55 protein-coding genes (2 of these 55 running past the window's edge) are annotated in these 56,145 nt (G+C 65.7%); 35 read left to right on the top strand and 20 right to left on the bottom strand.

Annotated features, from left to right (window positions below; all coding sequences use genetic code 11):
• From serC to cysM, 15 genes are all read left to right on the top strand, one after another.
• Positions 1-1,009: the 3' portion of a 3-phosphoserine/phosphohydroxythreonine transaminase gene (gene serC / locus AB4Y44_RS08605; RefSeq protein ID WP_342924985.1), read on the top strand. 74 nt of this gene lie to the left of the window's left edge; 1,009 of the gene's 1,083 nt are visible here — the last part of the coding sequence; the start codon falls outside the window, past its left edge; it ends in the stop codon at positions 1,007-1,009.
• Between the two features lie 62 nt (positions 1,010-1,071).
• Entirely contained in the window at positions 1,072-2,157 is a 1,086-nt protein-coding gene (gene pheA / locus AB4Y44_RS08600; protein ID WP_069262643.1) for a prephenate dehydratase, read from the top strand.
• A gap of 129 nt (positions 2,158-2,286) precedes the next feature.
• On the top strand, positions 2,287-3,408 hold the full coding sequence (gene hisC, locus AB4Y44_RS08595) for a histidinol-phosphate transaminase (protein ID WP_368699230.1): 1,122 nt from the start codon (positions 2,287-2,289) through the stop codon (positions 3,406-3,408).
• A 42-nt stretch (positions 3,409-3,450) separates the two neighbouring features.
• On the top strand, positions 3,451-4,395 hold the full coding sequence (locus tag AB4Y44_RS08590) for a prephenate dehydrogenase (protein WP_368699229.1): 945 nt from the start codon (positions 3,451-3,453) through the stop codon (positions 4,393-4,395).
• Between the two features lie 81 nt (positions 4,396-4,476).
• A complete protein-coding gene (gene aroA / locus AB4Y44_RS08585) occupies positions 4,477-5,781 on the top strand; it encodes a 3-phosphoshikimate 1-carboxyvinyltransferase (RefSeq protein ID WP_368699228.1) in 1,305 nt (434 codons plus the stop codon).
• A 28-nt stretch (positions 5,782-5,809) separates the two neighbouring features.
• On the top strand, positions 5,810-6,493 hold the full coding sequence (gene cmk, locus AB4Y44_RS08580) for a (d)CMP kinase (RefSeq protein WP_368699227.1): 684 nt from the start codon (positions 5,810-5,812) through the stop codon (positions 6,491-6,493).
• A gap of 181 nt (positions 6,494-6,674) precedes the next feature.
• The gene (rpsA, locus tag AB4Y44_RS08575) at positions 6,675-8,405 is read left to right on the top strand and encodes a 30S ribosomal protein S1 (RefSeq protein ID WP_258365450.1); all 1,731 of its coding nucleotides are present in this window, start codon (positions 6,675-6,677) and stop codon (positions 8,403-8,405) included.
• A gap of 25 nt (positions 8,406-8,430) precedes the next feature.
• On the top strand, positions 8,431-8,754 hold the full coding sequence (locus AB4Y44_RS08570) for an integration host factor subunit beta (protein ID WP_027817382.1): 324 nt from the start codon (positions 8,431-8,433) through the stop codon (positions 8,752-8,754).
• Positions 8,755-9,049: 295 nt separating this feature from the next.
• Positions 9,050-9,343 (top strand): lipopolysaccharide assembly protein LapA domain-containing protein, encoded by a 294-nt coding sequence (locus AB4Y44_RS08565; RefSeq protein ID WP_201695552.1) that lies wholly within the window; start codon positions 9,050-9,052, stop codon positions 9,341-9,343.
• A gap of 64 nt (positions 9,344-9,407) precedes the next feature.
• Complete coding sequence (gene lapB / locus AB4Y44_RS08560) at positions 9,408-10,583, top strand: lipopolysaccharide assembly protein LapB (protein ID WP_368699226.1); 1,176 nt, start codon at positions 9,408-9,410, stop codon at positions 10,581-10,583.
• Between the two features lie 100 nt (positions 10,584-10,683).
• Positions 10,684-12,081, top strand: coding sequence for a UDP-glucose/GDP-mannose dehydrogenase family protein (locus AB4Y44_RS08555; protein ID WP_368699225.1), 1,398 nt, complete (start codon positions 10,684-10,686; stop codon positions 12,079-12,081).
• Positions 12,053-13,057, top strand: coding sequence for a D-glycero-beta-D-manno-heptose-7-phosphate kinase (gene rfaE1 / locus AB4Y44_RS08550; protein ID WP_342924979.1), 1,005 nt, complete (start codon positions 12,053-12,055; stop codon positions 13,055-13,057). The genes AB4Y44_RS08555 and rfaE1 overlap by 29 nt, the downstream gene beginning before the upstream one ends.
• A gap of 105 nt (positions 13,058-13,162) precedes the next feature.
• On the top strand, positions 13,163-14,155 hold the full coding sequence (gene rfaD, locus AB4Y44_RS08545) for an ADP-glyceromanno-heptose 6-epimerase (protein ID WP_266230892.1): 993 nt from the start codon (positions 13,163-13,165) through the stop codon (positions 14,153-14,155).
• Positions 14,156-14,228: 73 nt separating this feature from the next.
• The gene (locus AB4Y44_RS08540) at positions 14,229-14,576 is read left to right on the top strand and encodes a helix-hairpin-helix domain-containing protein (protein ID WP_342924978.1); all 348 of its coding nucleotides are present in this window, start codon (positions 14,229-14,231) and stop codon (positions 14,574-14,576) included.
• 264 nt (positions 14,577-14,840) lie between these two features.
• Positions 14,841-15,743, top strand: a complete 903-nt coding sequence (gene cysM, locus AB4Y44_RS08535; protein WP_342924977.1) for a cysteine synthase CysM — start codon at positions 14,841-14,843, stop codon at positions 15,741-15,743.
• A gap of 68 nt (positions 15,744-15,811) precedes the next feature.
• Here cysM and mltB read toward each other — a convergent pair whose 3' ends face one another.
• On the bottom strand, positions 15,812-17,116 hold the full coding sequence (gene mltB, locus AB4Y44_RS08530) for a lytic murein transglycosylase B (RefSeq protein ID WP_368699224.1): 1,305 nt from the start codon (positions 17,114-17,116) through the stop codon (positions 15,812-15,814).
• A 214-nt stretch (positions 17,117-17,330) separates the two neighbouring features.
• Here mltB and AB4Y44_RS08525 point away from each other — a divergent pair, with 214 nt between their 5' ends.
• Both AB4Y44_RS08525 and AB4Y44_RS08520 read left to right on the top strand, forming a co-directional pair.
• On the top strand, positions 17,331-18,257 hold the full coding sequence (locus tag AB4Y44_RS08525) for a histone deacetylase family protein (RefSeq protein ID WP_342924975.1): 927 nt from the start codon (positions 17,331-17,333) through the stop codon (positions 18,255-18,257).
• A gap of 64 nt (positions 18,258-18,321) precedes the next feature.
• Positions 18,322-19,116: an enoyl-CoA hydratase gene (locus AB4Y44_RS08520; protein ID WP_368699223.1), complete on the top strand. Its 795-nt coding sequence runs from the start codon at positions 18,322-18,324 to the stop codon at positions 19,114-19,116.
• 13 nt (positions 19,117-19,129) lie between these two features.
• Here the strand turns inward: AB4Y44_RS08520 and AB4Y44_RS08515 are convergent, their stop codons facing one another.
• Positions 19,130-20,020: a lysophospholipase gene (locus tag AB4Y44_RS08515; RefSeq protein WP_368699222.1), complete on the bottom strand. Its 891-nt coding sequence runs from the start codon at positions 20,018-20,020 to the stop codon at positions 19,130-19,132.
• A gap of 300 nt (positions 20,021-20,320) precedes the next feature.
• On the opposite strand from AB4Y44_RS08515, the gene AB4Y44_RS08510 reads away from it, so the two are divergent.
• The 6 genes from AB4Y44_RS08510 to AB4Y44_RS08485 all read left to right on the top strand — a co-directional run bounded on the left by AB4Y44_RS08510 (position 20,321) and on the right by AB4Y44_RS08485 (position 26,694).
• Positions 20,321-21,355: a methionine ABC transporter ATP-binding protein gene (locus AB4Y44_RS08510; RefSeq protein WP_342924972.1), complete on the top strand. Its 1,035-nt coding sequence runs from the start codon at positions 20,321-20,323 to the stop codon at positions 21,353-21,355.
• Positions 21,345-21,998 carry a methionine ABC transporter permease gene (locus tag AB4Y44_RS08505; protein ID WP_324149911.1) on the top strand — a complete coding sequence of 218 codons (654 nt, stop codon included), beginning with the start codon at positions 21,345-21,347 and terminating at the stop codon, positions 21,996-21,998. The genes AB4Y44_RS08510 and AB4Y44_RS08505 overlap by 11 nt, the downstream gene beginning before the upstream one ends.
• A 54-nt stretch (positions 21,999-22,052) precedes the next feature.
• Positions 22,053-22,850, top strand: a complete 798-nt coding sequence (locus AB4Y44_RS08500) for a MetQ/NlpA family ABC transporter substrate-binding protein (RefSeq protein WP_342924971.1) — start codon at positions 22,053-22,055, stop codon at positions 22,848-22,850.
• A 211-nt stretch (positions 22,851-23,061) separates the two neighbouring features.
• Entirely contained in the window at positions 23,062-23,811 is a 750-nt protein-coding gene (locus tag AB4Y44_RS08495) for an electron transfer flavoprotein subunit beta/FixA family protein (protein WP_069262626.1), read from the top strand.
• Positions 23,812-23,826: 15 nt separating this feature from the next.
• Positions 23,827-24,774 carry an electron transfer flavoprotein subunit alpha/FixB family protein gene (locus tag AB4Y44_RS08490; RefSeq protein ID WP_368699221.1) on the top strand — a complete coding sequence of 316 codons (948 nt, stop codon included), beginning with the start codon at positions 23,827-23,829 and terminating at the stop codon, positions 24,772-24,774.
• Positions 24,775-24,906: 132 nt separating this feature from the next.
• Entirely contained in the window at positions 24,907-26,694 is a 1,788-nt protein-coding gene (locus AB4Y44_RS08485) for an acyl-CoA dehydrogenase (protein ID WP_368699220.1), read from the top strand.
• 81 nt (positions 26,695-26,775) lie between these two features.
• Here AB4Y44_RS08485 and AB4Y44_RS08480 read toward each other — a convergent pair whose 3' ends face one another.
• Positions 26,776-28,062 carry a D-amino acid dehydrogenase gene (locus AB4Y44_RS08480; protein ID WP_368699219.1) on the bottom strand — a complete coding sequence of 429 codons (1,287 nt, stop codon included), beginning with the start codon at positions 28,060-28,062 and terminating at the stop codon, positions 26,776-26,778.
• 176 nt (positions 28,063-28,238) lie between these two features.
• Here AB4Y44_RS08480 and AB4Y44_RS08475 point away from each other — a divergent pair, with 176 nt between their 5' ends.
• Positions 28,239-28,727, top strand: a complete 489-nt coding sequence (locus tag AB4Y44_RS08475; protein ID WP_042261052.1) for an Lrp/AsnC ligand binding domain-containing protein — start codon at positions 28,239-28,241, stop codon at positions 28,725-28,727.
• 114 nt (positions 28,728-28,841) lie between these two features.
• The gene (locus AB4Y44_RS08470) at positions 28,842-29,990 is read left to right on the top strand and encodes a PA0069 family radical SAM protein (RefSeq protein WP_368699218.1); all 1,149 of its coding nucleotides are present in this window, start codon (positions 28,842-28,844) and stop codon (positions 29,988-29,990) included.
• 16 nt (positions 29,991-30,006) lie between these two features.
• Here AB4Y44_RS08470 and AB4Y44_RS08465 read toward each other — a convergent pair whose 3' ends face one another.
• Entirely contained in the window at positions 30,007-30,480 is a 474-nt protein-coding gene (locus tag AB4Y44_RS08465) for a TM2 domain-containing protein (RefSeq protein ID WP_342921800.1), read from the bottom strand.
• A 136-nt stretch (positions 30,481-30,616) separates the two neighbouring features.
• A complete protein-coding gene (locus AB4Y44_RS08460; protein WP_368699217.1) occupies positions 30,617-31,753 on the bottom strand; it encodes a sorbosone dehydrogenase family protein in 1,137 nt (378 codons plus the stop codon).
• 252 nt (positions 31,754-32,005) lie between these two features.
• Here AB4Y44_RS08460 and rpsP point away from each other — a divergent pair, with 252 nt between their 5' ends.
• The 6 genes from rpsP to AB4Y44_RS08430 all read left to right on the top strand — a co-directional run bounded on the left by rpsP (position 32,006) and on the right by AB4Y44_RS08430 (position 36,413).
• Entirely contained in the window at positions 32,006-32,269 is a 264-nt protein-coding gene (gene rpsP / locus AB4Y44_RS08455; RefSeq protein ID WP_028206744.1) for a 30S ribosomal protein S16, read from the top strand.
• A 98-nt stretch (positions 32,270-32,367) separates the two neighbouring features.
• Positions 32,368-33,129 (top strand): ribosome maturation factor RimM, encoded by a 762-nt coding sequence (rimM, locus tag AB4Y44_RS08450; RefSeq protein WP_368699216.1) that lies wholly within the window; start codon positions 32,368-32,370, stop codon positions 33,127-33,129.
• 72 nt (positions 33,130-33,201) lie between these two features.
• Complete coding sequence (gene trmD / locus AB4Y44_RS08445) at positions 33,202-33,969, top strand: tRNA (guanosine(37)-N1)-methyltransferase TrmD (protein WP_342921802.1); 768 nt, start codon at positions 33,202-33,204, stop codon at positions 33,967-33,969.
• Positions 33,970-34,119: 150 nt separating this feature from the next.
• Positions 34,120-34,515, top strand: a complete 396-nt coding sequence (gene rplS, locus AB4Y44_RS08440; RefSeq protein WP_028206741.1) for a 50S ribosomal protein L19 — start codon at positions 34,120-34,122, stop codon at positions 34,513-34,515.
• Positions 34,516-34,601: 86 nt separating this feature from the next.
• The gene (locus AB4Y44_RS08435) at positions 34,602-35,324 is read left to right on the top strand and encodes a CoA pyrophosphatase (protein ID WP_342921803.1); all 723 of its coding nucleotides are present in this window, start codon (positions 34,602-34,604) and stop codon (positions 35,322-35,324) included.
• 150 nt (positions 35,325-35,474) lie between these two features.
• Positions 35,475-36,413 carry a CobD/CbiB family protein gene (locus AB4Y44_RS08430; protein ID WP_342921804.1) on the top strand — a complete coding sequence of 313 codons (939 nt, stop codon included), beginning with the start codon at positions 35,475-35,477 and terminating at the stop codon, positions 36,411-36,413.
• A gap of 82 nt (positions 36,414-36,495) precedes the next feature.
• On the opposite strand, the gene AB4Y44_RS08425 is transcribed toward AB4Y44_RS08430, so the two are convergent.
• From AB4Y44_RS08425 to AB4Y44_RS08415, 3 genes are read right to left on the bottom strand one after another with little or no spacing between them, the layout of a single operon-like run.
• Positions 36,496-36,819, bottom strand: coding sequence for a DUF2007 domain-containing protein (locus AB4Y44_RS08425; RefSeq protein ID WP_368699215.1), 324 nt, complete (start codon positions 36,817-36,819; stop codon positions 36,496-36,498).
• Positions 36,820-36,844: 25 nt separating this feature from the next.
• Positions 36,845-37,786 (bottom strand): ribosome small subunit-dependent GTPase A, encoded by a 942-nt coding sequence (rsgA, locus tag AB4Y44_RS08420; RefSeq protein WP_368699214.1) that lies wholly within the window; start codon positions 37,784-37,786, stop codon positions 36,845-36,847.
• Positions 37,783-39,060, bottom strand: a complete 1,278-nt coding sequence (locus AB4Y44_RS08415; protein ID WP_368694180.1) for a M48 family metallopeptidase — start codon at positions 39,058-39,060, stop codon at positions 37,783-37,785. The genes rsgA and AB4Y44_RS08415 overlap by 4 nt, the downstream gene beginning before the upstream one ends.
• Positions 39,061-39,172: 112 nt before the next feature.
• On the opposite strand from AB4Y44_RS08415, the gene orn reads away from it, so the two are divergent.
• Positions 39,173-39,802, top strand: coding sequence for an oligoribonuclease (gene orn / locus AB4Y44_RS08410; RefSeq protein ID WP_368699213.1), 630 nt, complete (start codon positions 39,173-39,175; stop codon positions 39,800-39,802).
• A gap of 67 nt (positions 39,803-39,869) precedes the next feature.
• On the opposite strand, the gene mog is transcribed toward orn, so the two are convergent.
• Positions 39,870-40,493 (bottom strand): molybdopterin adenylyltransferase, encoded by a 624-nt coding sequence (gene mog, locus AB4Y44_RS08405; protein ID WP_324161639.1) that lies wholly within the window; start codon positions 40,491-40,493, stop codon positions 39,870-39,872.
• Positions 40,480-41,094 carry a ribosome biogenesis factor YjgA gene (yjgA, locus tag AB4Y44_RS08400; protein WP_368699212.1) on the bottom strand — a complete coding sequence of 205 codons (615 nt, stop codon included), beginning with the start codon at positions 41,092-41,094 and terminating at the stop codon, positions 40,480-40,482. Before yjgA ends, mog begins: the two co-directional genes overlap by 14 nt.
• A gap of 279 nt (positions 41,095-41,373) precedes the next feature.
• Between yjgA and pmbA the strand changes: the two genes are divergently transcribed.
• Positions 41,374-42,744, top strand: a complete 1,371-nt coding sequence (gene pmbA / locus AB4Y44_RS08395; protein WP_342921810.1) for a metalloprotease PmbA — start codon at positions 41,374-41,376, stop codon at positions 42,742-42,744.
• 95 nt (positions 42,745-42,839) lie between these two features.
• Here the strand turns inward: pmbA and AB4Y44_RS08390 are convergent, their stop codons facing one another.
• From AB4Y44_RS08390 to AB4Y44_RS08350, 9 genes are all read right to left on the bottom strand, one after another.
• Positions 42,840-43,337 carry a dihydrofolate reductase gene (locus tag AB4Y44_RS08390; protein ID WP_342921811.1) on the bottom strand — a complete coding sequence of 166 codons (498 nt, stop codon included), beginning with the start codon at positions 43,335-43,337 and terminating at the stop codon, positions 42,840-42,842.
• A gap of 96 nt (positions 43,338-43,433) precedes the next feature.
• Entirely contained in the window at positions 43,434-44,960 is a 1,527-nt protein-coding gene (locus AB4Y44_RS08385) for a sigma 54-interacting transcriptional regulator (RefSeq protein ID WP_368699211.1), read from the bottom strand.
• Between the two features lie 16 nt (positions 44,961-44,976).
• Positions 44,977-46,461, bottom strand: coding sequence for a hypothetical protein (locus tag AB4Y44_RS08380; protein WP_368699210.1), 1,485 nt, complete (start codon positions 46,459-46,461; stop codon positions 44,977-44,979).
• A 156-nt stretch (positions 46,462-46,617) separates the two neighbouring features.
• Positions 46,618-47,463 carry a peptidase C39 gene (locus AB4Y44_RS08375; protein ID WP_342921814.1) on the bottom strand — a complete coding sequence of 282 codons (846 nt, stop codon included), beginning with the start codon at positions 47,461-47,463 and terminating at the stop codon, positions 46,618-46,620.
• A gap of 13 nt (positions 47,464-47,476) precedes the next feature.
• Positions 47,477-48,166, bottom strand: a complete 690-nt coding sequence (locus AB4Y44_RS08370) for a C39 family peptidase (protein WP_342921955.1) — start codon at positions 48,164-48,166, stop codon at positions 47,477-47,479.
• A 148-nt stretch (positions 48,167-48,314) separates the two neighbouring features.
• The gene (locus tag AB4Y44_RS08365) at positions 48,315-49,892 is read right to left on the bottom strand and encodes a cell wall anchor protein (RefSeq protein ID WP_342921815.1); all 1,578 of its coding nucleotides are present in this window, start codon (positions 49,890-49,892) and stop codon (positions 48,315-48,317) included.
• Positions 49,893-49,919: 27 nt separating this feature from the next.
• Positions 49,920-50,546 (bottom strand): hypothetical protein, encoded by a 627-nt coding sequence (locus AB4Y44_RS08360; RefSeq protein ID WP_368699209.1) that lies wholly within the window; start codon positions 50,544-50,546, stop codon positions 49,920-49,922.
• The gene (locus AB4Y44_RS08355; protein WP_342921817.1) at positions 50,543-51,043 is read right to left on the bottom strand and encodes a hypothetical protein; all 501 of its coding nucleotides are present in this window, start codon (positions 51,041-51,043) and stop codon (positions 50,543-50,545) included. The genes AB4Y44_RS08360 and AB4Y44_RS08355 overlap by 4 nt, the downstream gene beginning before the upstream one ends.
• Before the next feature lie 122 nt (positions 51,044-51,165).
• Positions 51,166-51,711 carry a hypothetical protein gene (locus tag AB4Y44_RS08350; protein WP_368699208.1) on the bottom strand — a complete coding sequence of 182 codons (546 nt, stop codon included), beginning with the start codon at positions 51,709-51,711 and terminating at the stop codon, positions 51,166-51,168.
• A gap of 548 nt (positions 51,712-52,259) precedes the next feature.
• Here AB4Y44_RS08350 and AB4Y44_RS08345 point away from each other — a divergent pair.
• Together AB4Y44_RS08345 and AB4Y44_RS08340 are read left to right on the top strand one after the other, a co-directional pair.
• Positions 52,260-53,645 carry a sigma 54-interacting transcriptional regulator gene (locus AB4Y44_RS08345; protein ID WP_342921819.1) on the top strand — a complete coding sequence of 462 codons (1,386 nt, stop codon included), beginning with the start codon at positions 52,260-52,262 and terminating at the stop codon, positions 53,643-53,645.
• 313 nt (positions 53,646-53,958) lie between these two features.
• Entirely contained in the window at positions 53,959-54,930 is a 972-nt protein-coding gene (locus AB4Y44_RS08340) for a thymidylate synthase (RefSeq protein ID WP_368699207.1), read from the top strand.
• Positions 54,931-55,026: 96 nt separating this feature from the next.
• On the opposite strand, the gene AB4Y44_RS08335 is transcribed toward AB4Y44_RS08340, so the two are convergent.
• Positions 55,027-56,145, bottom strand: partial view of a DUF6600 domain-containing protein gene (locus tag AB4Y44_RS08335; protein WP_368699206.1) — the 3' end only. Its footprint extends 1,455 nt past the window's final position; only the last 1,119 of its 2,574 coding nucleotides appear in the window; the start codon falls outside the window, past its right edge; the stop codon is at positions 55,027-55,029.

Raw genomic sequence — 56,145 nt, 5'->3', positions numbered from 1 at the left:
GCTCGACTGGCACGGCAGCGGCATGGGCGTGATGGAAATGAGCCATCGCGGCCCGGAATTCATGCAGATCCACGCCGAGGCGCTGCTCGATCTGCGCGAGTTGATGCAGGTCCCCGCAAGTCACCAGATCCTGTTCCTGCAGGGCGGCGGCATCGGCGAAAACGCGATCGTGCCGCTCAACCTGTTTGGCTCGAAGCCGCGCGCCGACTTCGTCGTGACCGGCTCCTGGTCGCAGAAGTCACAGAAGGAAGCGCTCAAGTACGGCGAAGCGCATATCGCCGCGACGGGCCGCACCGAGGCCGGCTTCACGCATTCGCCGCCGAAGAGCGAGTGGCAGCTCTCCGACGACCCCGCCTACGTGCACCTGTGCACGAACGAGACGATCGACGGCGTCGAGACCTTCGAGATTCCCGACCTCGGCGACATTCCGCTCGTGGCCGACGCCTCGTCGCACATCCTCTCGCGCCCGATGGACATCGCCAAGTACGGCGTGCTTTACGGCGGCGCGCAGAAGAACATCGGCATGGCGGGCGTGACGGTCGTGATCGTGCGCGAGGACCTGCTCGACCGCTCGATGCCGATCTGTCCTTCGGCGTTCGAATGGAAGACCGTGGCCGCGAACAATTCGATGTTCAACACGCCGCCGACCTACGCGATCTATATCGCCGGCCTCGTGTTCAAGTGGTTGAAGCGTCAGGGCGGTCTCGAAGTCATCGAGGCGCGCAATGTGGAAAAAGCGAAGCTGCTCTACGACACGATCGACGCGAGCAGCTTCTATATCAACAAGGTGGAGCGCCGCGCGCGCTCGCGGATGAACGTGCCGTTCTTCCTCGCCGACGAAACACGTAACGCAGATTTCCTCGCCGGCGCCAAAGAGCGCGGGCTGTTGCAGCTGAAGGGCCACAAGTCCGTCGGCGGCATGCGGGCATCGATTTACAACGCGGTGCCACTCGAGGCAGTGAAGGCGCTGGTCGGGTACATGAAGGAATTCGAGGCGAAGCACGCGTAAGCGCTCCTCGCTCACGGGCGAAGCGGCGCCGCGCGCATCCTTTCAGATTGCCGGTTTCACGCATGGACGACGAACTCAACTCCCAACTCAAGCCGCTGCGCGAACGCATCGATGCGATCGACGCGCAGCTCATCGCGCTCCTGAACCAGCGCGCCTCGGTCGCGCTCGAAGTGGGCGAGGTCAAGAAGCATTTCAACGCGCCGGTGTTTCGCCCGGAGCGCGAGCAACAGGTGATCGAGCGCCTGCAGAACATGAGCGACGGCCCGCTCGGCAACGATCACATCAGCGCGATCTGGCGCGAGATCATGGCCGCGAGCCGTTCGCTCGAAAAGACGATTTCGGCCGCGTTCCTCGGCCCGGTCGGCACCTATAGCGAACAGGCGATGTACCAGTACTTCGGTCAGTCGATCGAAGGTCTGCCGTGCCCGTCGATCGACGAGGTGTTCCGCTCGGTCGAGGCGGGCGCCGCCGAGTTCGGCGTCGTGCCGGTCGAGAACTCGACCGAGGGCGCCGTTTCGCGCACGCTCGACCTGTTCCTCGAAACGCAACTCGTCATTGGCGGCGAAATCGCGTTGCCGATTCAGCACAATCTGATGACGCAAAGCGGCAACCTGCAAGGCGTGACGCGCGTGTGCGCGCATCCGCAGGCGCTTGCGCAGTGCCAGCACTGGTTGACGGCGAACGCGCCGCAGCTCGAGCGTCAGAGCGTGTCGAGCAATGCGGAGGCCGCACGTCTCGCCGCCGCCGACCCGACGGTCGCCGCGATTGCGGGCGATCGCGCCGCCACGCACTACGGTCTGCTGATCGCGAACGCGCTGATCCAGGACGACCCGCACAACCGCACGCGCTTCGTGATGATCGGCAAGCAACCGGCTGGCGCGACGGGTCGCGACCAGACCTCGATGATCGTGTCGGTGAAGAACGAGCCGGGCGCGGTGTACAAGCTGCTCGAGCCGCTCGCGCGCCACAGCGTGTCGATGACGCGTTTCGAATCGCGGCCGGCGCGCCTTGGCAGCACGTGGGAGTACTACTTCTACATCGACTTCGAAGGTCATCGCGACGAACCCGCCGTGGCCGCCGCGCTCGACGAACTCAGCAAGAAGGCCGCGTATCTGAAGATCCTTGGCTCGTATCCGCGCGCACGCTAACGCGCGGAAGGCGCGGGCGGCTTGCCGCCAACCGCCGCCCGCCGCATGAGGATGCCGGGCGGCGCGCCTTTGCCGATCCGCCCGGTTGAGACCGTTGTACGCCCGGCGCCTTGAGCCCTGGAGAGACGCATGACCACGCAATTCGGCCCCTCGTATGTGCGCGCTATCGCGCCTTACATCGCCGGCAAACCGATTTCCGAAGTCGCGCGCGAGTTCGGACTCGACGAAGCGCGCATCGTGAAGCTCGCGTCGAACGAGAATCCGCTCGGTATGCCCGAATCGGCGCAACGCGCGATCGTGCAGGCGGCGAGCGAACTGGGCCGCTATCCCGATTCGAACGCGTTCGAGTTGAAGGCCGCGCTGGCCGCGCGCTACGACGTGCCGTCCGAATGGATCACGCTCGGCAACGGCAGCAACGACATTCTCGAAATGGCCGCGCATGCGTTCGTCGAGCGCGGTCAGGCGATCGTTTATTCGCAGTACTCGTTCGCCGTCTACGCACTCGCGACCCAGGGCCTCGGCGCGCGCCATATCGTGACGCCGGCGGTGCGCTACGGCCACGATCTCGACGCGATGCTGGCGGCGATCGACGAAGATACGCGTCTTGTGTTCGTGGCGAACCCGAACAACCCGACCGGGACGTTCGTCGACGGCGCGACGCTCGAGGCGTTCATCGCGAAGGTGCCCGCGCATGTCGCGGTCGTGCTCGACGAGGCGTACACGGAATACCTCGCGGCTGAGAAGCGCTATGACTCGATCGCGTGGGTGCGCCGCTATCCGAACCTGCTCGTTTCGCGCACGTTCTCGAAAGCCTACGGACTCGCCGGCCTGCGTATCGGCTTCGCGATCGCACAGCCGGAACTGATCGATCTGCTCAACCGTCTGCGCCAGCCGTTCAACGTCAACACGCTCGCGCAGGCCGCTGCGATTGCCGCGCTCGGCGACATGCCGTTCCTCGAGCGCAGTGCGGCGCTCAACGCCGCGGGCTATCGCACGCTCACCGCGGCATTCGAGCGCCTCGGCCTCGAATACGTGCCGTCGGACGGCAATTTCGTGCTGGTGCGCGTGGCGAAGGACGCAGCGGACGACGGCGCCGGCGAGCGCGTGAATCTCGCGCTGCTCAAGCAAGCCGTGATCGTGCGTCCGGTGGGCAACTACGGCCTGCCGCAGTGGCTGCGTGTGACGATCGGCTTGCCCGAGGAGAACGCGGCATTCGTCGCGGCCCTCGAGCGCGCGCTTGGTGCCCAATGAGCGCGCCGTGAGCGCGCAACCCTTACCTTTTTCGGTGACGTCGTGAGTGCGTTTTCGTTTAACAAACTGGTGATTTTCGGCGTGGGCCTGATCGGCGGGTCGCTCGCGCGCGCGTTGCGCGAGCGCGGTTCGCACGGCGGCCAGGGCGCGCAGGTGATCGGCGTGGGCCGCAGCGCAAAGTCGGTATCGCGCGCGCTCGAACTGGGCGTGATCGACGCCGCCGCGACGCTCGACGACGAAGCGGCGCTCGCCGCCGCGCTCGCCGGCGCCGATATCGTGCTGATCGCGGCTCCCGTCGCGCAAACCCAGGCGCTGCTCGAGCGCATCGCGCCGCACCTGGGGCAGGCAACCATCGTGACCGACGCCGGCAGCACCAAGAGCGACGTGATCGCCGCGGCCCGTGCCGCGCTCGGCGCGCGCATCGCCCAGTTCGTGCCGGGGCATCCGATCGCCGGGCGCGAGTCGAGCGGCGTCGACGCCGCGTTGCCCGATCTTTATGTCGGCCGCAACGTCGTGCTGTGCCCGCTCGCGGAAAACGCGCCGGCAGCAGTCGAGCGCATCGCTGCGATGTGGCGCGCCACGGGCGCCGTGATCGGCGAGATGCCGGCCGCGCAGCACGATCGCGTGTTCGCGTCGGTGAGTCATCTGCCGCATGTGTTGTCGTTTGCGCTCGTCGACCAGATTCTCGCGTCGCCCGACGCCCAGCTGAAATTCTCGTTCGCCGCGGGCGGCTTCCGCGACTTCACGCGCATTGCCGCGTCGAGCCCCGAAATGTGGCGCGACGTGTGCCTCGCGAACCGCGCCGCGCTGCTCGCCGAACTCGACGGCTACACTGAGGTGCTGGCCAGGCTGCGCGCGGCCATCGACGCCGGCGACGGTGCAGCGCTCGAAACCGTGTTTGCACGTTCGCGTGCGGCGCGCGAGGCGTGGCAGGAACGCGGCGGGAAGGGCGCGGCGGCGACAATCGATACAGCACCAGGCAAATAAGCAAGCAGGACCAGACCGACGGCGCGAGCGCCGCAACCTCAGGCAATCTCAGGCAACACCAGGCATTCTCAGGACACGCTCATGGAACACCTCGATCTCGGACCGTTCACCCGTGCGTCCGGCACGATCCGTCTGCCCGGCTCGAAGAGCATCTCGAACCGCGTGCTGCTGCTCGCCGCGCTGGCCGAGGGCGAAACGACCATCACGAACCTGCTCGAGTCCGACGACACGCGCGTGATGCTCGACGCGCTGGAAAAGCTCGGCGTGAAGCTCAAGCGCGAGGACGACACCTGCGTCGTGCAGGGCACGCGCGGCGCGTTCCAGGCGGTGCGCGCGGATCTCTTCCTCGGCAACGCAGGCACGGCGGTGCGTCCGCTCACGGCCGCGCTCGCGGTGAACGGCGGCGACTACCGCATTCACGGCGTGCCGCGCATGCACGAGCGGCCCATCGGCGACCTCGTCGACGGCCTGCGCCAGATCGGCGCGAAGATCGATTACGAAGAAAACGAAGGCTATCCGCCGCTGCGCATCCGCCCCGCGCCGATTTCGGTCGAGGCGCCCATCCGCGTGCGCGGCGACGTGTCGAGCCAGTTCCTCACAGCGCTTCTGATGACGCTGCCGCTCGTGCGCGCCAAGGACGGCGTGACGATCGTCGAGGTGGACGGCGAGTTGATCTCCAAGCCCTACATCGAAATCACGATCAAGCTGATGGAGCGCTTCGGCGTGAAGGTCGAGCGCCACGGCTGGCATCGCTTCGAGATCCCGGCAGGCGTGCGCTATCAGTCGCCGGGCAAGATCATGGTCGAGGGCGATGCATCGAGCGCGTCATACTTCCTCGCCGCGGGCGCGATCGGCGGCGGCCCGCTGCGCGTCGAAGGCGTGGGACGATCGAGTATCCAGGGCGACGTTGCCTTCACCGCGGCGCTCATGCGCATGGGCGCGAACGTCACGGTCGCCGACGACTGGATCGAGGTGCGCGGGATCGGCAACGATCACGGCAAGCTCGACCCCATCGACATGGACTTCAACCTGATTCCAGACGCGGCCATGACGATCGCCGTGGCGGCGCTCTTCGCCGACGGCGCGACCACGCTGCGCAACATCGCGAGCTGGCGCGTGAAGGAAACCGACCGCATCGCCGCGATGGCCACGGAACTGCGCAAGGTGGGCGCGAACGTGGAAGAGGGCCCCGACTACCTGATCGTGCGTCCTCCCGAGAAGCTTACGCCGAACGCCGCGATCGACACCTACGACGATCACCGCATGGCGATGTGCTTCTCGCTCGTGAGCCTCGGCGGCGTGCCGGTGCGCATCAACGACCCGAAGTGCGTCGGCAAGACGTTCCCCGATTATTTCGAGCGCTTCCTCGCGCTCGCGCAACCTTGATTCAAATGAAGCCGAGTACCTTTGCCGCATGAAATCGACCCGTCCCTTTTATCCGACGCCCGTCATCACGATCGACGGCCCGACCGCCTCCGGCAAGGGCACGGTGGCCGCGCTGGTCGCCGCGCAACTCGGCTTTCACCTGCTCGACAGCGGCGCGCTGTACCGGCTGGCGGCGCTCGCGAGCGTGCGCTACGCGATTGCCGCCGACGACGCCGAGAGCCTTGCGAAGCTGATCGACGATCTCCATATCACGTTCCGCGAGGGGCTTGCGCAGCTCGACGGCGTCGACGTTTCGAACGAAATCCGTGCCGAGGAAGTGGGCAATCGCGCCTCGATGATCGCCGCGCATCCGGCCGTGCGCACCGCGCTCGTGGCGCGCCAGCGGGCGTTTCGCAAGCTTCCCGGGCTCGTCGCGGACGGCCGCGACATGGGCACCGTGATCTTCCCGGACGCCGTCCTGAAGGTGTTTTTGACGGCCAGCGTGGAGGCCCGCGCGGCCCGCCGGCATAAGCAATTGATCCAAAAAGGTTTTTCTGCTAATATGGATGACTTGCTTCGGGATTTGCGTGAACGCGACGCGCGCGACAGTAACCGCGCGGCCGCGCCGCTCAAGCCTGCAGCGGATGCGCAGCTTCTCGATACCTCGGCGCTCTCCGTCGACCAGGCGGTCGAACAGGTGGTGCAGTGGTATCAGGCATTGCCGGTGCGGTAGTCAACGAACGCGGCAAAGCGCAGTAAAGAAAGCAGTAAGCAGTGCCAGTTGGTGCCCTGGAAAGAAACAGGGCGTGTGTTAAACCCTTTAACCCCGTATGGCTTTTGCATCTGCGCCGCGAGCATCGTGTTCCGGCCTCAACGCCCGGCAGTCAAAACTGGCTGGCAGGGCAGCGAAAACCATGCAAATCCAGATTTTTATGTCCGACCTGCAAACCTCCACCCCGAATACCGAATCTTTCGCGGCTCTGTTCGAAGAGTCGCTGACCCGCCAGGACATGCGCGCCGGCGAAGTCATCTCCGCTGAAGTCGTGCGCGTCGACCACAACTTCGTGGTCGTCAACGCTGGCCTGAAGTCCGAGGCCTATATTCCCATCGAGGAATTCCTGAACGACCAGGGCGAAGTGGAGGTTCAGGCGGGTGATTTCGTTTCCGTCGCGATCGACGCGCTGGAAAACGGCTACGGCGACACCATCCTGTCGCGCGACAAGGCGAAGCGTCTCGCTTCGTGGCTGTCGCTGGAAAAGGCTCTCGACAACAACGAACTCGTGACCGGCACGATCACGGGCAAGGTCAAGGGCGGCATGACCGTCATGGTCAACGGCATCCGCGCGTTCCTGCCGGGTTCGCTCGTCGACACGCGTCCGGTCAAGGACACGACGCCGTACGAAGGCAAGACCCTCGAATTCCGCGTCATCAAGCTCGACCGCAAGCGTAACAACGTCGTGCTGTCGCGCCGCGCAGTGATCGAAGCCACGCAAGGCGAAGAGCGCGCAAAGCTGCTCGAAACGCTCAAGGAAGGCGCGATCGTCAACGGCGTGGTCAAGAACATCACCGACTACGGCGCGTTCGTGGACCTCGGCGGCATCGACGGCCTGCTGCACATCACCGACATCGCATGGCGTCGCGTGCGTCACCCGAGCGAAGTTCTCTCGGTTGGCCAGGAAGTCACCGCGAAGATCCTCAAGTTCGACCAGGAAAAGAACCGCGTTTCGCTCGGTATCAAGCAACTGGGCGACGATCCGTGGGAAGGCATCTCGCGCCGTTACCCGTCGGGCACGCGCCTGTTCGGCAAGGTCACGAACATCACCGACTACGGCGCATTCGTCGAAGTCGAATCGGGCATCGAAGGCCTGGTTCACGTGTCGGAAATGGACTGGACCAACAAGAACGTTGCTCCGTCGAAGGTTGTCCAGCTGGGCGACGAAGTCGAAGTCATGGTCCTCGAGATCGACGAAGACCGCCGCCGCATCTCGCTCGGCATGAAGCAGTGCAAGCCGAATCCGTGGGATGACTTCAGCCGCAACTTCAAGAAGGGCGACAAGCTGCAAGGCGCAATCAAGTCGATCACCGACTTCGGCGTGTTCATCGGTCTGCCTGGCGGCATCGACGGTCTGGTTCACCTTTCGGACCTGTCGTGGTCGGAAGCTGGCGAAGAAGCCGTTCGCAAGTACAAGAAGGGCGACGAAGTCGAAGCCGTGGTTCTGGGCATCGACGTCGAGAAGGAACGCATTTCGCTCGGCATCAAGCAGCTCGAAGGCGACCCGTTCAGCAACTTCGTTGCTGTCAACGACAAGGGTTCGATCGTCGACGGCGTGGTCAAGTCGGTTGACGCCAAGGGCGCGGTCGTGACGCTGAACGCCGACGTCGAAGGCTACCTGCGTGCTTCGGAAATCGCGCAAGACCGCGTGGAAGATGCTCGCAACGTGCTGAAGGAAGGCGACAAGGTCAACGCGATGATCATCAACATCGATCGCAAGTCGCGTGGCATCAACCTGTCGATCAAGGCGAAGGACTCGGCTGAAACGCAGGAAGCACTGCGCAGCATGTCGGCTGATTCGGGTCAGGCTGCCACCGGCACGACCAACCTCGGCGCGCTGCTGAAGGCCAAGCTCGACGGCCAGAACCAGTAAGCCTCAAACGGGGGCAAGCTGAAGTATGACCAAATCTGAATTGGTCGCGCAGCTGGCTACGCGATTTCCGCAACTTGTTCTCAAGGACGCGGATTTCGCGGTCAAGACGATGCTCGATGCGATGTCCGAGGCGCTTGCCAAGGGCCATCGCATCGAAATTCGTGGCTTTGGCAGCTTCGGCCTGAATCGTCGGCCGTCGCGCGTCGGTCGCAATCCCAAGTCGGGTGAAAAGGTGCTGGTGCCTGAGAAGTTCGTGCCGCACTTCAAGCCGGGCAAGGAACTGCGCGAGCGCGTGGACCGTAATTCGGGCGAGCCGCTGAAGGCGGACGAGCCGGACGACGACCTGTAAGCGTTGGATCGTTTTCGATTTGGCGATTGCGGTCGTCGGCGGTCAATGCCAGATGGCCAGAATGCATGGACCGGTAAAAAGCGCTGGGGGTGAACCACCCCGGCGCTTTTTTTTCGTCCGCGCCTTTTCGACGCGGTTAGTTCCGGCAAGCCGGGTTGGCTCGCTCGGCGCTCGCTCACACGTGTCGGCCCGCGAGCCGTTCAATTACAATACGGGACACTTCGGCGCGGCTTGTGCTGCGGCGCAGCATGTCCGCCGTGCCGGCGCCTTTCTCAACTGCCAAGAGAATCCTTCAATGAGATTGATCGCCTGGGTGATCCGTGTGCTGGTGTTCGTACTGCTGCTCGTACTCGCGCTCGCCAACACGCAAACCGCGACGCTGAACTTTCTGGCCGGATATTCGTGGCAGGCTCCGCTGATCCTGATCGGCCTCGCGTTTTTTGTCGTGGGGCTGCTGGCGGGGCTGCTGTCCGCGCTGCCCGGCGTGTTCCGGCTGCGCATGGAAAACGGCCGCCTCAAGCGCGACTTGCGCGTGGCGCGTGAAACGCCTACGCCGAGCGCCGAGCCGCCGCTGCCGCCGCTCATCTGATTTGTGTTGCCGTGCTGCGCGCCTGAACGCGTGCGGCTGATTTCCCGCTCATACCATCGCTCGCATGGATCTCGATTTTTGGTGGCTCCTCGTCATTCCCGTCGCTTTTGCGCTCGGCTGGATGGCGTCGCGCTACGACCTGAAGGCACTGCTTTCCGAAAGCGCCAACCTGCCGCGCTCGTATTTTCGCGGCCTGAATTTTCTGCTCAACGAGCAGCCGGACAAGGCCATCGACGCGTTCATCGAGGTCGCCAAGCTCGACCCCGAAACCGTCGAGCTGCACTTCGCGCTCGGCAATCTGTTTCGCCGCCGCGGCGAGACCGACCGCGCGATCCGCGTGCATCAGAATCTGCTTTCGCGTTCCGACCTGCCCGTGAACGAGCGCGACCACGCGCTGTATGAACTCGGCCAGGACTTTCTGAAGGCCGGCATGCTCGACCGCGCCGAAGAGACCTTCGGCAAGCTCAAGTCGGGCGACTTCGCGCTCGGCGCACAGCGCGCACTGCTCGCGATCTACGAGATCGAGAAGGACTGGAACCGCTGCATCGACACCGCCCGTCATCTCGAAACGATGGGCGCGGCGTCGCTCGACCTCGAGATCGCGCAGTTCCACTGCGAACTCGCGCACGAAGCTCTTCAGCAGAAGAAGCCCGACGAAGCGCGCCGTCAACTGGCGCTCGCGCTCAAGGCCAACGCGCAGAACGTGCGCGCGACGATCCTCGCGGGCGACGTCGATGCGGCCAGCGGCGATTGCGAGACGGCGCTCGGCCACTGGCGCGAAGTCGAGGCGCAAAATCACGCTTATCTGCCGCTCGTCGCCGAAAAGGTCATGAAGGCCTACGAGACGCTCGGCCGCGCCGAAGAGGGCGCGCAACTGCTCACGACGTGGGTCGACGCGTATCCGTCGAACGACCTGCTCGACGTCGCCTACAAGTATGTCGCCGCGCTGCGCGGTGCCGATGCGGCACACGCGCTCGCCCGCACGCAGATGCAGAAGTCGCCGAACCTCGCCGGCATGGCGCGCCTGCTCGAAGCGCAGCAGGCCACGGCAGAAGAGCCGCGCCGCAGCGAACTCGAGCTGATGCGCAAGCTGCTCCAGCAGCGCACCAAGAACCTGCCTCGCTACACCTGCCAGAACTGCGGCTTCCGGGCGCGCCTCTTCTACTGGCAGTGTCCGGGCTGCAGCGGCTGGGAAACCTATGCGCCGCGCCGCGTCGAGCCGGTTCCCGCGTCGAGCTGAGCCTTAAGGGCGCGCGTGGCCAGCCCGGCACCTGGCAGGCCGCGCCTGGCCGGCCGCGCCCACAATCATTCCAACATCCGCATCTGTCACCGGAGCGCCTATGAAGATCACCATTGTCGGTACCGGCTACGTCGGCCTCGTCACCGGTGCGTGTCTTGCCGAAATCGGCCACGACGTGTTTTGCCTCGATGTCGATCCGCGCAAGATCGAGATCCTGAACGGCGGCGGCGTCCCGATTCACGAGCCGGGCCTGCTCGAACTCATCGCGCGCAACCGCGCGGCCGGGCGCATTACCTTTTCCACCGACATCGCGGCGAGCGTCGAGCACGGCGAGGTGCAGTTCATCGCCGTGGGCACGCCGCCCGACGAAGACGGCTCGGCCGATCTCCAGTACGTGCTCGAGGCGGCGCGCAGCATCGGCCGCCACATGAACGGCTTCAAGGTGGTCGTCGACAAGTCGACGGTGCCGGTCGGCACGGCGCAGCGCGTGCACGGCGTGCTGGCCGAGGAACTGGCGAAGCGCGGCCTTGCGCATAGCGTGGACCACCGCTTCTCAGTCGTCTCGAACCCCGAGTTCCTCAAAGAAGGCGCGGCCGTGGACGACTTCATGCGCCCGGACCGCATCATCATCGGCCTCGACGAGGACGAAAACGGGACCGCCGCGCGCGAGAAGATGAAGCGCCTTTACGCGCCGTTCAACCGCAATCACGAACGCACGATCTACATGGACGTGCGCTCCGCCGAATTCACGAAGTATGCGGCCAACGCCATGCTCGCGACGCGTATCTCGTTCATGAACGAGATGGCGAATCTCGCCGACCGCGTGGGCGCCGACATCGAGTCGGTGCGCCGCGGCATCGGCTCCGATCCGCGCATCGGCTATCACTTTCTCTATGCCGGCTGCGGCTATGGCGGCTCGTGTTTCCCGAAGGACGTGCAGGCGCTGATCCGCACGGCTGCGGAGTCGGGCCAGAACCTGCGCGTGCTCGAAGCGGTCGAGGAGGTCAATCACGGCCAGAAGGAAGTGCTCGTGAAGAAGATCGCCAGCGTGTGCGGCGACGACCTCACCGGCAAGCACTTCGCCGTGTGGGGCCTCGCGTTCAAGCCGAACACCGACGACATGCGCGAAGCGCCGAGCCGCCGCCTGATCGCCGACCTGCTCTCGCGCGGCGCCACGGTGGCGGCGTGGGACCCGGTCGCGGCCGAGGAGGCGCAGCGCGTGTTCGCGCTCGATCTCGCGCACGCGCCGGAGCAGCACGCGCGCCTGACGTTCGCATCGAGCCAGGACGATGCGCTCACGGGCGCGGACGCGCTCGTGATCGTCACCGAGTGGACCGCCTTCAAGGCGCCCGATTTCGCGCATTTGAAGAAGGTGCTCAAGGCACCGCGTATCTTCGACGGACGCAATCTCTACGAGCCCGACGCCATGGCGGAGCTCGGCATTGACTATCACTCGATTGGGCGGCCCCATGTCAATCTCGCAAACTCCGCAGCCTGAAGCCGCGCCCGTCGCCGCGCTTGCTGCTGCCATCTCGGCGGAAGTGCGCGTCGTGCCGCGCGAGAAGCTCGCCACCTCGCGCGTGCTGGTAGTGGGCGACGTCATGCTCGACCGCTACTGGTTCGGCGACGTCAACCGCATCTCGCCGGAAGCGCCGGTGCCGGTCGTGCACGTGCAGCGCAAGGAAGACCGCCTCGGCGGCGCCGCGAACGTCGCACGCAACGCGGCGGCGCTCGGCGCGCACGCAGGACTCCTGTGCGTGGTGGGCCACGACGAGCCCGGCGAGCGCATCGTCGAGCTGCTCGACGAGAGCAACGTGAACGCGTATCTCGAGCGCGATCCCGCCTTGCCGACCACCATCAAGCTGCGCGTGCTGTCGCGCCAGCAACAACTGCTGCGCGTGGACTTCGAAAACACGCCCGCGCACGAGATCCTGCTCGCCGGCCTCGCGCGCTTCGACGCGCTGCTGCCCACGCACGACGTGATCCTGCTCTCCGACTACGCAAAGGGCGGTCTCACGCACGTCACGCAGATGATCGCGAAGGCGCGCGCCGCGGGCAAGGCGGTGCTCGTCGATCCCAAGGGCGACGACTGGGAACGCTATCGCGGCGCGAGCCTCATCACGCCGAACCGCGCGGAGCTGCGCGAAGTGGTGGGCACGTGGAAGTCCGAGGAGGACCTGCACGCGCGCGTGACGAAGCTGCGCCGCGAACTGCAGTTCGACGCGCTGCTGCTCACCCGCTCGGAAGAGGGTATGACGCTCTTTTCCGACGACGGCGCGCTGCACGCGGCGGCCGATGCGCGCGAAGTGTATGATGTCTCGGGCGCCGGCGACACGGTGATCGCGACCGTCGCGGTCATGCTGGGCGCGGGCTTGCCGCTCGTCGAAGGGGTTGCGCTCGCGAATCGCGCGGCCGGCATCGTGGTCGGCAAGCTCGGCACGGCCACCGTCGATTACGACGAACTCTTTCAATAACGTTGTGCACGCGAGCGCGCGGCGCTCGCACCCCGGCCGGAATTTCCGCAGCGTTTTTCCGGCGGGGTATCAACCTCGCGTGAACCTCGTCACCGCAGACCTATCATGACCCTCATCGTCACCGGCGCGGCCGGCTTCATCGGCAGCAACATCGTCAAGGCGCTGAACGAACGCGGCGAAGACCGCATCATCGCCGTCGACAATCTCACCCGCGCGGACAAGTTCAGGAATCTCGTCGATTGCGAGATCGACGACTACATCGACAAGACCGAGTTCGTCGAGCGCTTTGCGCGCGGCGATTTCGGCGACGTGCGCGCGGTGTTCCACGAAGGCGCCTGTTCGGACACGATGGAAACCGACGGCCGCTACATGATGGACAACAACTTCCGCTATAGCCGCGCCGTGCTCGACGCGTGCCTCGCGCAGCGCGTGCAGTTTCTGTATGCGTCGTCGGCGGCGATCTATGGCGGCTCGACGCGCTTCGTCGAGGAGCGCGACGTGGAAGCGCCGCTCAATGTGTACGGCTATTCGAAGTTCCTGTTCGACCAGGTGATCCGCCGCGTGCTGCCCACCGCGCAAAGCCAGATTGCGGGCTTTCGCTATTTCAACGTGTACGGTCCGCGCGAAACGCACAAGGCGCGCATGGCGTCGGTGGCGTTCCACAATTTCAATCAGTTCCGCGCCGAAGGCCGCGTGAAGCTGTTCGGCGAATACAACGGTTATGCGCCGGGCGAGCAGACGCGCGACTTCGTCTCGGTCGAGGACGTGGTGAAGGTGAACCTGTTCTTCTTCGATCATCCGGAGAAGACGGGCATCTTCAATCTGGGCAGCGGCCGGGCCCAGCCGTTCAACGACATCGCCACGACCGTGGTGAACACGCTGCGCGCGATGGAAGGCAAGCCCGCGCTCTCGCTCGCCGAGCAGGTCAAGGAAGGGCTGATCGAGTACATCCCGTTCCCCGACGCGCTGCGCGGCAAGTACCAGTGCTTCACGCAAGCGGACCAGTCGAAGCTGCGCGCAGCGGGCTACGACGCGCCGTTCCTGACGGTGCAGGAAGGCGTGGATCGTTACGTACGTTGGCTTTCTGGCCAGGTGTAACGCGAAGCCCTGACTTCATAAACTGGACTCTCCTCGCCGGCGATGGTCGCCGGCGTTTTCAGGGAGATCCAGCATGTTCCGAAAAGTCCTTGCGGCGGCCGCGCTTCTGGCCGTATTCAGCCACGCCTTCGCGGCCGTGGACGTCAACACTGCCAACGAAGACGCGCTTCGCGGCATCAAGGGCGTGGGGCCGGCGCGCGCCAGGGCCATTCTCGACGAGCGCAGCGCGCACGGCCCGTACAAGGATGCCAGTGACCTCGGCAAGCGCGTGAAGGGCATGGGCGGCCACACCGTCGAACGTTTGCAGGCCGAAGGATTGGCGATCGGCCCCGCGCAGTCGCAGGCGGCCCAGGCGAAGGTTGCGCAGGCAACGCCCGCGAAGGCGGGCGCACAGCAGGCCGCCGTGGCGGTCAAGAAGTAGCATCCCGCTTGCGCTTGCTCCAGCGTTCGCCCCGCGCGTCGTGCTTCACCGTCGCGGGGCGCAGGTTCCTTCAGGTTCCTTCAGGTGTCGCTCAGGTGATGTCGACCCGCGACGTTGACCCGCGGCCCGGGCCGCGGGCTTTTTGCCGCGCTTGGTGGTCGGGTCGCCAGCCTGCGTCCATACCGGCGTCATGGGTCGCCTGCGGTCGCTGCCCGCGTGGTTTAGAATCCACAGGTCACGTCATCGCGCCTCACTGCCATCCCCATGCCCTACAAGACCATTGAAGACACGATCGGCAATACACCGCTCGTGCAGCTCGTCCGCCTGCCGGACGACGAAATCCGCGCCCGCAACAACGTCGTGCTGGCCAAGCTCGAAGGCAACAACCCGGCTGGGTCGGTGAAGGACCGGCCGGCGCTCTCGATGATCCGTAAAGCCGAAGAGCGCGGCCGCATCAAGCCGGGCGACACGCTCATCGAAGCGACGAGCGGCAATACGGGCATCGCGCTCGCCATGGCGGCGGCTATCCGCGGCTACAAGATGGTGCTCATCATGCCGGAGGATCTGTCGGTCGAGCGCCGCCAGAGCATGGCGGCTTACGGCGCCGAAATCATGCTTACGCCGGTCAAGGGCGGCATGGAATATGCGCGCGACCTCGCCGAGCAAATGCAGCGCGACGGCAAGGGCATCATCCTTGACCAGTTCGGAAATCCCGACAATCCGCTTGCGCACTACGAGACCACCGGCCCGGAAATCTGGCGCGACACCGAAGGGCGCATCACGCACTTCGTCTCGTCGATGGGCACGACCGGCACGATCATGGGCACGTCCCAGTTCCTGAAGGAAAAGAATCAGGCGATCGAGATCGTCGGCGCGCAGCCGGAAGAAGGCTCGCGTATTCCGGGCATTCGCAAGTGGCCCGAAGCGTATATGCCGAAGATTTTCGACCGCAGCCGCGTGGATCGCGTGGAGAACGTGAGCCAGGCCGCCGCCGAGAACATGGCGCGCCGTCTTGCCTCGGTCGAAGGCATTTTCGCGGGTATTTCGTCGGGCGGCGCATGCGACGTGGCGATGCGTCTTGCGCGCCAGCTCGAGAACGCGACGATCGTGTTCATCGTCTGCGATCGCGGCGACCGGTATCTCTCGACGGGTGTGTTTCCCGCCTGATTGAAGCGTGGACGCAAAAAAACGGCCTTCGATGTTTCCGAAGGCCGTTTTGCTTTGTAGCGCCGAAATCAGTCTGGCTGAGCGGGAGGCGTCGTGCCCGTACCATTCGGGGCGCTGTTCATCCCGTTGCCATTGCCATTTCCGTTGCCGCCGTTGTCGCCATTTCCGTTCGCGGGGCCCACACCCACGCCCGGCTGCGTTGCCAGCATCTGTGCCTTCACGCGCATGCCCAACTGATACACCGCGAGCGCATAGAAGAAACTGCGGTTATAGCGCGTCAGCACGTAAAAATTCTTGAGGCCGAGCTTGTACTCGGTGCCGCGGCCAGGCGAGGGCAGGTCGATCACCGTGACAGGCGTGCTTGCCTCGGCGGCGATATCCACGTCCGGCTGGTCGAGTACGAGGCCCGAGCGCAGCAACTGGCTCAGCGGCCAGCGTGGTTCGGGCTTGCCGTCGGCGGCGGCCTGGGCGATGCCGAGGCTGCCCGCATCGGTGGCGATGTTCCACACCACGGGCCGCCCCGATTCCCAGCCGTTCTGCCGCAGATAGTTCGCCACGCTGCCGATCGCGTCGGCCGTGCTCGCGCGCAGGTCGATGTGATTGTTGCCCTCGTAGTCCACCGCGTACTGCACGATGCTGCTCGGCAGGAACTGCGGAATGCCGATCGCGCCCGTGTACGAGCCCTGTACCGACGACGGATCGATCTGCGCGTCGCGCGTCCACACGAGGTAGTCCTCGAGGTTCTTGCGGAACGTCGCCATGCGCTCGGCGCGGTTCGGCGTGTTCGGGTAATCGAAGGCGAGCGTGGTGAGCGCATCGAGCACGCGGAAGTTGCCCATGTAGAGGCCGTAGATCGTCTCCACACCGATGATGCCGACGATCACCTCGGGCGGCACGCCGAACTCTTCCGATGCACGCTGCAGCGTGGCCTGGTTCGCGCGCCAGAAGCGCACGCCCGCATTGATGCGCACCGGGTCGAGGAAGCGCGCCTGATACGCGCGCCAGTTCTTCACGCCCGGCACGGGCGAGGGCGTGACGAGCTTCACTGCCGTCGCCGAATAATTCGCGCTCGAGAAAAGCGCATGCAGTGCGGTGGGATCGAAGTCGTAGCGCGCCACCATGTCGTTGATGAAGCCGTCGACGTCCGGATTGTTCGCGTAGCGCTGCGGGACGATTTCCTCTTCGAACGTCTGGCCCTGCGTCGGCGTTTGCGGCTGTGCCTGCGCAACCGTGAGCGGCGTCTGTCGCGATTTCGGCGCGGCAGTTTGCGCGCGCGCCGCGCCGGTGCACAACGCCGCCGCGACGCAAAGCGCGAGTGCGAGGGTCGTGCGACGTGGGCGGCTGGAGGCGGACAGAGCGGTCTTGAGGGTCATGAGAGAGCGGGGGAGAGCGGTCCAGGAAGAACCCGGGCAGTATAACCGAGCGCCTTACGGGAATTGGGCCGTTGCGCGCCGGCGTGGCGCGTGAGCACCAGGTCGCTGTGGTAACGTGGTGTCTGTTCGCGCGCCAGCCGGCGTGCCGCCAGACTAAAGACAGAAGGAGACCCGCGGCCGCGCGCATGCGCGAAGCCCGCGGCGAGAGCGACTCATGACGACCGGTTTCTTCTCTCACCCCGATTTTCTGCTGCACGAGATGGGCGAATGGCATCCCGAATGCCCCGCGCGTCTGCAGGCCATCGAAGACCAGCTGATCGCGAGCCGCATCGACGCGCTTGTCGAGCGCGACGAATCGGCGCCGCTCGCGACCGAGGCGGACCTCCTGCGCGTGCATACCCAGGCGCACATCGACTTCGTCCGCAATACGGCACCCAAGGAAGGCTACGCGAGCATCGACCCCGACACGCTGATGAATCCGCACACGTGGCAGGCGGCGCTGCGTGCGGCGGGCGCGGCGATCGCGGCCACCGACGCGGTGCTCGCCGGGCGCTACGAGAACGCGTTCTGCAGCGTGCGCCCGCCCGGCCATCACGCGGAGCCCGCGCGAGCGATGGGCTTTTGCTTCTTCAACAACATCGCGATCGCGGCGCGCCATGCACTCGAAGTCCATGGCCTCCAGCGCGTGGCGATCGTCGATTTCGACGTGCATCACGGCAATGGCACCGAGGCGGCGTTCGCGGGCGACTCGCGCGTGCTGATGTGCAGCTTCTTCCAGCACCCGTTCTATCCGTACTCGGGAGCCGAGAATCCGGCGCCGAACATGGTCAATCTGCCGATCGCGGCGCGCACGAAAGGCATGGAAGTGCGCGAGGCCATCGACATCATGTGGCTGCCGCGGCTCCACGAGTTCAAGCCGGAGATGGTGTTCGTCTCGGCGGGCTTCGACGCGCATCGCGAAGACGACCTCGGCAACATGGGCCTCGTCGAGGACGACTTCGCGTGGATCACGGAACAGATTCGCGAAATCGCGGGCCGCCATGCGAAGGGGCGCATCGTGAGCAGCCTCGAAGGCGGCTATAACCTCTCGGCGCTTGGCCGCAGCGTGGTGGCGCATCTGCGCGTGCTGGCGGATATCTAGGCTTTCGGTGCGGCCCTGAGCGCAGACCCGTATCGCACACATTCGAACGAAGGAGACACGCAACGTGAGTGCTATCCCCTCTTCATCGCCGGTGCTCGTCGAGGTCACACGCGATGCGTACGGAGTGCCAGGCGTCGTGCGCCTCACGCTGAACCGCCCGGATGCGTTCAACGCGCTTTCCGAGGCGCTCATCGATGCATTGCAGGGCGAACTTGCCGCGCTGGCGCAATCCGACGCGCGCGTGGTCGTGATCGCAGCGGCGGGGCGCGCGTTCTGCGCGGGCCACGACCTCAGGGAAATGCGCGCGGCGCCCTCGCACGAGTACTACGCGAAACTGTTCGAGCGCTGCTCGAAGATGATGCTCGCGATTCAAAAGATGCCGCAGCCCGTCATCGCGCGCGTGCAGGGCGTGGCGACGGCGGCGGGCTGCCAGCTCGTGGCGATGTGCGATCTGGCGGTGGCGGCGGACTCGGCGCGCTTTGCGGTATCGGGCATCAATCTCGGGCTCTTTTGCTCGACGCCCGCTGTGCCGCTTTCGCGCAACGTCTCGCGCAAGGCGGCCTTCGAAATGCTGATGACGGGCGAATTCATCGATGCGCAAAAAGCGTTGCGCGAAGGCCTCGTGAACCGCGTGGTTCCCGCCGACGAACTCGACGCCGCCGCGACCGCGCTGGCCGCGAGTATCTGCGCGAAACCGCGCGAGGCGGTCGCGGCAGGCAAGGGGCTCTTCTACCGGCAGCTCGAAATGGGCATCGACGCCGCGTATCAGCTGGCCGGGCAGACCATGGCCTGCAACATGATGACCGATCCAGCGCTCGACGGCGTGCAGGCCTTCATCGAGAAACGCGGCGCGAAGTAACGCGCCTGACCGCTCAGGAGTGCTGGTCGATCCAGTCGATCAGCGCGCCGATCACGCGCTCTCGATCGAGGTCGTTGAGCGTTTCGTGGTAGCTGCCTTCATAGAGCGTGAGCGTGCGATCGGGCGATCCCACGTTCGCGGCGAAGGCGCGGCTGCCTTCGGGCTCGGTGAGCTTGTCTGCGGTGCCATGCCAGATCAGCACAGGTAGCCGCAGTTGCGCGCGTCCCGCCTCGATGCGCTTCATCGCTTCCAGCAATTGCGCCCCCGTGCGGGCGGGAATCGCGCCGTGATGCACGAGCGGATCGGCGCGATTGGCTTCGACCACGTCGCGCGCGCGCGCGAGCAGCGCCGCGTCGATCTTCATCGCCGGAAAGGTCGGCCAGACCGCGCTGATCACGCGGCTCGCGGCGATTTTCCACGCGGGCACGTCGCGGCCCGGCGCGAGTGCCGCGCTCGAAAGCAGCAGGCCCGCGAGTCGCACGCGCAATTGCGGCAGTCGCTCGACGGCGTAGAGTGCGGCGATTGCGCCGCCCATGCTGTGCCCCATCAGGAAGAGCGGAGTGCCTTGTGTGGCGCATTGCGCGCTCGCGTGGGCGAAAAGCGCCTCGGCGTCGTCGAGATATCCGTCGAAGTGCGCAATCCAGGTGCGGCGGCCGGGGGCCAGCCCGTGACCGCGCAGATCGATTGCGTAGACATCGATGCCTGCGGCATTCAACCGCGCGGCGAGCGCCGCATAGCGGCCCGCGTGTTCCGCCAGGCCATGAATCAGCGCGATGGCCGCGCGCGGCGTCGCGCTCGCGCGCCAGACGTAGAGTGGCAGGTCGACGCCGTCACGCGTACGCAGCGTCGCTTGCCCGGTGGATTCGGCGGCTTGCGCCATGGCGATGTTCTGACTGGTCTCCATCTCGCTCCCTGTTGGGGTAATTCGTGGCGATGCGTTTCGGTTCGTTTTCGGTATCAGTGTGTCGGCAGCAGTGTAGCGGCCGCGTGGGCGGCCACGCGCTGCCGGAACCCTCTAATGCAAACGAGTTATGAAATTATCGAAATTGATTATTAAAAGGAATTTTGCGTGCCAGGGTAAAATGCGGGGCTATATCCAGTCCATCAAACGGCGGCTGTCTGCCGGCGCGACGCGTTTTCCGCTCCCCAAAAGGCGCGGCCTGCGCGAGCGGCGCGCGGCACACCCGCCGTTTTGCTTTTTTCCATGATCGAAATTCGAAACGTGTCCCAGCGCTTCGCCGGCCCGCAAGGCTGGATCGAGGCGCTGCACAACGTCAATCTGACGATTCCGCCCGGCGAAGTGTTCGGCATCATCGGGCGCAGCGGCGCAGGCAAGAGCACGCTCGTGCGCACCATCAACCTGCTCACGCGGCCCACCGAAGGCGACATCGTCGTCAACGCTCGCACGCTCACGTCGCTCTCGACGGCCGAACTGCGCGAAGCGCGCCGCGAGATCGGCATGATCTTCCAGCACTTCAACCTGCTGTCGTCGCGCACCGTGTTCGACAACGTCGCGCTGCCGCTCGAACTGGCCGGCGTGAAGCGCGCCGAGATCGAAGCGACGGTGCTGCCGTTGCTCGAACTCGTCGGCCTCACCGCCCAGAAAGACCGCTATCCCTCGCAGATCAGCGGCGGCCAGAAGCAGCGCGTGGGTATTGCGCGCGCGCTCGCGAGCAAGCCGAAGGTGCTGCTTTCGGATGAGGCGACCTCGGCGCTCGACCCCGAAACCACGCGCGCGATTCTCGACCTGCTGCGCAAGATCAATCGCGAACTGAACCTGACCATCGTGATGATCACGCACCAGATGGAAGTGATCAAACAAGTCTGCGACCGCGTGGCCGTGCTCGATGCGGGCCGTGTGGTGGAAAGCGGCCCCGTGATCGACGTGTTTCTGCAGCCGCGCCACGAAGTCACGCGCGCGCTGCTCGGCGACGTGATCGCCCAGGAGTTGCCGCCCGCGCTCAAGGCGCGTGTGGCCGAGCATCTCGCGAAGGGCAGCGGCCACTTGCTGCGCCTCGCCTTCAAGGGCACAGGCGTCGACCAGCCGGTTCTCTCGGAGACGATTCGCCGCTTCGAACTCGACTTCAACATCCTGCACGGCCAGATCGACGAGATCCAGGGGCAGGCGTTCGGCTCGCTCGCGGTGCTCGCGGGCGGCGATCCGGTGAAGGTGGCGCAGGCCATGGCGTGGCTGCGCGAACAAGGCGTCGTCGTGGAGGAACTGTCCCATGTGGAGTGAAATGTTCGACATGTTCGTCCAGTCGTTCTGGGAGACGCTCGTCATGGTGGGCATCTCGGGACTCGTGGGCGCGGCCATCGGCCTGCCGCTCGGCGTGCTGCTCTATCTCACCGATCGCAACGGCGTGCTGCAGAACGTCGCCGCGAATCGCGTGATGGGGGTGATCGTCAATGCCGTGCGTTCCACGCCGTTCATCATCCTGCTCGTTGCCGTGATTCCGTTCACGCGTCTCGTGGTGGGCTCGTCGATCGGCACGGCGGCCGCCGTCGTGCCGCTCACCATCGCCGCTGCGCCGTTCATCGCGCGGCTCGTCGAAACGGCGCTGCGCGAAGTCGATCGCGGCCTGATCGAAGCGGCCCAGGCCATGGGCGCGAGCACGAGCCAGATCGTCTTCAAGGTGCTGCTACCCGAGTCGCTGCCGGGCGTGGTGGCGGGGCTCACCATCACGTTCATTTCGCTCGTCGGCTATTCGGCGATGGCTGGCGCCATCGGCGGCGGCGGTCTTGGCGACCTCGGCATCCGCTACGGCTATCAGCGCTTCGAACCCGAAGTCATGCTGATCGTGGTCGTGATCCTGATCGTGTTCGTGCAGCTCGTGCAGTCGTTCGGCGACTGGCTCGTGCGGCGCCTGAGCCACAAATAAGCCTTAAAACAAGCGGTTTTTCGATCAACATAAAACACAAGACAAAGGTTGGGTATGCAACGTCGTTTCATGATCCGGCTCGCGGCGGCGCTTGGCGCGGCTTCGCTCATCGCACCGCTTGCTGTGCATGCGGACGAAACCATCAAGGTGGGCGTGACGGGCGGCCCGCACGAGCAGGTGATGGAAGTCGTGAAGAGCGTGGCCGCGAAGAACGGTCTGAACATCAAGATCATCGAGTTCTCCGACTACGTGCAGCCGAACGCGGCGCTCGCGGGCGGCGACCTCGACGCCAACAGCTACCAGCACGCGCCGTATCTCGATGCGCAGGTGAAGGATCGCGGCTACAAGCTCATCAAGATCGCGGACACGGTCACGTTCCCGATGGGCATCTACTCGAAGAAGATCAAATCGCTCTCCGAACTGAAGCCGGGCGCCCGCATCGCGGTGCCCAATGATCCGACGAATGGCGGCCGTGCCTTGCTGCTGCTGCAGAGCCAGGGTCTCATCAAGTTGCGCGCCGAGGCAGGGTTGAAGGCGACGCCGCTCGACATCGTGGAAAACCCCAGGAAGCTTAAGATCGTCGAGCTCGACGCCGCGCAGATTCCGCGTTCGCTCGACGACGTGGACGCCGCCGCGATCAACACGAACTTCGCCATGCAGGCGGGCCTGAAGCCGAAACAGGACGCGATCGCAATCGAAGACCCGAAGGGGCCGTACGTGAATATCCTCGCGATCCGCGAGGCCGACCGCAACAAGCCCTGGGTGGCGAAACTGGTCGCTGCGTACCACTCGCCGGAAGTGAAGCACTACGTCGAAACGACGTTCGGCGGGGCGGTCATCACCTCCTGGTAGAACCCCTCGAGGCCGTGAAATTAGAGAAATTTTTCGGCGCCCGGGCTTGATGCCCGGGTTTTTTCCACCGTAAAATCGCACGATCGTTCGCTACTGACGACCGGGGTGCGGCAGCGGTGGTTCGTGAAAATTGCTGGTGGCAGATCGGCCCGACAGGGCTATCGCTATAATGTCCGCCAGGTTGACGTATTCGTAACTTCGGAGCATGTGAATGAAAGTCCTTGTGCCAGTCAAACGCGTAGTCGATTACAACGTGAAGGTTCGTGTGAAGTCGGATGGCACGGGCGTCGACATCGCCAACGTGAAGATGTCGATGAACCCGTTCGATGAAATCGCCGTGGAAGAGGCGGTGCGTCTGAAGGAAGCGGGCGTGGCGACGGAAGTCATCGCCGTTTCGGCGGGCGTGACGCAAGCGCAGGAAACGCTGCGCACGGCGCTCGCGATCGGCGCGGATCGCGCGATCCTCATCGAGTCGAACGAAGACCTGCAGCCGCTCGCTGTGGCCAAGCTGCTGAAGGCGCTGGTCGACAAGGAACAGCCGCAACTGGTCATCCTCGGCAAGCAGGCGATCGACGACGATTCGAACCAGACCGGCCAGATGCTCGCCGCGCTGGCGAACCTGCCGCAAGCGACGTTTGCCTCGAAGGTGGTCGTGGCCGACGGCAAGGCGACCGTCTCGCGCGAAGTGGACGGTGGCGCGGAAACGCTGTCGCTCAAACTGCCCGCAGTCGTTACGACGGACCTGCGCCTGAACGAGCCGCGCTACGTCACGCTGCCGAACATCATGAAGGCGAAGAAGAAGCCGCTGGAAACCGTGAAGCCGGAAGACCTGGGCGTCGATGTCACGCCGCGTCTGAAGACGCTGAAGGTTGCCGAGCCGCCCAAGCGTAGCGCAGGCGTGAAGGTGCCGGACGTGAAGACGCTGGTCGAGAAGCTGAAGACGGAAGCCAAGGTGCTGTAAGGGGAGCAGACGAAAATGACGAATCTGGTTATTGCCGAACACGACAATCAGTCGATCAAGGCCGCGACGCTGAACACGGTCGCCGCAGCACAGAAGATTGGCGGCGACGTGCATGTGCTGATCGCGGGCCACAATGCGCAAGCCGCTGCAAACGCAGCCGCGAAGATTGCAGGCGTGGCGAAGGTGCTGCTGGCCGACGCGCCGCAACTCGAGCAGGGCCTCGCGGAAAACGTCGAAGCGACGGTCCTCGCGCTTGTGAAAAATGCTGCGAAGAATTACACGCACATCCTGGCGCCGGCCACGGCAGCGGGCAAGAACGTCACGCCGCGTATCGCCGCGAAGCTCGACGTCGCGCAGATCAGCGACATCACCGCCGTAGATGCGCCGGACACGTTCGAGCGTCCGATCTATGCGGGCAATGCGATCGCGACGGTGCAATCGGCCGATCCGGTCAAGGTCATCACCGTGCGTACGACGGCGTTCGACGCGGTTGCGGCCGAAGGCGGCAGCGCAGCGGTCGAGAAGCTCGACGCGGCAGCGGACAGCGGTCTCACGCAGTTCGTCGGCCGTGAAGTGACGAAGCTCGACCGTCCGGAACTCACGAGCGCGAAGATCATCGTCTCGGGTGGCCGGGGTCTGGGCAGCGGCGAGAACTACACGAAGGTGCTGGAGCCGCTCGCGGACAAGCTCAACGCCGCGCTCGGCGCCTCGCGCGCAGCCGTCGATGCTGGCTTTGTGCCGAACGACTACCAGGTCGGTCAGACCGGCAAGATCGTCGCGCCGCAACTGTACGTGGCGGTCGGCATCTCGGGTGCGATCCAGCATCTGGCCGGCATGAAGGACTCGAAGGTCATCGTCGCAATCAACAAGGACGAAGAAGCGCCGATTTTCAGCGTGGCCGACTACGGCCTCGTGGGCGACCTGTTCACGGTCGTGCCGGAACTCGTGAAGGAACTCGGCTGATTCCGGCCCGTGGATCCAGCGACGAGCGCCGCGTATCATGATTGAACGCGCGGCGTGAGACGAAGCAGCAAAGGGGCGCCGAGGCGCCCCTTTGTCATTTGAGGAACCGCATACCGGCAGGAGGAGACTGAAATGTACCAGGCGCCCACGAGCGACATGCTGTTCGTCATGAAGGAACTGGCCGGCCTCGAAAAAATCGCGAAGCTGCCGGGCGGCGAAGACGCCACGCCCGAAACGGTCGAAGCGGTGCTGCACGAAGCCGCGAAGCTATGCGGCGAAGTGCTCGAGCCGCTGAACGCCGAAGGCGACCGCAATCCGAGCCGCTGGGAAAACGGCAACGTGTACGCCACGCCCGGCTTCAAGGCGGCCTTCCGGCAATACGTGGAAGGCGGCTGGCAAGGCGTGCAGCATCCTCAGGAATACGAAGGACAAGGCTTGCCGAAGCTCGTCGGCACGCCGTGCGTGGAAATGCTCAATGCGGCGAATCTCTCGTTCGCGCTGTGTCCGCTGCTCACCGACGGCGCCATCGAAGCGCTCCTCACCGCCGGCAGCGAAGCGCAAAAGCAGCGCTTCGTGCCGAAGCTCATTGCCGGCGACTGGACCGGCACGATGAACCTCACCGAGCCGCAGGCGGGCTCCGATCTCGCCGCCGTGCGCACGCGCGCCGAGCCGCAGGGCGACGGCACCTACAAGGTATTCGGCACGAAGATCTTCATCACGTGGGGCGAGCACGACATGGCGGAGAACATCGTTCATCTCGTACTCGCGCGCACGCCCACGGCGCCCGAAGGCGTGAAGGGCATCTCGCTCTTCATCGTGCCCAAGTTCCTCGTGAACGAAGATGGCACGCCAGGCGCGCGCAACGACGTGCACTGCGTATCGATCGAACACAAGCTCGGCATCAAGGCGAGCCCGACCGCCGTGCTGCAGTTCGGCGACCATGGCGGCGCGGTCGGCGAGTTGATCGGCGAAGAGAATCGCGGCCTCGAATACATGTTCATCATGATGAACGCGGCGCGTTTTGCGGTGGGCATGCAAGGCGTCGCGGTCTCCGATCGCGCGTACCAGAAGGCGCTCGCCTATGCGAAGGAGCGCGTGCAAAGCCGCCCGGTGGACGGTTCCGCGAAAGCGGCGGTGAGCATCATCCATCACCCCGATGTGCGCCGCATGCTCGCCACGATGCGTGCGCTCACCGAAGCCGCGCGTGCGCTCGCTTACGTGGCGGCGGGCGAGAGCGACCGCGCACATGGCGACCCCGACGAGGCGGCCCGTGCGCGGCATCAGGCGCGCTACGAGTACCTCGTGCCGATCGTGAAGGGCTGGAGCACCGAACTGGCGCTGGAAGTGACGAGCCTCGGCGTGCAGGTGCATGGCGGCATGGGCTTCATCGAGGAAACGGGCGCGGCGCAGTTCTACCGCGACGCGCGCATTCTGCCGATCTACGAGGGGACGACGGCGATCCAGGCGAACGATCTCATCGGACGCAAGACGCTGCGCGACGGCGGCGCCGCGGCAAAGGCGCTGCTTGCCGATATCGCGCAGACCGTCGACGCGCTGGCCGCACAACAAGGCGCGGCGTTCGAGTCGATGCGCAAGCATCTCGCGGCGGGCAAAGAGGCGCTGGCGTCGGCCGTGGACTTCGTGCTCGCGAAGGCGAAGAGCGATCCGAACGCGGTGTTCGCGGGCAGCGTGCCGTATCTGAAGCTGGCGGGCATCGTACTGGGCGGCTGGCAGATGGCGCGCGCCATGCTTGGCTCGCAGCGTCTCATGCAGGCGGACCCGAAGTTTCATGGCGCGAAGATCGCCACGGCGCAGTTCTTCGCGCAACACGTCTTGCCGCAGGCCGTGGCGCTCGAAGCGGCGATCGTCAGCGCAAACGGCAGCGAGGGCGTGCTGGCGCTGGCGGAGGATCAGTTCTGACGCCGCCGCGCGCTACTCCAGGCGAGAAATGAAACACGGCGCCCAGGAGGCGCCGTGTTCGTTCACGCTGCGTGCCTGGCTTCAGGCATAAGCCGGGCGATGCGAGCCTTGTGTGTCGCCGAGATAGCGGTGCACCGAAAGATCGTCGGTGCGGATGGCGGGCTGCTTGCCCGAGATCAGGTCGGCGAGCAACTGGCCCGAGCCGCACGACATCGTCCAGCCGAGCGTGCCGTGACCCGTGTTCAGGAACAGGTTCGAGATCGGCGTGCGGCCGACGACCGGCGTGCCGTCCGGCGTCATCGGGCGCAGGCCGGTCCAGAAGGTGGCCTGCGTCGTGTCGCCGCCGCCCGGGAACAGGTCGTTCACGCACATTTCGAGCGTTTCACGGCGCGCTTGCTTGAGCGTCTTGTCGAAGCCGACGATCTCGGCCATGCCGCCGACACGGATGCGGTCGTCAAAACGCGTGATCGCGATCTTGTAGGTTTCGTCGAGCACGGTCGAAACCGGCGCGGCACTCGCATTCACGATCGGGGCCGTGATCGAATAGCCCTTGAGCGGATAGACCGGAATCTTCACGAGGCCCGCGAGCAGCTTCGTCGAGAACGAGCCGAGTGCGACCACGTACGAATCGGCGCGTACCAGCTCGCTGCCGCATTGCACGCCCGCGATCCGGTCGCCCTGCATGGCGAGACTGTCGATCGGCGTGTTGTAGCGGAATTTCACGCCCAGTTGTTCGGCCATGGCGGCAAGGCGCGTGGTGAACATCTGGCAGTCGCCGGTTTCGTCGCCGGGCAGACGCAGGCCGCCCGTGAGCTTGCCCGACACCGCGGCGAGCGCGGGTTCGGCGCGGCCGAGTTCGGCGGCCGTGAGCAGTTCGTACGGAACGTTCGCGTCTTCGAGCACGGCGATGTCCTTCGCCGCGCCTTCGAACTGCTGCTGCGTGCGGAACACCTGGAGCGTGCCGCCCGTGCGGCCTTCATATTGAATGCCCGTGTCGGCGCGCAGTGCCTGTAGACAGTCGCGGCTGTATTCGGCGAGACGCACCATGCGGCCCTTGTTGAGCGCATAGCGTTCGGCCGTGCAGTTCTGCAGCATCTGCCACATCCACTGCAGCTGGAATTTGGTGCCGTCCAGACGAATGGCGAGCGGCGCGTGCTTCTCGAACATCCACTTGATCGCCTTGAGCGGGACGCCCGGCGCGGCCCACGGCGCGGCGTAGCCCGGCGAGATCTGGCCGGCATTGGCAAAACTGGTTTCGAGCGCGGGACCGGCCTCGCGGTCGATCACCGTGACTTCGTGGCCCGCGCGGGCGAGATACCAGGCGCTGGCCACACCGACCACACCACTGCCCAACACGACGACTCGCATAGCTGCTCCAGATAGATTCGTTGAGCTACGCCGCGTTGCCGGGACCCTGGAAGCCGTGTTTTGGCACCGATAGGGAAGAAGGCATGAAAATTCGGGTGTAGCCAGTATTTGTAGCTATGCTATTGTTGTGCGTCCAGGTTTTGTTATCGTATTTTTCAGATTTTCGGAAAAAAATCATGAGAACGCAGCGCCAACCGGTCCGCGCGCTCGACCGGCTCGATCACCGCATCCTGAAACTTCTCCAGGAGGACGGCCGCATGGCCATGAAGGACCTCGCGGAGCAGGTCGGGCTCTCGGTCACGCCGTGCATCGAGCGGGTCAAGCGCATGGAGCGCGACGGCGTGATCACGGGTTACTTCGCGCGCGTGAACCCCTCGGTGCTGGGTGCGGCGCTGCTCGTGTTCGTGGAGATCACGCTCGACCACAAGAGCGGCAACATGTTCGACCAGTTCCGCCGCGAGGTGCAGAAGATTCCCGAAGTGCTCGAATGCCATCTCGTCTCGGGCGACTTCGACTATCTGATCAAGGCGCGCATTGGCGAGATGGCCGACTACCGCAAGCTGCTCGGCGACATCCTGCTGCAACTGCCGGGCGCCGTGCAGTCGAAGAGCTACGTGGTGATGGAAGAGATCAAGGAGACGTTGACCATCGCCGTGGGGGAATGACCCGAGCCAGTGTGGCGGCTGAAAGCGCCCCGTTTTTAGGACTCGACAACGCGGATCGATACTGTATATTTATACAGTATCGATCCGCGTTTTCTTGTCTATTTCGCTCCAGCCGTGGCCGACTCCCATCACCCCGATCCCGACGCCTGGTATCCCGTTGCGCCGCCCACGGCGCGCAAGGGGCGCGGGGCGGTCACGAACCTGCAAGGGCGCTACGAAGTCGACCAGCGCGAAGCGTTCGACGACGGCTGGCAACAGGCGGGCGGCGGCGGGGACGATCATGGCGATGAAACCGGCGAGCCCAGGTTGCGCACCGAAGTGTTCGAAGAGCGCGCGAAAAGCATCCTCACGCGTAACCAGTCGCCGGACATTCCGTTCAACGTCTCGCTCAATCCGTATCGCGGCTGCGAGCACGGCTGCATCTATTGCTTCGCGCGGCCCACGCACAGCTATCTCGGCCTCTCGCCGGGGCTCGATTTCGAGAGCCGCATCTACGCGAAGGTCAATGCGGCGGAGTTGCTCGCGCGCGAAATCGCCAAGCCGTCGTACGAGCCCGAGCCGATCGCGCTGGGCGTGAATACCGATGCCTGGCAACCGGTGGAGCGCGACCTGCGCATCACGCGCCGCGTGGTCGAAGTGCTGGCCGAGCGGCAGCATCCGTTTGCGGCCATCACGAAATCCTCGCTGATCGAGCGCGATCTCGACCTGCTCGCGCCGATGGCCGCGCGCCAGCAGTTCATGGCCGCGATTACGATCACGACGCTCGACGCCGAGATCGCCCGCACGCTGGAACCGCGTGCGGCGACACCCGCGCGGCGGCTGCGCACCATCCGCACGCTGGCCGAAGCCGGTGTGCCGGTGGGCGTGAGCATCGCACCGGTGATTCCGTTCGTGACCGAGCCCGACATGGAGCGCGTGCTAGAAGCCTGCGCCGAGGCCGGTGCGACAAGCGCAAGCTACATCGTGCTGCGCCTGCCATGGGAGGTCGCGCCGCTGTTCCAGGACTGGCTGGCGGCGCACTTCCCGCAGCGTGCCGAGCGCGTGATGAGCCGCGTGCGCGACATGCGCGGCGGCAAGGACTACGAGTCGGCGTTTTCGCAGCGCATGAAGGGCACGGGGCCGTGGGCCGACCTGCTCAAGCAGCGCTTTCACAATGCCGCGCGGCGCCTCGGGCTCAACGAGCGGCGCCACGGCATTCTGGACATGGCGGCGTTCGTGCAGTCGAAGACCGTGCGCGAGAAGCCGCAACTCGACCTGTTCTGAGCCGCTACTGCGCGATTTACTGCGAGATCGCCTTCGCGGCCTCGACCTGCGACTCGAAGTACGTTTGAAACGAGAGCGCGAGTCCCGTCATCAGCAGGAACGCGCCGATCAGCAGCGAGAAGATCACGACGAAGATCACAGTCCAGCCCGAGCGGCTCGTGCGGCCTTGCTCCACGAACGCGGCGTTGAACTGCGCGTCCCATTTGGCGTCGGGGCGCAGCCCGTAGACGATCGCCGCCAGAAACGCCGAGAGGACCGACACCGCGCCGATCACGGCGAGCACCCAGCCGGGAATCGAGGCGCGTTCGGTGGCGACGAGGAGCATCACGCCTGGAATGCCTATGAGCGTGCCGAACAAATGTGCCCAGCCCCACACGTCGCGTGGGCCGTATAGATAGAAGCGGTGTGCGCCGAGGCTGCCAAACAGGAAGGCGAGGGCGGCGGTCAGCGTCTTGGAGCGAAAGCGTGCGGGGTTCTTGTCGTTGGGCATGGGCTCGGGCGAAACGTGGACGTTCGGCCGTCATGGCGCATCTGTCGAACGCACACGGGCCGCCGGGCATTGTATGCCGCACGCCGCGCTTACAGCACAAGCGCACGCTTATGCCCGGCACCATGGTCTGCCCGCGTCACCGTTTCGTGTAGGTCACGCGATAGATCGCGCCCGCGTAGTCGTCGCTGACAAGGAGCGATCCGTCGGGCAGCGGCAGCACGTCGGCCGGGCGGCCCCATTGGGTTTCGTCGGTGTTGAGCCAGCCCTGCGCGAACACTTCCTGGTGCGCGTTCGTGCCGTCGGGGTTGGCGCTCACGCGCACCACGCGATAGCCGACCTTCTTGCTGCGGTTCCACGAGCCGTGCTCGGCGATGAAAATGCTGTTCTTATAGTCAGCCGGGAACATCGAACCGGTGTAGAAGCGCATGCCGAGTGACGCCACGTGCGCGCCGAGTTTGAGGACCGGGGGCGTGAAAGCGCTGCACGGATGGCCTGCGCCGAACTCGGGGTCGGCGACATTGCCGCCGTGACAATAGGGAAAGCCGAAGTCCTCGCCCCCATGCGCGAGGCGGTTGAGCTTGTCGTCTGGAATGTCGTCGCCGAGCATGTCGCGGCCGTTGTCGGTGAACCAGAGTTCGTGCGTCTGCGGATGCCACGCGAAGCCGACCGTGTTGCGCACGCCGCGGGCGATGGTCTCGTAGTGCGAGCCGTCCGGGTCCATGCGGCCGATCATCGCGAAGTGCACGCGCTGCGGGTCGCTGGCCGGCACGCAGACGTTGCACGGCGCGCCTTGCGGCACGTAGAGCTTGCCGTCGGGGCCGAAGGCGATGAACTTCCAGCCGTGGTGGCGCTCGGTGGGCAGCGAATCCGTGACGACGACGGCTTTGGGCGGATCGTCGAGATGCCGGTCGATGTCGTCGAGCCGCACGATAGACGAAACCGCCGAGACGTACAATTCACCGTTGCGCCAGGCCACGCCCACCGGCATCGTCAGTCCCGAGGCCACGATATGGCGTTTGATGGCCTTGCCGTCCTTGAGTTCGAGTGCGTAGACGTCACTGCCCATACTCCCCACATACAGGAGGGTGCCGTTGCCCGACAGCGTCATTTCGCGTGCGCCGGGCACGTCGGCGGACAGCACCTCGATGTGGAAGCCCGGTGGCAGCTTGATGCGGTCGATCGGAAGCGCCGCGTGAGCGAACGGGGCCGCGAGCAGGGCGGCGGCAAAAGCAAGCCAAGCTGCTGCCTGGCGTCTGGCCGTCTCGCGAGACACTGGGAAAAGCGAGCCGTTACCCAAGCCGCGGCCGCCACCGCGACGCGGCCATTGCACGAGTCGTCTGAAAGTCGCCACAATTCGCTCCAGGGCCCGCCCGTCGTGGGCATGGGCCGCAGTTTGACCGCTGTGTCTTGCCGCTTTCTGCGCGCCGGCGCGCAATTTCCCGTTAAGTGTTTGTTATGCCTCCGGTTTCGGGCTATAATCGCATGTTTCAGTAGTCCCGAACCCCCGGTTTTCAAGGATTTTAGTATGGTCATCATCCGTCTGGCACGCGGCGGCTCGAAGAAGCGCCCGTTCTACAACATCGTCGCAACCGACTCGCGCAACCGTCGCGACGGCCGTTTCATCGAGCGCGTGGGCTTCTACAACCCGGTCGCTACGAAGGGTGAAACGCTGCGTATCGCTCAAGATCGCGTGACGTACTGGAAGGAAAACGGCGCGCAAATGTCGCCGGCCGTCGAGCGTCTCGTGAAGGAAGCGCAAAAGACCGCCGCCGCTGCGCCGGCTGCTTAAGTCTTTAAGCGTCTTTTCGGTCTGTTGTCCGTGTTTTACCCCGCGTACGCGCTGCATGATCCGCGTATGCAATATCAAGCTGGTCGCAAGGGGTGCCGATGTCCGGGCATGACGCCAAATCTGCCGTAGAGGCGAACGACGCGTCGGAAAGCGGGGCGCCCGAAGTCGCGACCGGCGGCGCCGGCAAGGCTGCCGCCCGCGGCGCGCCGTCGTTTGGCGCGTTCGTGCGCAAGCCTGCGCGCGAGAGCGCCGCGAAAGCTGCGCCCGCGACCGGGACAGCCGGGAGCCTGCGCGCCGAAACCGAAGCGAGCTGGCCGGCCGACGCCGTTGAAGTCGGCGCCGTGATCGACGCCTATGGCCTCAAGGGCTGGCTGAAGATCGCGCCGCACGCGCAGGACGGCCGCGCGCTGCTTTCCGCCAGGCGCTGGTGGCTCCTCAAGGGCCGCGAGGGTCAGGCGCATCGCGAGCGTCATTCCGCGGTGCGCGTGAGCGCCAAGGTTCATGGTGACAGCGTCGTTGGCCAGCTTTCGGGCCTGGACGACCGCGATGCCGCGCTGCTGTTGCGCGGCGCGCGCGTGTATGTGAGCCGGGCCGAATTCCCGCCGCCCGCAGCCGATGAATATTACTGGGTCGACCTGATCGGCCTCGACGTCGCCAATGAGGCGGGTGTCGAGCTCGGCAAGGTTGCCGACCTGATCGACAATGGCGCGCAATCGGTGTTGCGTGTCACGTATGCGTCCACAGACAAGGATGGCAAGCCGGCCACCGGCGAGCGCCTGATCCCGTTCGTGGGCGTGTTCGTGAAGACGGTGGACCTGGCGGCGAAGCGTATCGTCGTCGACTGGGAAGCCGACTACTAGGCACCGCGGCAACGCTGTGCTGTGGCAACCCCGCCGCGCGCCCTGATTCAATTTCGCTGAACGGAGAGAGCGATGCAGTTCGATGTCGTCACGCTCTTTCCCGAGATGTTCCGCGCGCTGACCGACTGGGGCATTACCAGCCGGGCGGCGAAGCAGCAGCGTTACACGTTGCGCACGTGGAATCCGCGTGATTTCACGACCGACAACTACCGCACGATCGACGACCGCCCCTACGGCGGCGGCCCCGGCATGGTCATGCTGGCCAGGCCGCTCGAAGCGGCGATCGACGCGGCGAAGGCCGCGCAGGCGCAAGCCGGCGTGAGCGCCCCGCGTGTGCTGCTGATGTCGCCGCAAGGCAAGCCGCTCACGCACGAACGCGTCATGCAGTTCGCGCAGGAGCCGGGCCTCGTGATGTTGTGCGGCCGCTATGAAGCGATCGACCAGCGTCTCGTCGACCGCTGCGTGGACGAAGAAGTGAGCCTCGGCGACTTCGTGCTCTCGGGGGGCGAATTGCCCGCGATGGCCTTGATGGACGCCGTGGTGCGCAACCTGCCGGGCGTGCTTGGCGATGCGCTTTCGGCGGTGCAGGACAGCTTCGTCGACGGTTTGCTCGACTGCCCGCATTACACGCGCCCCGAGGAATACGACGGCGTGCGCGTGCCCGATGTGCTGCTCGGCGGCCATCATGCGGAAATCGAGCAGTGGCGTCGCCGCGAGGCGTTGCGCAACACGTGGAACAAGCGGCCCGATCTGATCGCGCGGGCCAGAAAGAACAAGATGTTGAGCCGGGCCGACGAGGCGTGGCTCGCTAGTCTCGCGAAGGGCGCGGACGAGGCTTAAGGCTTCGGGCGTGCGCGACAAGGGGCGCAAAAGGCGGTGCCGCTTCATGCGTGAACGGCGCCAGTTGTGAATCCATCCTCTATCGGGGCCGTAGTGCAGCCAACCCTGCACAGGTACGAACGCCGACAAGATGGCATACGGAGTCAATCCATGAATCTGATTGAAAAACTCGAGCAGGAAGAAATCCAGCGCGTGCTGGGCGAGAAGACCATCCCCGAATTCGCCCCTGGCGATACGGTGATCGTCAACGTGAACGTGGTTGAAGGTAACCGCAAGCGCGTTCAGGCATACGAAGGCGTCGTGATCGCGAAGCGTAACCGCGGCCTGAACTCGTCGTTCATCGTGCGCAAGATCTCGTCGGGCGAAGGCGTCGAGCGTACGTTCCAGACGTACTCGCCGCTGCTGGCCAGCATCGTGGTGAAGCGTCGCGGCGACGTGCGTCGCGCGAAGCTGTACTACCTGCGCAACCTGTCGGGCAAGAAGGCACGTATCAAGGAAAAGCTGGTGTCGAAAGACCGCGCAGCTGCTCCGGCCGACCAGGCGTAAAAGCTGTAAGAAAGAAGCACCCTCCGGGGTGCTTTTTTCTTTTTGGCCGCAAAATAATCTCGTGTACGTGTAATCCGGGACGCCCGTTGATCCGCCCAGTATTTGAACCCGAAAGCCTGCCGATCGAATCGACGGGCGCGAGCCTTCCGCAGGTGGCCGCGGAACGCCTGACCGCCGCCGGCTTGCGCACGCGTTTCGAGCAGCGCCTGCCGTGGGACCCCGAACCCCAGGAAGCCCGTCTGTTCGAGATGCGCGATCCGCGCGAGGCCGCCGTGCTGATGCCCATCGCCATGCGCCCGGGCGGCCTGACCGTGCTGCTCACCCAGCGCGCCGACAACCTCAGCAATCACGCGGGCCAGGTGAGCTTTCCCGGCGGCAGCCGCGAACCTTCCGACCCCACGCCCATCGCCGCCGCGCTGCGCGAAGCGCACGAGGAAGTGAACCTCGACCCCGCGCGCGTCGAGGTGCTCGGCGCGTTGCCCGACTACCTCACCGGCACGGGCTTCAAGGTCACGCCCGTGGTCGGTCTCGTGCACGAGCCGTTCAGTCTCGCGGCGGACTCGCTCGAAGTGGCGAGCATCTTCGAGGTGCCGCTCAGCTTTCTCATGAACCCGGTGCATCACCAGGTGCGCGTGTTCCGTTGGGAAGGCGGCGAGCGGCGCTTTTATGCGATGCCGTATCCGGACCGCCATTCGCCGGACCTCAACGTGCCCGAACCCGTGATCGCTTCCGGCGTCGGGTCCTCGCACTTCATCTGGGGGGCGACGGCGGGCATGCTGCGCAACTTCTACCGCTTCCTGCTCGCGTAACACGTCTGGCGGCGCGTGCAAGCGCCGCCGTGCACTGTTGCGAGTTTGCCGCCCGAATTGCCGGCGATGGTCAGGCACATCTGGCCCTGTGATATCGTTGCAACACTTTCAAAAAACCCCTTTTGCAACCCGATCTGCACGGCGCGTCGCATGACCTTCTTTTCCGTATTGCTGGCTCTCGTCATCGAACAGGTGCGGGCGCTGTCGCCCAATAATCCGGTCATGGCGCTCGTGCGCCTCAATGCGGAGTGGGCCGCTCACGGCTTCGACGCCGGCAAGCAGAAGCATGGCCTCATCGCATGGCTCGTGGTCGTGCTGCCGTGGACGCTCGCCACGGCGCTCGTCTACTACGTGCTGTATCACATCAGCTTCGTGCTGGCGTTCCTGTGGAACGTGGTGATCGTGTACTTCACGCTCGGCTTCCGCCAGTTCAGCCACTATTTCACCGACATCCATCTCGCGCTGAACAACGACGACGTGCCGCGCGCGCGTGAAATCCTCCAGGAATGGACCGGCATCGACGCCGTGGACATGCCCGTGAGCGAGATCGTGCGCCACACGCTCATTCACGCGGTGATCGCCTCGCACCGGCACGTGTTCGGCGTGTTCTTCTGGTTTCTCGTGCCGATCGGGCCCGCGGGCGCCGTGCTGTACCGCATCGCCGAATACCTCGCGCGCGAATGGGCGCGTCCGGCCGAGGACCGCACCGAGGCGTTCTCGAACTTCGCGCAGCATGTGTTCTTCGTGATCGACTGGGTGCCGGCGCGGCTCACGTCGCTGGGTTTTGCGATCGTCGGCAACTTCGAGGACGCGATCTACGCCTGGCGCAACCACACGAACCAGTGGCCCGACACCAACGAAGGCGTGCTGCTCGCCACCGGCAGCGGCGCGCTGGGCGCGCGCCTGTCGGGCCCGCTCGCCGAGCAGTCCAGCGTCGATGCGCTCGCGCAGCCGGGCGAGGGCGGTCCGTACACAGTGGGCGACGACTGCACGCCGCGCACGCTGCAATCGGCCGTGGGCCTCGTGTGGCGCGCCGTGATCCTGTGGATGATCCTGCTGCTCATGCTGACGATCGCCGTCTGGCTCTGAGCGCCGCAGCGCAGCGCTGAGCCGTAAAAATGCAAATGGGCCGCTTCCAGCGGCCCATTTTCGTTTGGGGCAGCACCTGACGTCACTCGTCGCGCACGTCGCGATCGCGTCCGCAATTCCAGCACACGGTGAACTGCGCTTCGAGCACCTCGCCGCAGCGCGCGCAGCGCCACGTCGGCGAGCCCGGCGGCGGGCCGCTCACCGCTTCGTCGATCAGGCGCCGGGCGAGCTTTTCGTCGCGCTCGTCGACGAGCCAGAGTTCGGGCGCGCACTGCTCGGCCGGAATCTCACCCATCGCGCCGCTCAGGTAGCGGTTGTGCAGCTCGCAGGGCACGCCCGCCGTCGCCAGGATGTTCATCCAGTGCTGGGCGATCAGCAGATTCGGCGCGCGCGCGAGCTTGAGCATAGGGCCTTGGGGGGCAGGCGGCGCGTCAGCGCACGACCTGGCTGATCTCGTGGATGAGCTGCGCGTAGAGCGCCTGGCGCTCGGGCGCGATGCGGCCGTCGTCGACGGCTTGCAGAATCGCGCAGCCCGGCTCGTGCAGGTGATGGCAGTTGTAGAAGCGGCAGTGCGCGAGCAGTGGCCGGAACTCGGGGAACGCGCGCTCCAGCTTGCCTTCGGTCAGGTGATAGAGGCCGAACTCCTGGAAGCCCGGCGAGTCGATCAGCGCGCCGCCCTCGGGCAGCATGTAGAGCCGCGTGAACGTCGTGGTGTGGCGGCCGCTATTGAGCGCCGTCGAAATCTCGCGCGTGGCCGCTTCGGCGTCGGGAATCAGCAGGTTCACGAGCGTCGACTTGCCCATGCCCGACTGGCCGAGCAGGATCGTCTGATGGCCGTGCAGATGCTCGGCCAGCGTCGCGTGCGCCTCCTCGGGGCGGCCCTTCACCGACACCTCCAGCACCGTATAGCCCAGCGCGCGATAGCGCTCGAGGCGCTGGCGCGCGAGCGGCAGCGCGGCTTCGACGTCGATCTTGTTGAGCACGATGAGCGGCTTGAGGTCGTTGGCCTCGGCGGCCACGAGCGCGCGCCCGAGCAGGTCCTCGCTGAAGTGCGGCTCGGTGGCGAGCACGATCAGCAACTGGTCGAGGTTCGCCGCGAAGAGCTTCGACTTGAACTGGTCGGAGCGATAGAGCAGGTTGCGCCGCTCGCCGATCGCGACGATCACGCCCTGGTCGGCGGAAGTCGACTGATACTCGACGCGGTCGCCCACCGCGACCTCGCTCTTCTTGCCGCGCGGGAAGCACTGCAGGTGCGCGCCGCCGCCGTCGGGCGCGACGAGATAGTGGCGCCCGTGGGCGGCGATCACCACGCCGTGCAGCGTGGCGCCTGCAGCTTTTGCGTTGCCGGCGGCTTTGGTTGCGCGCCGGTTCATGCGTGCGCGAGCAGTCGGTCGATCCGCTGCGAAGCCGGCGGATGCGAGTAGTAGAACGCGGTATAGAGCGGGTCGGGCGTGAGCGTCGACGCGTTGTCCTCGTAGAGCTTCACGAGCGCGTTGACGAGATGCTGCGCGTCGGTTTGCGTGGCGGCGAAGGCGTCGGCCTCGAACTCGTGCTTGCGCGAGGAGAGGCTGCCAAGCGGCGTGACGAAGAACAGGAATACGGGCACGGCGAGGAAGAACAGCACGAGCGCGAGCCCTTCGTTGCCGCCGAGCAGCGACGGCCGCACGCCGAGACCCTCGTAGAACCACACGCGCTGCGAGAGCCAGCCGAGCAGGGCGAGCAGCGCGAGGCTGATCGCGAAGGTGACGACCATGCGCTTGATCACGTGACGGCGCTTGAAGTGGCCGAGTTCGTGCGCGAGCACGGCCTCGATCTCGCTGCCGGAGAGGCGCGCGAGCAGCGTATCGAAGAACACGATGCGCTTGGACGCGCCAAAACCCGTGAAATAGGCGTTGCCGTGCGCGGAACGGCGGCTGCCGTCCATCACGAACAGGCCCTTGGCCGCAAAGCCGCAGCGCTGCATGAGCGCCTCGATGCGCGAGCGCAGCGCTTCATCGCGCAGCGGTTCGAACTTGTTGAAGAGCGGCGCGATGAAGGTGGGGTAGAGCACCAGCACGAGCATCTGGAAGGCGACCCATACGGCCCACGTCCAGAGCCACCAGAGGCTGCCCGCCTGCTTCATGAGCCAGAGCACGACGAACAGCAGCGGAATGCCGAACGCGGCGCCGATCAGGAGCCCCTTGATGCGGTCCATGATGAAGATGCGCCTCGTCATGCGATTGAAGCCGAAGCGCTCCTCGACCACGAACTGGCGGTAGTAGTCGAGCGGCAGCTCGACCAGGCCGGAGATGGCGAGCACGGCTCCGATCAGCGCGATCTGGCCCACATATTCGCGCCCGATCGCATCAGAGATGCCGAGATCGAGCGCCTGCACGCCGCCGAGCAGCGTGAGCGCGATCAGCACCACGGCGCCGAGCACGATCTCGATCATGCCGAGGCGCGTGCGCGCGACCGTGTAGTCGGCGGCGCGCTGGTGCGCGGCGAGCGGAATGGTGGCGGTGAACTGCGCGGGCACCGCGCCGCGGTGAGCGGCCACGAAGCGGATCTGGCGCGACGCGAGCCAGAGCTTGGTCGCGACCATGGCGAGCACGCCCACGACGAAGAGCACGCTGAAGTACAGCGCAGGGGAGGGGGACAGATTAGGCATCCAGGAAGTCCGTGGTATCTATGCGACAATTATATGTTCTCGCCGGCCGGGCATCGCATCCTGTCGATGCCGCGCACGCGCCGCGCCACCAACGCTCTCCGGGTTGCCTTTCATGACTGACATTACCGCTGCCGGCGCGCCGACTATCGAGCGCACCGACATGAACCTGATCTGGCTCGATATGGAAATGACGGGCCTCGATCCCGACAACGACCGCATCATCGAGATCGCCGTGGTGGTGACGAACTCGACGCTCGACAAGCTCGTGGAAGGCCCCGTGCTGGCCATCCATCAGCCGGAGACGGTGCTCGACCGCATGGACGAATGGAACCGCAACACGCACGGCCGCTCGGGCCTCACCGAGCGCGTGCGCGCCTCGACGGTCACGGAAGACACCGCGACGGAGCAGATCATGGCGTTCCTTTCGCAATACGTGCCGCCGGGCAAGTCGCCGATGTGCGGCAACTCGATCTGCCAGGACCGCCGCTTCATGGCGCGCTGGATGCCCACGCTCGAGCGCTTCTTCCACTACCGCAACCTCGACGTGAGCACGCTCAAGGAGCTGTGCCGCCGCTGGCAGCCAACCATCTACAAGGGTTTCCAGAAGCGCGCGATGCATACGGCGCTCGCCGACATCCACGAGTCGATCGACGAACTCAAGTACTACCGCGAGCACTTCCTCGTTCCGGCGCCGGGCATCGTGCCCGACATGGCCGCGGGCGAGGCCGGTCCGGCGCTCTGAGCGCCGTTGAGATACGCAGCAGCAGCGGTTCTGCCGCTGCTGCTGCGCAATCGCTGAAGTTCGAGTATTAAGCGCGCGGCGCCCGCTGCGCGTTTTTAGGCCGGAATGCCGCCACGACGTTCGGATCGGTTTCGATATACGGGCCGCCGATCAGGTCGATGCAATACGGCACCGCAGCAAAAATACCCGGCACCTTCACGGCGCCCTGATCGTCGCGCAGGCCTTCCAGCGTTTCCTTGATCGACTTCGGCTGCCCCGGCAGGTTGATGATGAGCGCCGCGTGGTCGTCGTTTTCACGGATCACGGCAACCTGGCGCGACAGAATGGCCGTCGGCACGAAATTCAGGCTGATCTGGCGCATCTGCTCGCCAAAGCCCGGCATTTCCTTCGTCGCCACCGCAAGCGTCGCCTCGGGCGTCACGTCGCGGCGCGCCGGGCCGGTGCCGCCCGTCGTCAACACGAGGTCGCAACCGAGGCCGTCCACGAGCGCCGTGAGCGTCGCCGAGATCGTCGCCGCGTCGTCGTGGATCAGGCGCGTTTCGGCGCGCCACGGCGTTTTCAGCGCGTTGCCGAGCCACTCCATCAGCGACGGAATGCCCTTGTCCTCGTAGACGCCGCTCGTCGCGCGGTCGCTGACCGACACGAGGCCGATCACGAGTTCGTCAGGATGGCTGCGCTCAGGCTTCGTCATCTTCGCGGTCCTCGTCGGCACGCTCGTCTTCGTGGTCTTCGCCCTCGTCGGCGCCCTGGGCGCTCGCGTCCTTGATCCACTGGAACAGCTCACGGAAGGACTTGGGCGGCTTGCTTTGCTCCTGCTCGCGGCGCGCGTTGCGGATCAGCGTGCGGCCTTCCTGCGGGTCGGCCGCGGGGTGCTGGCGGATGAATTCGGTGAGCGCGGCGTCGTCCGCGAGCAGCTTGTCGCGCGTGCGCTCGATCCAGTGCAGGCGCGCCGTGGCGGCCTTGTTCACGCCGCGGTGCTCGTCGAGCTTCGTGCGCAGCGCGGCGACTTCGGCTTCGGTCAGGCCGCGCATCATGCGGCCCACGTACTGGAGCTGGCGGCGACGGCCTTCGTGGTCGGTGATGCGGCGGCACTCGTGGACGGCGTCCGCGAGGTCTTCGGTCATCGGCATGCGCTTGAGGGCGTCCTTGGGCAGTTCCACGAGGGCCTGGCCGAGTTCCTGGAGCGCTTCCATGTCGCGCTTGAGCTGCGATTTGCTCGGGCGATCGTAGCCGTTGTCGTCCTGCTCGGCGACAGCGTCGTTCATCGGTTGAATGCGGGTTTTGCGTTTCATGGGGCGTATTGTAGCGTGCGCGCGCGTGCGACTCGGGCTGGAAGGCGGCGGACGGCGGCGCCGGCGGCCCGATGTCGGGGCGGGCGTTGGTGCGGCAGTTGGCGCGGCGGTTGGTGCGAGGGACCAGGCGGCGAAAGCGCCTGTGATGCGTGTTCACATACCTTGCTATGATCGCGGGACGCGCTTTGCGAACGCAGCGCGTTCCGAAGCACCTGAACCGACACCAGCGAAACACGACATCAGCGGGCCGCACCGGCCCAATACCGGACCGTAACGACAATGGCAGCAGACATCGAAGCCCGGCAACGCTTTTTCCCGCACACCCAGGACGAGCTGAAGGAGATTGCTTCGGACATCCTGCGGCACGCCAGCGCGCTCGGCGCGAGTGACGCCGCGACCGAGATCTCCGAAGGCGACGGTTTGTCCGTTTCGGTGCGGCGCGGCGAGGTCGAGACGATCGAGCACAACCGCGACAAGATGGTCGGCGTGACCGTCTATATCGGCAACAAGCGCGGCAACGCGAGCACCTCGGATTTTTCGCCGCAGGCGCTCAAGGACACGGTGGCGGCCGCGTACAACATCGCGCGCTTCACCGCCGACGACGACTGCGCGGGCCTCGCCGAACGCGATCTGCTCGAAACCGCGCCGCGCGACCTCGACCTCTATCACCCGTGGAATCTCTCCGCCGACGAGGCCGTGGAAATCGCGCGCCGCGCCGAAGACGCGGCGTTCGCCGTCGACCCGCGCGTGAAGAACTCCGAAGGCGCAAGCGTGTCGGCACAGCATTCGCAGTTCGTGCTCGCCACCTCGGGCGGCTTCATGCACGGCTATCCGTACTCGCGCCACTACGTTTCGTGTGCGCCTATCGCCGGCGTCGGCCGCAACATGCAGCGCGACGACTGGTACACCTCGCGGCGCAGCGCGGCCGAGCTGGCGTCCCCCGAAGCCGTCGGGCGCTATGCGGCCGAACGTGCGCTTTCGCGCCTGAACGCGCGCAGCCTCGACACGCGCAAGGTGCCGGTGCTGTTCGAGGCGCCGCTCGCCGCGGGCCTGCTCGGCGCGTTCGTGCAGGCCGTGAGCGGCGGCGCGCTGTATCGCAAGACGTCGTTCCTCGTCGACAGCCTCGGCAAGCCGGTGTTCGCGCCGCACATCCAGATCGTCGAGGACCCGCATGTGCCGCGCGCGGCCGGCAGCGCGCCGTTCGACGAAGAGGGCGTGCGCACGCAGCGCCGCGAAGTCGTGAAGGACGGCATCGTGCAGGGCTATTTCCTGTCGTCGTATTCGGCGCGCAAGCTCGGCATGCAGACCACGGGCAACGCCGGCGGCTCGCACAACCTGCAGTTCCAGAGCTCGCTCACGAAGCCCGAGGACGACTTCGAGGAGATGCTGAGAAAGCTCGGCACGGGCCTGTTGCTGACCGAACTGATGGGGCAGGGCGTGAATTTCGTGACGGGCGACTATTCGCGCGGCGCGTCGGGCTTCTGGGTGGAGAACGGCAAGATCCAGTACCCGGTGGAGGAAATCACGGTGGCGTCCACGCTGCAGGAGATGTTCCACCATATCGTCGCCGTGGGCGCGGATACGCTCGCGCGCGGCACGCGTCAGACCGGTTCGGTGCTGATCGAGCGGATGACGGTGGCGGGGCAGTAAGCGCCGTTTAACGCCTTCTGCGCTGGCTCGATGAAAAACGGCACGCCCTGGCGTGCCGTTTTGCTTTTGGGGTGTCGCGCTGCGCGCCCCGTCGATCAATCCCGCCGCACGTACCGCACGAACGCGAAATCGAAGTCGTTCGGCGCATGCGCATGCAGCGTCTCGCGCGACGTTTCCTGCCACACGTCGGGGTCGGGTGCGGGGAAGGTGGCGTCGCCCTCGAAGTCCGCGGAGATTTCCGTCACCACGAGTTCGTGCGCGAGCCCGAGCCCTTCGCCGTAGAGCTGTGCGCCGCCGATCAGGAACGCCGTGGGCGCCTGGTCCTGGGCCGCGAGCGCGAGCGCCTCGTCGAGGCTCGTGGCGGTGTCGCAGCCGGGAAAGCGCTTGCCCGCGTCGCGCGTCACGACGATGTTGCGGCGGCCCGGCAAGGCGCGGCCGATCGATTCGTGGGTTTTGCGGCCCATGATGATGGGCGCGCCCATGGTGGTGCGCTTGAAGAACGCGAGGTCTTCGGGGAGCCGCCAGGGCAGCGCGTTGTCGCGGCCGATCACGCCGTTGCGGGCGCGCGCGACGATGAGGGTGAGCGTCGTCATCGAAAGGGTAGAGGTGCGAGGTTGTAAGCTGTTCGCAGCGATTCTACCTGAGCGCGCCGGGCGCCCCGGCGCGCTTCCTCCACGCGATCGGCTGTTTCAGTCCTGCCCGTCGGGCGGCAATTCCGCCTGGTTCTCCGCTTCGCCGCCAAAGAACGTCTTTTCGTCACGCAGGCCGTGCGTGCCCATCAGCCGGTAAAGCGTCACGCGCGAGATGCCCAGGTCCGCCGCGGCTTCCGTGAGCCGGTGCCGGTGCCGCAGCAGCGCCGCCTCGATCGCGCGACGCTCCGCGGCCTCGCGCGCCTGCGCGAGCGAGACGGTCTGCTGCGCGGTGAAGTGCGCGAGATCGAGATCCTCCGCCGAGATCAGCTTGCTTTCGGCCATCACGATCGCGCGGCGCACGCGGTTGATGAGTTCGCGCACGTTGCCTGGCCAGTTGTAGTTGTACAGGGCCTCGATGGCGTCAGGCGTGAAGCCGCGGATGCGGCGCGCGCTGTCCTGCTTGAACTTGTGCAGCACGTGGTGCGCGAGAATCTCGATGTCCTTGCCGCGCGCGCGCAGCGGCGGCTCGTCCACGCGCAGCACGCACAGGCGGTGAAAGAGGTCGGCGCGAAAGCGTCCGTCGCGCATGGCCGCCTCGAGATCGACGTGCGTGGCCGAGATGATGCGCACGTCCACGGGAATCTGCTCGTGGCCGCCCAGGCGTTCGATCTTGCCTTCCTGCAAAAAGCGCAGCAGGCTTGCCTGGCTTTCCAGCGGCAGGTCACCGATTTCGTCGAGAAAGAGCGTCCCGCCGTTGGCCGATTCGACGCGCCCGATCTTGCGCTGGTTCGCACCTGTGAACGCACCGCGCTCGTAGCCGAACAGTTCGGATTGCAGAAGATGATGCGGGATCGCGCCGCAGTTGATCGGCACGAAGGTCGCCTTGCGCCGCGCGGAGCGCTCGTGGATCGCGAGCGCCGTGAGTTCCTTGCCGGTGCCCGATTCGCCCGAGATGAACACCGTGGCGTCGGTGTTGGCCACCTTGCGGATCGTGCGAAAGAGCTGCTGCATCGCTTCGCAGGTGCCGACCATTTCGTCTTCGTCCTGGCTCGCGGCGGCGGCCGGCGTGTCGAGATCGCAAAGCGACACCATACCGAACGCGTGGCCCACGAGGTAGTCGAGCGTCGCATGCGCGACGGGCACGTGCACGTAGTCGAAACAGTAGTGGCGGATCAGGCGCCGCACCTCGGCGTCGGTGAGGCGCGAATCGTCGGTGAGCGCGATCCATCCCACCTGTTGCAGCCGCAGGATCGTCTCGAGGCCCGCGAACTCGCGCGGCGCGAAACCCGTGAGATCGACGATGCCGGCATAGGCCGCCTCCGGCTTCACAAGGCGCGAGGCCTCGTGCACCGTGCGCGCGGTCGCGATTTCCCAGCCGCGGCTCTTGAGGTAAGCGCACAGCAGCGGGTCGGGCGTGCGCGCGACATACAGCAAGGTGCGCTCGAGACTCGCCTCGGGCTTCGCATCGCGCGCGCGGCCGGCGTCGGGGACATCGTCGGCGAGCGGCGGTCCGCCCACGGCGAGACGCTGCCCGGCTCCGGCGAGCGGTGTCACAGTGGCGCCCAGATGTGAGGATTCGCGCACGATCGGCCTCATGTCATCAGAAGGTGTAAGGGAAACGCACGCCGACGACGAAGTTCGGTGCATCGGGCGTGAGCCCGATGGACACCGCGCCGTTGATCGTCAGGTGCTTGTTGACCACGTGATTCAGGCCGAAGTTGAGCACCGAGGCCGTCGTCTCGCTGCCCGGCACGCCGGTCCAGGTGCCGCCCGGCGACTTGGTCTTCGACTGCGGCTCGATGGCCATGGTGTACGAAATGCTTGCCGAGTCCTTGTCCGAGAAGGCGAGCGCGACGCCGCCGCCGAACTGGATGATATCGCCGAGCTTCACTTCGGCAGGCTCGGTCTGCCCGATCACCGAGGAGATGTCGGCGAACGAGCGCGAGATGTTGTACGTGTACGAGAAGCTGCCGAACAGCACCACCGGGTCGTAGGTCTTCAGCACCGAGATGCCGGCCGTGACGTTCCAGAAGCCCGTGCCCGTGGGCAGCTTGCTGGGAGCGACGAGATTGGTGTTGTCGGGCGTGATCTGCTGAACCTTGATGCCGAACGGCGAGGTGCCGGTGTCCGTCTTCACGCGCAGGCTGCCGACCACGTCGGGAATGTTGTTGGTTTCCTTCAGGAACTGGTAGTAGATCCCGAAGTTCACGTCGCCGATCGAGTTCGAATTGACCGACGCATCCGTGAGCGTGCTGGCCGAGCCGCCCGCGCCACCGACGATGAAGGTGCTGTGCCGGTAGACGTAAGGCACGTCCACATCGATGCTCATGCGGTCGGTGAGGCCGTAGCGCGTGTCGAGGTCGGCGGTGATCGTGTGCGACTTGGTCTGCCCCAGATTGATGTTGCCGAGGAAGATCGCGTCGAGGGCGAGAAAGCCTGAAAGCTGCAGCTGGCGGCGATCGTAGTAACTGTCGCTGATGCCCCAGTCCAACGTCAGCTTGTGGTCGAAGAGCGGCGCGTGCTCGCGCTGCACGACCGCTTCTTCGGCTTGCGTGCGCGCCGGCTCGGCGCTCTTTTGCGTCTCGCCCACGGTCGGGTTGTTCGGGTTCACGCCAACCGGCGCGCCCTGCTGCGGCCCGCTCGCGGCTGAGCTGCCGGTCGCGCCATTGGTCGCGCCCGCGTCGGGCGAGGGCGGGTTCACCGGCACGCCCGTGGCCGTGCCGGTGAGCGCACCCGGCGCAGTCGCGCCCGGCAGCGCCTGGGCAAGCGGCGGCAGGGGCACAGGCAGACCGTCTGCGCCCGGCTGTTCGGCGACCGTCGCGTCGGACGCAGCGTCGGGCGCACCCGCGCCCGGCATGCCGCGACCGCGTTGCGCCATTTCGAGGTTCGTCACCTGGCGCTCGAGTGACTGGATTTGCCGCTGCTGCTCGTCGACCACGCGCATGAGCGTATTCAGGCGGTCTTCGATCGACTGGCTTTGTAGCGCCTGCGCGTGGGCGGACTGCGAGAGCGCGAATAGTAGAACGGCTGCTGGAATGGCGGCCAGCGACACGTGTGGCGCGGCCGCCCTGGACATCATCTTCATTGTTCTTCCCCCGGGATCGAATGCGGGCGCCCGGCGGAACCCCCTGGTTCTACGCCCGCGCACATCGATGCTCCTCATTCAAGGTGCTGCTTCTCGCGCGGGGCCTTGCCCGCGTGGTGGTCTCCTTTGCTGGTACGTCTCGTTCCGAGCCCTCGGTTAGTGGAGATTTCGCAGCGCCTGTAATACGCCGGTCTGCCGGATCATTTGCGACGTCATCTGCTGCGTCTGCAGACTCAGTTGCAGCTGGTTGGCGACCTGCTGGTTGTTGCCTGCGACCTGGAGTAGCTGGGCGATCGCGCCGGCCTGTTGCGCGTTGCCCGGCATGATGTTCTGCGTGGCGATGCCCGCCGGCGTCTGCAGCGTCACGTTGACGCCGTTACTGCCGAACGAGATGCCCGCTCTTATGCTGCCGGTCGCGTTCGATGCCGACGCGCTCGGCTGGTTGGCCGCGCCTGGCAGACTGGCGAGCTGCGGCGCGTGGTTGTCATAGGAGATGGTTGCGGCATTGGCGCCCGTATTGCCGTTGCCGGCCACCTGGGTGATCTGCGAGACGCCGTTGACCGAGACGTTCTGGCCGCCGGTGGCCGTCGCGTTCGGGTTGGCGCCGCTGTTTGCGCCCGTGGTCCCGCCCTGCGTCGGGTCGATCACGGTTGCATAGGTCTTCACCTGCGCGCTCACCTGGTTGGCCGCGTTCTGGGCGACCGCGAGCGCGCCTTGCGCGACTGCGGTCGCGCCGTTTGGCAATTGCCATTGAGAAAGCAGGTTCAGAACGAACCCGGAAATCATGTCGCTGCCGGCATATTTGCCGGTCTGGTGCGCGAGCACGTCGTCGCCGACGGCTTCGCAGCGGATGCCTTGCGCCTGCGCGTCGGCGTTCGAGAGAAACGCCGGCATCGGTTGCGGCAAGCCGATGCCTTCAGCCGCTAGCGCACCGCTCGAAAAAGCGCAGGCGAGCGCGGAGACGGCTGCCGCGATGCCACACTGTGAGAGGTTGCGTTTCATGATTCTTCGGACTTCAGAACATGACGGCCTTATCGAGGCCGTATTCGAAGAAGGGAGTCGCCGCAGTGCCATTGAGCAAGGCTTGTTCACGCAGCTTGAGCGCGAGCGACTCGTTGTTCTGCAACAGCGGGGAGTCCTCCAGGAACGGTTTGCCGAGCACCGCGAAGACGAGTCCGTTCCATGTTTTGGCGAAGTCGTCTTCGGCGACGATACGGTTGCCGAGCGCGGGGTCCGCAATGAAGATGCGGCCGTTCTCGGCGTGCTTGACGATCACGAAGTGCTCATAGCCATCGATGTTCATGAGCACCAGCACGGGAATCTGCAGGTGGTAGAGCGCGTCGGTATTGACGCGAAAACCGCGGCCGCGCAAGCCGATCGTCTCGACGAACTTCTTCATGTCGAGCATGGAGAAGCCGTTCTTGACGACCACCTCGGGCGTGGAGAACACCATCATCTGACGGATCAGCTCAGGTTCGGGGATGTCGATGCCGTAGCCATACTTGAGCAGTGTGGCGAGTGCGGCGGCGCCGCAGCTGTAGTCATACTGCTGGCTGACGATGCTGCGATAGCGCAGGTCCCGCATCGAGTGCAGCGGCAGCTTCACCGGCACGCCGATGAGGTGGGTCGCGTCGAGCGTCGACTGCTGCGCATGCACAGGCACAAGGGCTGCGCTGGCCGAGAGCGTCAGCGCGACGACAAACATCCTTGATGCCGGGGTCGATACGGGCCCGGACATGGTGGTCTCCTACCTTCTGGTATGCGCGCCGGCTGCGGTGGGACAGCCGGCGCGCGTTGCTTGCTGCGTTTTCTGCCTGGGGCGAGCCCAGTTCCTGCAGTGCTGCCAGCCGTGCTTAGTGGCCGTTGTTCATCGCGGCGATTGCCATGCCGTTGTGCTGCAGGTTGCCGATGCCGCCGGCAATGTTCACGCCGATGTTGCCTTGCGCCCCGGTGAGCGTATTGGCGCCGAGGCTGGCCGTACCCTGGAACTGGCCGACTGCCGACATGTTGGCGTTCTGCGAGCTGTTATCCGTCGCGACCATGGCAACCGTCGAGTAGGCACCCGGGGTTGCCGTCGTCACCGAGCCGGCGAGGCTGTTGTTCTGCGCGTTGCCGATGCCCGATGCGACGTTCACGCCGACGTTGCCCGATACGTTGGCGAGCGAGCCGTCGCCGACCGACGCGTTCAGGTTGAAGTTCTTCACGTGGGCGCTACCGCTGGACGCCTGATTGTTGAAGATCTGCGCGTTGCCGAACACGTTGCCCATGTCGACAGAAGCGAGCGCGACATCGTTGCTTTGCGCGTTGTTGATGCCTTCCGCGATGTTCACGCCGAGGTTGCCCGTCACGCCGGTTGCTGCGCCGCTGCCGGTGTTGGCGTCGAGCGTGCCCGCCTGTTGTGTGTTGATATGCTGCGTGACGGAGCCGGTGGTGTGCTCGTCGACGGTGTTGAGCGAGTCGCTCACGTTGTAGCCCCAGCTCTTGCTCGAGCTCGAGCTGCGCGACGACGAGTGGCTATGCGAATCCGAGCTGGAGCTCGACGAGCTGTACATGGAAGCGTACGTGCTCGACGAGTTCTTCGACTTTTCGCTCGTGCCGTTTACGCTCGTCGAAAGCGCGGCGCTGGCCGTGCCGTCAGCATGAGCCGTATTGGCGGTCGTCGAGCTGTTGCTCGTATTCTTGTTGTTGTTCACGGACCAGGCCGCGCCGACGTTCGTCGTGTCGCTGTTGTTATGCGAGTTGGTCGTCGTGTGCGACGTGCTTTCCGAGCCGCTGAGGTTGATGCCGGCCGAGCCGTTCTTGTGGTTGCCGGTGTGCGACCACGATGCGTTGGCCTGGAGGCTGCCATTGCCGCTCTGCGACTTCGTCGACGTGTTGTTGCCTACGCTGCTGTAGCTCGTGCCAAGGGCCGCGCTGCCCGTGTCGCTATAGGTGCTGGCAGTCGTGTGGTCATGTGTGCTGCCATTGTCGGTCGCGACGTGATAGTCGGCGCTCGCGCTTGCGTTGAAGGTCTTGCTGAAGCTCGAGTTGCTCGACGAGCTCTTCGAGTTCGACGCATTGACTTGATGCGAATGCGACGAACTGCTCGACGAAGACGAACTGCTCGACTCGCTCGAGCTCGAGGACTTCGAGAAGGAATTGCTGCCTGTGCCCGTCACGCTCCACGTGGTGTTGTTCACTGTCGTGGTGATCTTGCCGCTGTTGTAGCTTTGCGCTTGCGGCAGAAGCGTGCCGCCACCGGTGGTCTGGTTGTTGTTGATGACGGCGCCGGCGGTGCTCGAAACCGAGACGCAGCCGAACAGCGTGACGAAACCTTCGATGCCGACGTATTGGGTGACGCCTGTGGCGTTAAAGAGATACGCCGAATTGGCTGCGTGGGCGGAACCTGCCGCCGACGCAAGAACTGCCGCTGCTATGAGGGTGCGCTTCATGATTTCGCTCCGATACTGAGTGGTCAGTTAAAAAAGAGTGCCCGCCGGGGGACGGAGCACAAAACTGTTTGCCGTAGCGTTACCGGCGCCGGCCGTCTGGTTCACCTGCACGAGGCCCGTCGCATTCCTGAATGCCGCATTGTCGATGCGTACCTCACGAATGCCCCCTGCCTGGGCCGTTTGCCCATGACCGCCGTTTTGAGCAGCCGCCGCGGACAGTTCCCCGTCCGAGACCGCCGCTACACCAATCGCACCACTGCTGATGAGAGCAGTGTTGCGCTGGACATTGCCCACGCCCGCCGACTGATTCACCATCATTGCGCCGTTCGTGTTTGCAAAAGCACCTGCACCAATCGTCGCGCTTGCGCCCTTGAGCTGCGCCGTGACGCTGGCGAGCTGCTCGTCGCCGTTCACGTTGATCGACACGTTGCCGGTCGTGATCGTCAGCTGGTTGGCCTGCGCGTTGTCGATGCCCGCGGTCTCGTTCACCGTGAGCGCGCCGGTGGTCGACGTGGCGGCGCCCGGGGCGATGCTCGCCGTCGCGCCGACGCTTACCTGGGCCTGCGCGGCGCTCGCGAAGGCGAGCGCCGCGCAGGCGAGCGCGCCGGAAAGCGCCGTGAGCAACGTGCGTGACGTATGGATCGAACGGCTCATTTCATGCCTCCCATGGCGCCCGTGAGCGGGGCGAGCGCGCCTGTGATCGTCGAGGAAATCGTGCCGCCGAGGCCGGCACCGACGCCGGCGCTCGCGCCGGCACCGGCCGCCACGTTCGAGCCCGTCGCGCTGCCCGTGAGAATGCGCGTGAGCGCCTGGACGCCGGCGGTTTGCGCGCTCAATGCGCCGTTTGCGTTCACGCCGCTCGAGCCGTGCGCGTTGGTGAGATCCGTGTCGGTGACGAGCGTCGCCATCGCCGGGTCGAAGCTGTTCTTGGGGAAGGTCGTCGCGCGCACGAGCACCGGGTCCTGACTCTTCGGCACATTGTCGAAAGCGCTGCGTGGCGTGATGTCACGTTCGACGATGACGTCGCCGGGGTTCGTGACCTGCTGGGCGGCCACGCCCGCCGTGACGCTCGCGGCCAGCAAGCCGCACAGGGCGGCGGCGACCTGGGCCGACCGGCGGCTGGCGCCGCGCGTCGAGTTGCGTGCTCTCATGCTGGTCTCCTCCTGGCCGGAGTCGGCGCATCGGCGCCTGGTCCGGCCCTTTCGTCCCGGCTGCGCGTGTTCGCAGCGAACCAGGACACCGCGCCGCAAGCGGCGCGGGTGCTATCTCATCGTTACTTTCTCGTGTAGCTCGCGAGGTTGCCCTGCGCGTTCTGGGTCGCGTCGACGGGGATCGGCAGCGGTGCGGGCGGTGCGATTTCGTCCCAGAGCGTCACGTTGTTGTTGCCGCGCATCAGTTGCGGGGTGGCGGCCACCATCACCATGCCGACGGCGCCGCCGCGCTGGCGCGCAAGCGTCTGGTCGTCGAGCGAGCCGATGCCCGCGAAGACACCGTCGTTGCCAAAGGTGACGGGGTCGGCCGGGGCGTGGGCGCTGGCGGCCGTAGTGCCGGCCGGGTCCGTGGCGGTCGAGGGGGCATTGCCGGCCGGCGCGCTCACTGCGAGCGCGGCGGGAACGAGTGCCGCAGGTGTTGCAGGAACGACATCCGGGGCGGCGTTGGCGACGCTGGCAACTGCGCCTCGCGCGCCAGGCGCATCATCCACCGACTGTGCGCGAGCACCGGGCGAGAGGACGAGGAGGGCGGCGGGAACGAGCATGGCGGCGCATGCACTGCCGTAGCCGATGACACTGCGCCGGACCTGCTGGATGTTGAGTCGCATGGCGTATCTCCTGGTGCGAGACATTTAGCGAAACGTGTGCCATCGCCCGCAATCCATTGATACGCTTCGAACCGCACTATTCTCTGCAAAATTTGAATGGCGGATATTCGCCAAAATGTTTCAGCGCTGAAACGTGAGGCCGTTTAAACCCGTTTGGAATGCGATATGGGTTTCAAAGGAGAACGTTTGCGCGTGAGGCGCTTAACTATTGAGAGAAAGGAAACATCCGTAATTATTTCTGCACTGACAAAATGCCGGGAAAGTGGTGGAAACATTTCCATCGGTCCCTTATCCATTCCTGCCGCATAAATTCTATCCAAGTGCCACGAGGCTATAGTAAGCTTCAGAAAAAGCCGTATTGCCTAAAAGAAAACGCCCGCAACTGGGCAAGTTGACACACACGCCACAACTCGGGGATTCACTGTCAGCAAAAGCATGCGCGTTCACTGTTTTTTCAGGTACGCGAAAGTCGCTTTTTGCTGCGTGTCTGTACATTCAGGTGCGTGCCGTCATTCCCAAACGATGGTGTTGGCAAGAGGATCTGAATAATGGAACCTGCAACGCGGCAATTGGTGTACGTGACGCGAAAACCGGTCGAAGCGTTGAACGAGCGGTTCCACGAGCGTGGCTGGCAGGTGGAGATCGTCGGCAACGCGCGGGACGCGCGGCGCGCCCTCCGTGCGGGTATGCCTGCGGGCGGGCTGCTCGATCTTTCAAGTGAATTCCATCTGCACGAAATCGGCTCGTTCGAGCCTTGCCTCACGCTGCCCAACGTCGGCTGGGTCGCGGCGACCACGACGGGGCAGTTGCAGGACGCCACGCTGCGCCGTCTGGTGCGCGATTACTGTTTCGATTACGTAACGGTCCCCTGGAACGGCGACCGGATCGTCGATTCCGTCGGCCATGCGTATGGCATGGTTTCGCTTGGCGAAGTCGCCTCGAACGACACCACGGGCGGCACCGAGGGCGAAATGGTCGGCTCGTGCGAGGCGATGCTGGCGCTGTTCCGCTCGATCCGCAAGGTCGCGCTGACCGATGCGCCGGTGTTCATCTCGGGCGAGTCGGGCACGGGCAAGGAACTCACGGCTGTGGCGATCCACGAGCGCTCGGCGCGCCGCAGCGCGCCGTTCGTGCCGATCAACTGCGGCGCCATTCCCCCGCACCTGCTGCAGTCCGAGCTGTTCGGCTACGAGCGCGGCGCGTTCACGGGCGCGAGCCAGCGCAAGGTCGGCCGGGTCGAATCGGCCAACGGCGGCACGCTCTTTCTCGACGAAATCGGCGACCTGCCCATGGAAAGCCAGGCGAGCCTGCTGCGCTTCCTGCAGGAAGGCAAGATCGAGCGCCTGGGCGGTCATCAGTCGATTCCCGTGGACGTGCGCATCATCTCGGCCACGCACGTCGACATGCGCGCGGCGATGGTGGAAGGGCGCTTTCGCCAGGATTTGTATCACCGTCTGTGCGTGCTGCAGATCGACGAGCCGCCGCTGCGCGCGCGCGGCAAGGACATCGAGCTGCTCGCGCGGCACATGCTCGAGCGCTTCAAGAAGGACGGCAGCCGGCGCCTGCGCGGCTTTTCGCCCGACGCCATCGCCGCCCTGCACAACTACAGCTGGCCCGGCAACGTGCGCGAGTTGATCAACCGCGTGCGGCGCGCCATTGTGATGTCGGAGGGCCGTGCGATCACGGCGCGCGATCTCGAACTCGGCGACTACGTCGAGGTGGTGCCGGTCTCGCTCGCCCAGGCGCGTGAAGCCGCCGAGCGCCAGGCCATCGAACTCGCGCTGCTGCGCCACCGCGGCCGCCTTGGCGACGCCGCCCAGGAGCTCGGCATCTCGCGCGTGACGCTGTACCGGCTCTTGTGCGCGCATGGCATGCGCCATATGGAAAGCGAGCCGCTCGCGCCGCATCCGGGCGGCCTGGCTTCGGGCGGTTGAGGCGGAGTGGGGCTGTTTGAGGCCGATTGACGTCGATTGAAGCGAGCGGCGCTTTCGTGCTCCGCGCATGGGGCGTGTGCCGTCGCTGTTGCCGGCCATTGCCATGGCGTTTCATCTCGCCGCGCCTTGTTGCGCCGCGAACCTGTCCCCGGGCTCGTCGTAGCCCGTTCTGCGGGCGTTGCGCCCTTGTCCCCGTCGTGTGATGGGCTTGCGCTTTCGGCGCAGCCGACCCGCAACGCGCGCGCCGGGTAAAATCCTTCTTTTCCATCCTGAATCCGAACCGGGCGCCACGTGCCCGACGAGGGAACCGCGCATGAAACAGTATCTCGAGCTCGTCCGCTCGATTCTCGACACCGGCACCTGGCAGGAAAACCGCACCGGCATCCGCACGATCAGCCAGCCGGGCGCCATGCTGCGCTTCGACCTGCAGGAAGGTTTCCCCGCGGTGACGACGAAGAAGCTGGCGTTCAAGTCTGCCGTGGGCGAGCTGATCGGATTTTTGCGCGCCTCGCGCAGCGCCGCCGACTTCCGGGCGCTCGGCTGCAAGGTCTGGGACGCCAACGCCAACGAGAACGCCCAGTGGCTCGCCAACCCGTATCGCCAGGGCACGGACGACCTGGGCGACGTGTACGGCGTGCAATGGCGGCGCTGGCCAGCTTACAAAGTGCTCGATGCCGACGCCGTCGCACAGCTCGCCGACGCGCAATCGCGCGGCTACACGCGCGTGGCAGGATTTACCGGGGATGGCCGCCCCAAGGTGCTGCTCTACAAGGCGGTGGACCAACTGCGCCAGTGCCTCGACACGATCATGAGCAACCCGGCCGACCGGCGTATTTTGTTTCATGGCTGGAATCCGGCCGTGCTCGAAGAGATCGCGCTGCCGGCTTGCCACCTGCTGTACCAGTTCCTGCCGAACCCGACGAAGCGCGAAATCTCGCTGTGCCTCTATATCCGCAGCAACGATGTGGGCCTCGGCACGCCGTTCAACCTGACCGAAGGCGCGGTGCTGCTGCACCTCGTGGGCCGGCTGACGGGTTATACGCCGCGGTGGTTCACGTACTTCATCGGCGACGCGCACATCTACGAGAACCAGCTCGATATGCTCAACGAGCAGCTGCGCCGGGAGCCGTACGCGAGCCCGCGTCTGGCCATCGCTGAGCGCGTGCCCGAGTATGCGAAAACGGGCGTCTACGAGCCTCAGTGGCTCGAAAAGGTCGAGCCGTCGGACTTCTCGCTCGTCGATTACCGGCATCATGAGCCGCTGACCGCGCCGATGGCGGTGTGAGGCGCTTGCCTCTACGTTAATGGCCGGTATGACCGCGCCATGAAAAAAGCCCGCGAATGGCGACGTTCGCGGGCTTTTTCGTTGGCGGCGCGGCGATCAGCCGTGGTGGTGATCGTCGTGGTTGCCACCGCTTGCGCGCTCGTGCGGATGAGGCGCGGGCTGCGGCTGCGGACGCGGTTGAGGCTGCGGCTGCGGACGGGCCTCCGCGTGCTGCTGCGGCTGGGGCTGAGGATGGAATTCCGGGCGCGGCTGCGGTTGCGGACGGGCTTCCGCGCGCTGCTGCGGTTGCGGTTGCGGGTGGAATTCCGGACGCGGCTGGGGCTGCGGCTGCGGACGGACCTCGGCGCGCGGCTGGGGCTGCGGCTGCGGACGGACCTCAGCACGCTGCTGCGGCTGCGGCTGCGGTTGCGGCTGCGGCTGCGGCTGCGGCTGCGGCTGCGGCTGAGCTTGCGCCTGCGGATGGAACTCGGGGCGCGCCGCGGGCTGCTGCGCCGGCCGCGCCTCGGCTTGCGGCGGCATCTGCGGGCCGTGCTGCGCCGCGGCCGACTCGGGCATCCGTTGCTGCGCTTGCGGCTGCGGCTGGCCATGCGCCGCGTCACGCTGCGCCTGCATCGCGGCGGCGGGCGGCCGGCCCGCCTCGTTGGCCCCCGGCTGGCCGCGCGTGGCCATCGGCGCGTGCGGCTGCGTCCAGGCAGGCTGATGCGCTTCACCGTGCGCCGCGTTCGCTACATTCGCCGCGTTCATTGCGCCCGGACCGGGCTGGCCGGCTGCGGGCGCGCCGCCTTCGGGCCGGCCCGCAAACTGTGGCGGGCGCGGCACGCCATGTTCCTGCGCGGCGGCCGGCGGCACGCCCGGCTGGCCATGCTCGGCGCCGCGCGGCATGGCGTTGGCGGCCGCGGCGCCCGGTTGGGCCGCGCCGCCGGGCATACCCGGACGGCCGGCTTGCGCCTGCGGGGCAGCCGGCCTGCCCGCCGCACCGAGCACCGGTGAATGCGGCGGCACGACGCGCACGTTCTGCGCGGGCCACGCGCCTTGAGCCGCCCGAGCGAACGGCGAGGAGGGCGCATGCGACGGCGCCGAGACGCGCACCACGGGCGCGCCCGCACCCGGCACCGTGCCGCCGGTGTGGGCGAAGCGCTGCGCGAGGTTGTCGCGGAACGCGGGCGGTGCGACCGGCGCGCGCGTGGCCACGACCTGGCGCTGATTGAGCGTCGC

The sequence above is a fragment of the Paraburkholderia sp. BR10937 genome, assembly GCF_040965695.1.
GTDB lineage: Bacteria > Pseudomonadota > Gammaproteobacteria > Burkholderiales > Burkholderiaceae > Paraburkholderia.
The sequence above is the reverse complement of the archived record's forward strand: the minus strand, read 5'-3'. Positions and strand labels throughout refer to the sequence as shown.

Coding starts and splice junctions, on each gene's coding strand:
- AB4Y44_RS08510 (WP_342924972.1), top strand. CDS start 20,321: ATGATCGAAATTCGAAACGTGTCCCAGCGCTTCGCCGGCCCGCAAGGC.
- AB4Y44_RS08475 (WP_042261052.1), top strand. CDS start 28,239: ATGAGAACGCAGCGCCAACCGGTCCGCGCGCTCGACCGGCTCGATCAC.
- AB4Y44_RS08505 (WP_324149911.1), top strand. CDS start 21,345: ATGTGGAGTGAAATGTTCGACATGTTCGTCCAGTCGTTCTGGGAGACG.
- AB4Y44_RS08415 (WP_368694180.1), bottom strand. CDS start 39,060: ATGCCTAATCTGTCCCCCTCCCCTGCGCTGTACTTCAGCGTGCTCTTC.
- AB4Y44_RS08570 (WP_027817382.1), top strand. CDS start 8,431: ATGACCAAATCTGAATTGGTCGCGCAGCTGGCTACGCGATTTCCGCAA.
- AB4Y44_RS08350 (WP_368699208.1), bottom strand. CDS start 51,711: ATGCGACTCAACATCCAGCAGGTCCGGCGCAGTGTCATCGGCTACGGC.
- AB4Y44_RS08370 (WP_342921955.1), bottom strand. CDS start 48,166: ATGTTTGTCGTCGCGCTGACGCTCTCGGCCAGCGCAGCCCTTGTGCCT.
- AB4Y44_RS08360 (WP_368699209.1), bottom strand. CDS start 50,546: ATGAGCCGTTCGATCCATACGTCACGCACGTTGCTCACGGCGCTTTCC.
- AB4Y44_RS08515 (WP_368699222.1), bottom strand. CDS start 20,020: ATGGAGACCAGTCAGAACATCGCCATGGCGCAAGCCGCCGAATCCACC.
- AB4Y44_RS08345 (WP_342921819.1), top strand. CDS start 52,260: ATGGAACCTGCAACGCGGCAATTGGTGTACGTGACGCGAAAACCGGTC.
- hisC (WP_368699230.1), top strand. CDS start 2,287: ATGACCACGCAATTCGGCCCCTCGTATGTGCGCGCTATCGCGCCTTAC.
- AB4Y44_RS08555 (WP_368699225.1), top strand. CDS start 10,684: ATGAAGATCACCATTGTCGGTACCGGCTACGTCGGCCTCGTCACCGGT.
- AB4Y44_RS08340 (WP_368699207.1), top strand. CDS start 53,959: ATGAAACAGTATCTCGAGCTCGTCCGCTCGATTCTCGACACCGGCACC.
- rplS (WP_028206741.1), top strand. CDS start 34,120: ATGAATCTGATTGAAAAACTCGAGCAGGAAGAAATCCAGCGCGTGCTG.
- AB4Y44_RS08355 (WP_342921817.1), bottom strand. CDS start 51,043: ATGAGAGCACGCAACTCGACGCGCGGCGCCAGCCGCCGGTCGGCCCAG.
- rpsP (WP_028206744.1), top strand. CDS start 32,006: ATGGTCATCATCCGTCTGGCACGCGGCGGCTCGAAGAAGCGCCCGTTC.
- cmk (WP_368699227.1), top strand. CDS start 5,810: ATGAAATCGACCCGTCCCTTTTATCCGACGCCCGTCATCACGATCGAC.
- AB4Y44_RS08540 (WP_342924978.1), top strand. CDS start 14,229: ATGTTCCGAAAAGTCCTTGCGGCGGCCGCGCTTCTGGCCGTATTCAGC.
- mog (WP_324161639.1), bottom strand. CDS start 40,493: ATGACGAAGCCTGAGCGCAGCCATCCTGACGAACTCGTGATCGGCCTC.
- orn (WP_368699213.1), top strand. CDS start 39,173: ATGACTGACATTACCGCTGCCGGCGCGCCGACTATCGAGCGCACCGAC.
- rimM (WP_368699216.1), top strand. CDS start 32,368: ATGTCCGGGCATGACGCCAAATCTGCCGTAGAGGCGAACGACGCGTCG.
- rpsA (WP_258365450.1), top strand. CDS start 6,675: ATGCAAATCCAGATTTTTATGTCCGACCTGCAAACCTCCACCCCGAAT.
- yjgA (WP_368699212.1), bottom strand. CDS start 41,094: ATGAAACGCAAAACCCGCATTCAACCGATGAACGACGCTGTCGCCGAG.
- AB4Y44_RS08425 (WP_368699215.1), bottom strand. CDS start 36,819: ATGCTCAAGCTCGCGCGCGCGCCGAATCTGCTGATCGCCCAGCACTGG.
- cysM (WP_342924977.1), top strand. CDS start 14,841: ATGCCCTACAAGACCATTGAAGACACGATCGGCAATACACCGCTCGTG.
- AB4Y44_RS08480 (WP_368699219.1), bottom strand. CDS start 28,062: ATGCGAGTCGTCGTGTTGGGCAGTGGTGTGGTCGGTGTGGCCAGCGCC.
- AB4Y44_RS08485 (WP_368699220.1), top strand. CDS start 24,907: ATGTACCAGGCGCCCACGAGCGACATGCTGTTCGTCATGAAGGAACTG.
- AB4Y44_RS08465 (WP_342921800.1), bottom strand. CDS start 30,480: ATGCCCAACGACAAGAACCCCGCACGCTTTCGCTCCAAGACGCTGACC.
- AB4Y44_RS08430 (WP_342921804.1), top strand. CDS start 35,475: ATGACCTTCTTTTCCGTATTGCTGGCTCTCGTCATCGAACAGGTGCGG.
- AB4Y44_RS08490 (WP_368699221.1), top strand. CDS start 23,827: ATGACGAATCTGGTTATTGCCGAACACGACAATCAGTCGATCAAGGCC.
- mltB (WP_368699224.1), bottom strand. CDS start 17,116: ATGACCCTCAAGACCGCTCTGTCCGCCTCCAGCCGCCCACGTCGCACG.
- rsgA (WP_368699214.1), bottom strand. CDS start 37,786: ATGAACCGGCGCGCAACCAAAGCCGCCGGCAACGCAAAAGCTGCAGGC.
- AB4Y44_RS08525 (WP_342924975.1), top strand. CDS start 17,331: ATGACGACCGGTTTCTTCTCTCACCCCGATTTTCTGCTGCACGAGATG.
- pheA (WP_069262643.1), top strand. CDS start 1,072: ATGGACGACGAACTCAACTCCCAACTCAAGCCGCTGCGCGAACGCATC.
- AB4Y44_RS08565 (WP_201695552.1), top strand. CDS start 9,050: ATGAGATTGATCGCCTGGGTGATCCGTGTGCTGGTGTTCGTACTGCTG.
- rfaD (WP_266230892.1), top strand. CDS start 13,163: ATGACCCTCATCGTCACCGGCGCGGCCGGCTTCATCGGCAGCAACATC.
- AB4Y44_RS08375 (WP_342921814.1), bottom strand. CDS start 47,463: ATGAAACGCAACCTCTCACAGTGTGGCATCGCGGCAGCCGTCTCCGCG.
- rfaE1 (WP_342924979.1), top strand. CDS start 12,053: ATGTCAATCTCGCAAACTCCGCAGCCTGAAGCCGCGCCCGTCGCCGCG.
- pmbA (WP_342921810.1), top strand. CDS start 41,374: ATGGCAGCAGACATCGAAGCCCGGCAACGCTTTTTCCCGCACACCCAG.
- lapB (WP_368699226.1), top strand. CDS start 9,408: ATGGATCTCGATTTTTGGTGGCTCCTCGTCATTCCCGTCGCTTTTGCG.
- trmD (WP_342921802.1), top strand. CDS start 33,202: ATGCAGTTCGATGTCGTCACGCTCTTTCCCGAGATGTTCCGCGCGCTG.
- AB4Y44_RS08495 (WP_069262626.1), top strand. CDS start 23,062: ATGAAAGTCCTTGTGCCAGTCAAACGCGTAGTCGATTACAACGTGAAG.
- AB4Y44_RS08500 (WP_342924971.1), top strand. CDS start 22,053: ATGCAACGTCGTTTCATGATCCGGCTCGCGGCGGCGCTTGGCGCGGCT.
- AB4Y44_RS08365 (WP_342921815.1), bottom strand. CDS start 49,892: ATGAAGCGCACCCTCATAGCAGCGGCAGTTCTTGCGTCGGCGGCAGGT.
- aroA (WP_368699228.1), top strand. CDS start 4,477: ATGGAACACCTCGATCTCGGACCGTTCACCCGTGCGTCCGGCACGATC.
- AB4Y44_RS08390 (WP_342921811.1), bottom strand. CDS start 43,337: ATGACGACGCTCACCCTCATCGTCGCGCGCGCCCGCAACGGCGTGATC.
- AB4Y44_RS08380 (WP_368699210.1), bottom strand. CDS start 46,461: ATGAAGATGATGTCCAGGGCGGCCGCGCCACACGTGTCGCTGGCCGCC.